We start from the raw sequence: 57,671 nt of genomic DNA, 5'->3' as shown, positions 1-57,671 counted from the left end.
TTATGGGGCAATAGCTATGGGGCAGAGCACAAGAATATCTTGCTTTTATTAGGTTCAGCCGATCCTGTAGTGCTTACCCAGCGAGTGGATGTTGCTGTTCGGCTCTACCGTATCCGGCCGATGGATGCTATCATCGTTTCGGGAGGCTGTGGAGCACATGGGTCGAAGATCTGTGAAGCTTCTTCCATGGCGCTGCAGTTGGTCAGCAAAGGGGTACCTGCGGCATTGATCTTTAAGGAGGAAAACTCCAAGACCACCGTGCAGAATTATATTTTTAGCAGGCGCCTTAAAAATAATGCCGGCGAGCGAATCATTCAGCCGGGAGATACGGTAAATGTAGTTTCCAACCACTGGCATGCGATTGCTGTCGCTGCCCGCCTGCAAAAATACGATGGGGTGACGGCTAAGTTTTTTATTGAAGGCGCTATACAGCCCAAAAAGGAAGACCGTCTTGATTATGGCGGAATATTTAACGCATACGATGACAATCATCTTTTTACATTAAAAGGAACCTGGCTCACACCTGAAGCCGTATGGGCAAAAAAAGACAGCACCTATTATCTCACGCAGGATATCGTCTTCACAACGGATGCAGCTAACACAAGATATAGCATCAGTCACGTGGAGAAGCTGTTTCCTTTTCTGAAAGGGAGTTCAGAGTTTAATCTACCGATATATATTGATGACCCGGCCGCATGGTATATCCTGTTTGATGGCTATTGCCGTAAAGTTTCAAAAAAGGATTATCAGGTACTGGACGAACAGCCTATTCAGGAATGGCTGTCGCTGCCAGACACATTTAACTGGAGTCTTATAAATACAGGATATATTCATGGGACATCATTGGTACTGATCGGAAAGGACAAAGTGCTATTGGCGGAGCGTAAAGGGAAGGCCTTTCAGTATGTCCGGGAAACTGTGCCGCAACACTATTTTCGCAACTGGCCCTACAGCTGGGGGGCGGGTAATATAAGTGCTGCAAGATTGCTGCCAGGAGAAAATAAGGTCATCTTTTACCGCAATATGGAATCGGCCGTATGCACTATTGACCAGAAAACAATTGAAAAAGCGATTCCATTAAAATTAAAGTGGATCGGTGAAATAAAGTAAGAACAGATGAAAAGAAATTTTATATACAGCTTATTGCTGCTTTTTCTTGTTATTTCATGCAAGAAAAATGAGGGCGGAACACAGCTGCCTTATGATTACAGTATTCCCCAGGAGGAAGACCTGGCGGAGATTATCAATACGACTGCCTGGAATACAAAAACGGTTGCCGACGGTGTCGTGTGGAAGTATTACCAATTTTCGCGGATATTTGATTCCAAACAATATGTCAATGTATTTGAGATCGATCTGAAGAAAGGCATGCAGCTGGAAATTCCCTATGTGAAGACCGGATTTCTAAAAACAAGTGCTGCTGCCACGGCTAAGGGCGCTTTGGTTGCATTCAATGGCAGTTACTTTAATACCAGTACAGGCGGATCAACCGTATTTTTCAAATACGATGGTCAGGTGATTAATCAGACTGTGAATGGATTTAATAGCTACCGTGAAAACGGGGCATTTACCTTTACCGGGCAGAGCTATCAGATTGTGCCGAAGCCGACAGGAGGCTGGGGTACCCTGAACGCTACAGCTGCACTGGCTGGCGGCCCGTTATTGATGCAGAATGGTCAGGTGCTGGAACAGTTGAATGTCGATTTCAATACCAGTAGACATCCACGTACAGCAGTTGGGCTTACCAAAGACAATAAGCTGATCGTAGCAGTTATTGATGGCCGCTCATCACAATCGCAGGGACTGACTATACCCCAGTTGGGCGAGTTGATGGCCGCTTTGGGCTGTATTTCAGCATTAAATTATGACGGTGGAGGCTCCTCCACAGCCTGGGTGAAAGGCGAAGGAGTGGTTAACTACCCTTCAGATAATGGAAAGTTTGACCATGAAGGTGAACGCGCTGTAGCCACGGTATTTACATTAAAATAGAATACCTATAGTTTTATAGACAGATGGCCATTTCACAGATAAGATGAGATGGCCCCTATTCAATTTGAGCAATTCTTCTTGGTATTGGCTAAATACATATTATGTTCTTTTATCCTTTGCCTGTTATTTTCGAAGTTGCACGGTCAGTAGGCAAAGATTCCATGCCTTTGCTGCATGTGATTTCAAATAAGGAATATATTAAGTTTTAAGATGTCACCACTCGAGCTGTTGCATTTGGCAAATATGGTGTTTAATAAAAAATTGAATTAACGGATACAGGTACATTGGATTAAGTTGCTGCATACATCAAAGATACACGTGTAGATTACACCTGCATCGACTGTTTCCTAAATCTGGTACATCAATGGAGACGTAGTGCTGTACATGACCTTATATTTTAAAACTATAAAACAGAAAAATACAACGAATAATAAATGAATCCCTGCGAATTATGAATGGCAGACATTAAAGTTCTACTTATTCGTATTTTTGATTTAAGAGATTCTTAATAGCATAGAATAGAGTTCGTGAATAAGTGTATATTATCCTTATGATTTGGTTAATAGAAAAGATTGATGGGCATACTTTTCATTTGAGAAGATAGTCTATCTAGCATGGAAATTAAGAATCTCAATAGATCTATGTTAGAGTGTATCGGTAAGGAATACATTGATGTAACAGTAAGCTTCCTTGTCCTAAATCAGAAAACCTTTGAAATAGGATGAATATCGGGATGGACTACGATTAAAAAGAACAGATATGAAAATAAAACTATTATTGCCTCTAATTTTAATAACAAACTTTGCCTTCGCCCAGCTAACCTATACATTAAATGTTAAAATAGAGAATTTGGATCAACTATTTTTTCGCAACGTAAGCATTGTTGATCAGGTGACAAATAAAAACGTCGCACTCAAAGATGGAATTTATGTTTTTAAATATGACAATCAAAACGCTGATATTTCGATAAAGAATGGCTTTATTGATGGAACAGTTACTGTAGTGAAGGGCGATGAGAAAGCAAATTTTACAATCGAAAAATCACAAGCGAAAAAGTTTACTGTATATACGGGCGGCGTTTTACTTATCGAAGGTCATCGTGATATTGATAAAGCATATTACAGGCAATATTATCCTAGTACTGAACAAAAGCTCAAAAGCGAGGGTTGGATGTCTTTAAATAAAAACAAGCATTATGGTTTAGGCGTCTCAAAAGAATATTATGAAGATGGTCAGATAGCGCATATCGCTAATATGGTGACAGACACCTTCACTGAATTTTATGCCAATGGAAATAAGAAAAAGAAGCAAAGTCCCACGATGTATGAAACCTTTAATGAGGACGGAACATATGACAACAGGCAATATACTAAAAACAATATTCGTTACAATGATTATTATTATAAGGGAGAATTATACAGTCGTTCTTACAAAAACAAAGATTCGCTTGAAATAAAGGAATATTATCAAAATGGTGTTTTGCAAAAAAGAGGAGCAGAGCAAGCTAACGGTCAGGTGCAAATAAATAACGATGGCAAACTGTAGCTTAATTCACTTTGGCAGATGAAAGATCAGATTAAAGAACAATAAAACAAACATTAACTTGTTTGCAGTGTAATTTTTTTTTAATCAGTATTTTGTGATGATTACCGGGGCAGCACTTGTAGAACGATGGTTTGCCGAAATTTGATATAAAAAAATCCAAGGGTGTCAAATAGTTTATATATCACCGCTCTAAAAGGGGATGGTGGGCACTGTTATTTGAGATAAAAAATGGTAAATACAATGGAAGAGGAATGACGATGCCATTTTGGTAACCTTTTTAATGAAATGATTTACGAAACTCCAACGTCATCAGGTTTGTCCCTATCTTAAAAGTATGCTGAAAGAGTCGGGATGCTCAAATCCAAATTTATAGGCGATTATAATGATAGAAACATTGGGTATTGCTCGCTATAATATCGCTTTCAAATTTGTGTTGTCCAAACCTTTGTCTTTAAAAAAAGCTTCGAATGGTATGCCATTAATTTTCTTTGTTTTATACCAAAGGTTCAGTTTTCTATTGAGCTGTTTATCGGGCATATAAATTAACTGAGCTCTTTTAAAATAGTCCAAAAAATTACCGTTTAATATTCCATTGTCCCAATAGAACTCAAAATCTCCAATTCCTTCTACTGCATACCAGTCACTACCTTTATTTAAACCGGCACTTTTTGTAAAAGGAATGTGAGGTTCATTTGTCCAAAATCCGTCTATCATTATAGATCGGCCTTGATTATTTAAATTTATGGTAGTATCTTTTATTATTCCCCCTTTTAGCGTATTTAACCTTCCAGTAGAGAGATAACTTTGTTTTGAAGAATTCCTACTCTGCGGATATATTCCCGCTGCATTAATTCTATAAGGCTCCATATAGCCATTACCAATAAAATAAGATTCAGTTAAGGTTTCGTTGTCAACTAAAAAATATTCATTTTTTCGTTTGATCACGATTTTATAATCGGTTCTCTTCAAATTGAGGGATGGTGTCTCTGGAAAAATACCTAAAGGTGCATAAGTTGCATAAAATATATCTCTCGCTGTGGTTCGCAACAGGCTATCCAAAGAAATTATGTTTAATTCCTTGTTAATAATGGCTTTCGAGATATTTTTCACCTCAAATTTAGACCTTGTCAGCGGCGTTAGTGTAACTAAGATATCAACGGGCAAATTTTTCCCTTCACGCTCAAAGCTTATAAAATTCTGAAATACTTTTTGATTTGAATCATCAGGAATTATGCTTTTTTTGAACAGAAAATTGTAAATAGTCAGATTTGGGAAATTGGTACTGTCGGATCCGATCTCTGCATATGTTCTTTTGCAGAATAAATGCCCTTTCAATGAATCGGTTAGTTTGTCTTGATCAAATACAATATATTTGGTTTGAGCAAAGCAGTTACCAATAAGTTGAAAAGCTGATACGGCTAAGAAAGTAAATAAGATTATTATTTTGCGCATAAGTTTTTTTAGTATTTAACGATATTACACGAGCAGAAGACCCAGCTGTTATTAAACCCATCTTGGATTGAGATTCCGTTGTTATCCAACATAGAGGGCTTAACTATATCATTAAAAATACTTAAATTTTCGACATTCTTTGGAGAATCTTCTCCATATCTTCCATTCACTGGATTTTCTTGATCGTTGGTGTAAAACCGATAGGCGAGGGGCTTATTAATGTAAAATAAATTAGGGAATTACAGGTAGGGGCATGATGGCTTTCAAGAATTATTGCTTTATCTTGGATTTTTCATCGGACCAAAATTATGAGCACCTTTTCTAAACACATTTTTTTTTCTTTTATACTTTGCCTGTTATTCTTGCAGTTGCAGGGTCAGTCAGATCTTCCAAAAGGATTTTTGAAAATTAAAAATGATATTTTTTGGGACGCCCAAGATGGACATCCTATATATAGCCAAGGAGGAGGTATTTTTTCTTTCAAAGATCCTGAAGATGGACAGACTAAATATTTTTGGTATGGAGCAAAATATCAAGAATCTGAAAAATACCGAAATAATCCTAGTGTCACCCCTGAACGTGACAATTTTGTTTCTGTTACGTGTTATGTGTCTACGGATCTAGTGAACTGGACCTCTTATGGAGATGTACTGACTCTTGATGAATTTAATAGAAATTATACCCAGACGCGTTGGGCAGGACGTTTAGGTGTCGCATATATCAAGGAAATACGTAAGTATGCACTGCTCATCCAACATAATGATCAATTGCTCGTTACCTTATCTGAGCGTCCTAATGGCCCGTTTAAATGGCACCAGCGCATCGATATGACTGCTATGATAGGAACAAGCAACACTGGCGACCAAACGGTATTCACCGATGAGGATACCGGAGAGTCATACTTGGTGTATTCCTATGGGAGAGGAAGAAACAAGATTTACATCTCACAAATTGGGGTAAAGAACGGTAAGGTAGGACTATTGGATTGTAATATGGTATTTAAAGGTGAGGGGCGAGAGGGGAACTGTATGTTCAAACATAATGGAAAATACTATTTATTTGCTTCCAACTTGTACGGCTGGGATTCCTCTTTTGCCTATTACTTAGTTTCAGATCATATTTACGGTCCATATACGCCTACCAATGAAATGTTGATCTTGGAAGGTACAGAGGTAGATTATGCCCATGTCACGCAAACCGGATTTTTTGTAACGCTAAAAGGGACTAAAAAGGAAACAGTTATCTATTGTGGCGACAGATGGGCTAATTTTGCGGGCAATGGTCTAGGATATAACCAGTGGTGTCCCCTTTCGTTTGATGGCCAAAAGCCTATTTTTAATTCGTTAAGTTCATGGAGTATTCATCCAACAACAGGAGAATGGCAGGTGAACAGTGACAACAATTATGTTAAGAACGGGAGTTTCGAGGCCGATAGAAGACATATACCAAGTCCTGTAAAGCCTGTTCAGGAACAGTTATTAGGATGGCAAACCAGTATTATTAAGGGAAATAAACTCTCTGTTAGTGATTCTTTATCTCCCGTGCTTAATTATTTCAATACTGTCGAGGATAGAACGCAGGTAATTGGAGAAAAGAGTTTGCAGATTAACGATAAAATAGATTTTAAGCGTAAGGTGTCACAGATTATTCAGTCTAGCCAGCATGTGAAACTAGTGGATGGAAAATACACTTTATCTGCAAAATTTAAACGCAGCAGCGGCTTTGAGAATTTGTATATGTATGCCTTAAGTAATGGTAAAACGTATAAACAGAACCTGATTAAAGCGGATCAGCATTGGAGTAATGTTACTTTAGAGAATATATCCATAAAAAATGGGCGCGTTGAAATCGGATTTATGGCTAGTGGAAAGGCGAATGCCTATTGCCATATTGATGATGTAACGCTTATTAGCGCTAAATAACCCACAATGGGATTAAATAATAAGGTCGTTAAATAAGTTTCTCCCAAACAAATAGACTCGTTTTGGCATAATTTTCGTCATGAAAATATAAAAATTAAGTGTATTCTATTGCGGATGTATTTTAAAGTCATTTTATGAACATGATACATAAATACCTGATAATTACATGTCTTTGTCTATCGATAACAGCATGTAAAAAAAATGATTGTTTCACACCCCCCGAGCCCGTAGTGTTTGAGTTTGTAAATGCTGAAGGAAAAAACTTGATTACTACAGGCCAACTTAATAAAAACAACTTTGAGTTTCGCGAAGAACTGGGAGATCGTGAAAACAAACTCGTAGCGTATGATATACAAAGCGATGATCGCGTTATACTTCCTAAAGTTGGCTGGACTGAAGGATTTATAAAGTATAAATTCCTGTCGACGATAAAATCCTTTCCATTTACCGTAAAAACTTCTAAAAATCAGAACTGTGGCGGCACAACAATTGAAGAACTAAAGCTGGATGACGTTCACTATCAGCAGAAGGATGGATATATTTTAGTCATCCTAGAGCGCGAATAAAAGTGTATTCATTCGTTTTTCTATTAATCTAAGCATACACTAATTTCAGTCAAATAACCCGAGCTGTCAATCCACAAATACTAGGATTTTTTGGAGGGCATATTCATATGGCTGATGTGATTACATAGGTTTGATGGGAATAGCTTGAAGCTATAGATAGGGGCTACCGCTTACAAATACATAGGTTAGAAATTATTTCATAAGATGCGGCTTTTTATATAATATAAGTTATAAAATATACAAATCGTAATAAAGCTAAAGGCAGCTTAACGCCCCATATAGCTCCTAGTTTTACCTTTTAGGAAATAAAATACTCTGCCTGAAAAATACATCGAAAACATCACATGAATGTTGGTTTAGCAACTAGTACTAAATAACTGATGAACTGCAAAGATCAGTATAAGGTCAGATCACTGACAAGTCATCTGTTAATTGGGACTATGTCTTAAGCTGTGGTCTTTGATAATTTATTTTAAGCTATTCAAATATGTTTATATTTGAAATCTTAATCCGCATTGTCCTGCCATTTTGAAAAATCACTAACTTTGCCAATCAATAATTGATAGATACATACAAGAGCGCTACAATGGTAAAGATTATGGTCGTAGAAGACAATGAACGTGTTGCTTCGAGTGTGAAGAAAGGATTGGCAAGTCAGGGCTATCTGGTCAATGTTTTTGGTGATGCCGAAGCTGCGATCAAAGAGATCAAATCTGTTGAATATGATTTGCTAATCATAGATATTATGTTACCAAGAATGAATGGCATAGAGCTCAGTAAACAGATGCGTGCGGCTTACCCCAGAATTCCCATCATCATGCTCACGGCGTTGGGCAGTATCGATGAAAAAATATCTGGCTTTGACGCTGGAGCAGACGATTATATGGTGAAACCCTTTGAAATACGCGAACTTTTTGCACGTATCGCCGTCTTGCTCAAGCGCCATCGTGAAATCAGTGAAGAAGAGATCCGAGGGCTGCTGACTTATGATCGTATCAGTATTGATCTGCGGAGTAAGCAGGTCCGCAGTCAGGGACAGCTTATCAAGTTGACTCCCAAAGAGTTTGATCTCCTCCACTTCTTTTTGAAGCATAAGGAAACCATGCTCAGTAAGGATGAGATAGCACGTAATGTCTGGAGCAAAAACTTTGATACTGGAACGAATTATATTGACGTATATATCAATTATTTACGTAAAAAAATAGACCGCGATTTTTCACCAAAATTGATTCATACGAAATCCGGACATGGATTTGTTTTATCGAATAAAGAATGAAGATTGTCAATAGAACCTCCTTGGTATTTACGTTCTCGTCGGCTATCATCTTGTTTCTATTCGCATATGCGGTTTATTTCTTTTCTGAACTAAATCGAAAGGAAGAATTTGTGGACCGGCTGCGCTATAAGATCATCTGGCGCGCAGAATTTATTTTTGATGCTAAAGTACAGGAAAATCAGATCAGAAAAATTCACGAACAAAACAAAAAACTGATCAATGAAGCGCAGATTACTGTTTTCGACCAGCAGAATAGGGTGGTTTTTTCGGATATAGGCGAACCGACGTATCCAGATGTTAGATTAGAATCGATCAAAAGGTCTAGTTTTTTAATTTGGGAACAAGGTAAAGAATTGTATATGGGCTTGAACTATCAGTTTGAGGGCAAGCCTTTTTTCTTGATCGGACATGCGTACGATCTAACGGGCTTTGCACATATGGAACGGCTAAAAAATATTTTGATGACGATCTATGTTGTTGCCCTGTTTTTCATTTTTTTCTCCTCATTCCTATTTGCACGCTATATTCTGAAGCCAATCAATTACATTATACATCAGATAAAGGATGTATCCGAACATAACTTGAGCACACGTGTCTGCTATAGTAATGCGAAAGACGAACTCTCAGAACTTATCGAAACATTTAACAATACGTTCAATCGGTTGGAAAAATCTTTCAATAACCAGCGCCATTTTGTCGCCATTATTTCCCACGAGTTTAGAACACCTTTGGCTGCTATGATCGCCGAACTGGAATTGGCGCAGGAGCTGAATACCAATGTGGATGAGTATTTTACCTCTATTGATAGGGCATTGCTCGATGCGAAAGAGGCTACGGTACTTTCGACAGCCTTGCTGGATTTTGCCCGGGCAAACTACGATAGTTCGCAGGTAAATTTTGAAGAAATCAGACTCGACGAAATACTGCTGGAAGCGAAATTAGTCGTCCTAGAGAAAAATAAAGACTATCGGGTGAGCATCTCTTTTGATGCAGATGCAGCAATCGACGAAGAAGAAATCTTTGTTTCTGCAAATGCCTACCTCTTGAAAGTAGCCTTTGCTAATCTGATCGAGAATGCCTGTAAATATAGTGCCGATCATTCTGCTCAGGTATTGCTTTCCAGAAATAATACCATAGCACAGGTGCAGGTAAAAGATAATGGTATCGGAATAGACAGCCGAGATATCCCGTATATCTTTGATTTGTTTTACCGTGTGGCGGGTACGCCTTCAAAAGAGGGACATGGCATCGGCCTCTCAATTGTTCAGCGGATTATTGAGATGCATCAGGGTACCGTAGCGGTTAGTTCAACTCTCCATTTAGGAACTGTGTTTGCAGTTGAACTTAAACTTGCCTATCCAAAGGGGCTTGAATAAGCTAAAAATTCTAATGGTTTTCTAATAATATCACCGCCATATTCAGCCTAATTTTGACTTATCAAAAAAACAAAATTAGGTTGAATCATGAATAGAAAACAGCTTACCTTGGCATTGTTCCTCAGTTTGGGACTAGGTAGCGCACAGCTCGCCGAGGCGCAAACCAATGATTTTGGAAATCCAAAACTTACTCATTTCTTAAATAAGGAGCATACACGTTATATCAGTTTCAGCGGGTACGCTGAGCTGTGGGCGAGATATAGCCAGCTCAATCCGGGGAGTTTGGTAAACAATGAGTCTGTATCGAATGTGTCTGATCTTTCTTTGCGGCGTATACGGGCAAAGATGACTTATAAGCCTACCGAAAATTTACTGTTTGTATTACAGATGGGGCCTACTAACGTAAACGTCAACAGCAAGACGAATACGTATATGGATCTCTTGGATGCCTATGCGGAATATAGTTTTAGCCCCAAACTTGCGATCGGTGGCGGTCGTTCGACTTGGCGTGGTCTTTCCCGATTTACAACAGGGCCACTCAATACACTGCTTTACGATTTGCCTTTGTATGCGACATCCAACACTGGGGCAACTGATATGGTCGTGCGTGAAATGAGCATTTATGCAAAAGGACAACTTGGCAAATTTGACTATCGGGTGGTACTGGCTGATCCATATTCCGCCGCCAGTGCTGATCCGAAACTAAATAAAGCCAACTTCAGCAAAAATGAAGCGCGCAAAGATGTGTCAGGCTACTTCCGTTACGCATTTCACGATAAAGAGAGTAACGAAACGCCATTCAATTCGGGTACATACCTCGGTAAAAAAGATGTGCTCAGCATAGGGGCTGGATTTGAGTATATGCACAATGCCCTTTGGCACCTAGATGAACAGCAGATGACCAAAAATGACGATATGCGCAATTTTGCGGCGGATATTATCTACGATGCGCCACTCGACAAAGATAAAGGAACTTCGATTAGTGCCTACGGTATGGCTATGCGCAGCGATTATGGTCCTAACTATCTCCGCTTTGCAGGTACAAACAACCCCGCGACAGGTATTGATGCGGCCAATGCAAGCCTGAATGGTGCGGGAAATAGCTTGCCAAATGCTGGTACAGGAAATACATTTTACGCACAGGTCGGCGGTACACTCCCTTATTTCAATCCATCCAAACATAATTTACAGCTGCAGCCAGCGGTTTCTGTACAAATAGGGGAATACAAGGCATTGAAAGACAAAAGTCTAATTTATGATGCAGGTATTTCGCTACTGATGCACGGTAATAGCAGCCGGCTGACTTTTGATGCGCAAAATCGCCCGATCTATAATTTAAATGCTGCGGATCAAGCTGTGGTGACAGATCACAAGTGGGCATTTGTGCTTAAATATCGAATTGATTTTAATTAAATAGCAATAACATGAAAAGAAAAGATTTTATCCTTACACTAGGTACTGCTGGTGTCATGAGCTTTGCGGCAACCTCTTTGATAGCAAAAGAGAAAAAAGAAAAAACTAAAAAAGTGTATTTCCACTATTTGCTTTTTTGGTTAAAACCTGACTTGTCTGCTGAACAGGTAGAAGAGTTTAAACAGTTTTTTGAAGGTCTTAAAAAGCTTCCCTATGTCAAAAATGTACGTTATGGCAAGCCAGCTGCTTCTTCCCCAAGGGCGGTATTGGACAACTCGTTTACCTACAATGCGTCCATGGAATTTGCGACATTGGAGGAACTAGAGGCTTATGGTAAACTGCCGGGGCATCTCGCCCTTGTCGCTAAATACAAACCCTATTTTGAACGGATGATGGTGCACGACACGGTTTATGAATTCTAAAATTAAAACAACAAAATAATAATTTCAAAGATTACAAAATGAAAATGATATCCAAACTAGCTATTGCTTGCGTATTGGCAGCATCAAGCTTAACCGCCGTGAAAGCACAAGAAGGTCATGGGAAAATTAAGGAGGTAAAGGTGGAAGCTGAAGGTGAAATGCCTGCGGTACGATTGATCAATAATCCAGACGGAACCTGCTCGTTTCAAAAAGGCTTTATTCCAACATTAAAACACGCCAATACGAGTACATTTTGGACGAGCAATAAGACAGAAGAATGGGAAAAAAATGCTCATCCAGCTCCAAGAAGACAATATGTGGTTACGCTGAAAGGTAAAATCAGATTTAAAGTCAGCGATGGCTCAACTTTTTTAATCAAACCCGGAACAATTCTTTTGGCTGAAGATTTGAAAGGTACTGGGCATAGCTGGCAAATGGTTCATTCAAAAAGCTGGGAAAGATTGTATATCCCTATCAATGAGGGGGCTGATGATCTTTTCGTAGCAAAAAATGACTAACATTTATGTTGTGCCGCAGTCTGACCTGTGGCACAACATTGGCAGTAATTTTCCTTTGTATTTATGAGGACTTATTTTGATGAGATTCCAAAGGAATAAAGCTATATAGCCCAATTTCAGAAAACTTTTATGCAAAGCGGAGATTAAAATAGTTTAGGAAAATTACTTATATTGCCATAGTATATAGTATACAAAGTAGTTTTACGATGAAACTAAAATCTCTCCTTGTTATTTTGGGCTTAAGCGTTTTTTTTTATTCTTGCAAAAACAAGAGTTTAATAAATTCCATTTGGAAAAATTGTGGAGATAATAGCGGGTTACAAGATATTCTTATTTTTAACGATAAGCATAATTTTGTGCGGAATGATACTGTCTATCTGAGGATGGCTATTGATTCGCCAATCGCTGTAATTAACCGGATTGATACCTATTATGGCGAAAGAAGATTATATCTAAAAAGGCTCTCTGATCAAAAAAATTATAGATTCTGTGAGCAGTAATAAAAAATCGAGCAGCCTAATGGTCACTTTATTTTGTAAAGCTATATCGAGGGATGTGGCTTCAATTTTTTGCGTATCATTGTATGTCGATGGATAATTGACGATCAATTTTGAATTGAGCATATGGTAAAATATACTATGAAGTGGCTAACAGATAGATTTGAAAATGGAGATAGCTTCAAATTTCTCTTCTTTTGGGGGCATACAGCTAAGCAAAATCAGGAAGTTGAAAAATTTGTTTTCAGTCAATGGTATGAGAGTCCGTTTACAGTAGATAATATTACCTATAGGACTGCGGAACATTGGATGATGGCCCAAAAAGCATTACTTTTTGATGATAAGAAAAATTTTGAGAAAATTATCAACTGTATTAAACCGGGTGAGGCCAAAGAGTTGGGAAGGCAAGTTGTGGGCTATGATGATCAGATTTGGAATGAACGCAAATTTGAGATTGTTAAGAACGGAAACATCCATAAGTTTAATCAACATTGGGCGCTCGCCGAATATCTCTTAAAAACAGAAAATAGAGTTCTTGTTGAGGCAAGCCCCGTTGATGCCATCTGGGGTATTGGACTTGCACAAGATGACGTCGATATTGAAAACATCTATTGTTGGCGTGGTCAAAATTTATTGGGCTTTGCATTGATGGAAGTACGAGATTTTCTAGGTCAATTTGGGCAATTTCAAGTACTTCAAAACGCTATGCAAGCACCTTGGTCGAAGTTTTCCGATAAGGACAGTAAGGATATGTTTTGGAGAATGGGATTGGGTGAGGAATATTTGAGCAAATTCGGTGCTTATTATGATCATCTGTCTGAAAGGGAACAAACCATATATCAACTGACCTATCCTCCTCCTTATTCCTGGGCGGATTTTTATTAACTTCGTATAAATGGAATTTTACAACTGGTGGTTTGCCAGTAATAAAAGACAAACCACTAGTGAATCATCTATTTAAGTTTAGTTTAGAAGCCAGGTCGTGAAATCTGACTTTTTTACGTCAAAAGGGCCTGATTCTCATCAGACCCTTTCTATTAGCGTTTATTTGTACAGTAATTTTTATGTTTCCTATCGTTTCCTCTTTTTTGTTTCTTCATCCAATGTTTTTAAAGACTATTGGATTCTCACTGTACGACGCCAATTTTTATGTTGAACCTTTCTTTCGAAAGGCTGCTTGTAGCCGCTTTGTATTGGAAGAACAATAGCCAGTTTAAAATAGTTTTATTATTTTTAATAACTGTAGTTTTAATACAAAAAACTTATGCTGTTCGTGAAGTACAGGTGGGTCTAGTAAACATTCGCAGCATCCTTTGCTGTCCTCTTTTACGGATACCCGAAACGGCTGGTTTAGCTTTGCTGCTAAATGGGGCTTTCACTTACTAGAACTTTATGTTTTGCTCCCCATTTACTCAATTTTGCCCATATAGGGACCAGTTCTTTTGCAATTTCTGTCAACTCATAATCCACTCTTGGAGGTACTTCTGCATAAACGGTACGTTTTACCAAGCCATCCTTTTCCATTTCACGTAATTGGAGTGTAAGCATTCGTTCAGTAATTCCATTAATCTGATTGCGTAATTCGCTGAAACGCAATTTCCCATTTTCTAATTTGCAAAGAATAAGCAGTTTCCAACGACCACCAATTTTGCAAATGGCATAAGTCAGATCACAGCTTTCCATGATATAACTCTCATTCATCAAATTAGTCGAATTTTCTTTTCTTTTTCCCATTACTTACAAATTTGTTAGTACCATACAATTAGCTGTATACTATGCAAATTTATTGTTTCAAATTAATTTTGTTCCATCAAAATCAATAAACATGAGAAAAATTTTATTATCGATACTAATTCTGGGAACTATTTCATGTAAGACCACTAGCACAATCAAAAAGGAAACGACTATGCAACTGACACCAAAAATTAAAGAAATCTTAAGTCATTTAGAAAAAATACAGGTATTTCAAGGCAAAAACCCTTTAGATATAAGCCGGAAAAGTTATGATGCGATGGCTCAACAATTAAGTGGACCGAAAGAAGCTGTTTTCAGCATTGAGGAATTTAATATCCCTTCAAAAAATCACCAAATTCCTGTGAGATTATACCGCCCTAAAGGCAAAACATCAAATTCTTCTGCCATTATCTACATTCATGGAGGATGGTTTATTTCTGGTGGTTATGAAACTCATGATGCAATCGCTCGAAAATTGAGTAATGAAACGGAAGCAATCCTCCTTTTTGTCGATTACCGTCTCGCACCTGAAAATCCTTTTCCTGCAGGACTAAACGATTGTAAAGATGCTACAGCATGGTTAATCAATAATGCAAAAAATCTTGGAATTGATGTTCAAAAAATCGGTGTCATTGGCGACAGTGCGGGCGGAGCGTTGGCAACAGTCTTATCTCTCGAATTAGGAAGTCAATTAAAATTTCAGGTTTTAATTTATCCTGCTTCTGATAACTCATTCGGTACAGCCTCTTGGGAAAATTATAAAAATGGTCCAATCTTAACTAGAGAGTGGGGATTACAAGCCTGGAATTGGTATTTAAAATCCAAAGAAGACAAGACAAATCCTTTAGCTGTTCCAGTTTTAATCAAAGATTTCAAAGAAACTCCAGAAACTCTGGTCATTTTAGCACAACATGATCCATTAAGAGATGAGGGCGAGAAATTAGCCCAAAACATGAAAAATTCAGAAGTATCCGTTGAAAAAAGTTTATATAAAGACATGGTTCATGGCTTTATGCATATGGGAATTCTTTTGCCTGAAACACAATTAGCAACGAAAGAAATTGCTGAATTTATAACCCAAAGCTTAGAAAAATAGAATTTTAAGATGAAGAAGTACGCATACACAGGAGCATTAGGCTTTTTAGCTATTATAACAACTGAATTTGGTATCATTGGTACTTTGCCGCAAGTAGCGGAGCATTACCAAATCGGCATTGATAAGGCTGGCTATCTGTTGGGAGGATTTGCGTTAGCGATTGCGCTTACTGGACCTTTTATGACCTTGTTGTTATCAGGATTTGACCGAAAGAAAGTGATGATGATAGCTATTTTTATTTTTCTGTTAACAGGAATTGTATCGTCATTTTCACCACCATTTTGGCTATTAATGCTTGTAAGGATATTACCTGCATTTTTACAGCCTGTTTATATCGCTACAGCTTTATCCGTAGCGGTTTCGCAGGGTAATAAACGGAACGAAAATGAATTGATGAGTATCGTGTTCAGCGGTGTTGCCATTGCAATGGTAACAACTGTTCCGTTCGCTACTTATATTGCCAACATTTTTTCTTGGGAATATTCGTTTATAGTACAGGCTATCATCAGCATTGTGGCATTATTGGCTATTCACTTTGTGTTGCCGGCAATGCCTGTGAGAGCAAAAAAATCTTATGGAAGTCAATTAAAAATATTGAGAAAACCGATGTTCATTGTAAGTACATTAATGAATTTCTTTATGATTGCGGCTTGGTTTTCCACTTATAGTTACTTTGCCGATTATCTAAATAAAGCCAAAGATATGGACGGAACCATGGTCAGCTATATGCTGTTTGTATTCGGTATTATCGGTGTATTTGCTAATTGGACAGCCGGTAAACTATTAAACAAGAACATAACACACACAACTGTTTTTTTTCTTTCGGGGACTATAATAGTTCCTATACTCCTGCATTTTTCGGGAGGCAATACGATGGCTACAATTCTGGTAATCGTATTATGGGGTTTTCTATATTCTCCAAGTTTCCTAAATGCCTCTACTTATATGATTTCATCTGCACCAGAGGCGATGGAATTTGCCAATAGTTTGGCTACATCATTTGGCAACTTAGGCGTAACGCTAGGAACCACCGTAGGTGGTTTGATCATTGTTTCGAAGGGCGTACAGTTTACGCCCTGGATAACCGTTTTATTTGGTATTTTGGCTTTTTTTATGATCGGTCTAAGATCCCGATTGGAAAAGAAGCCAGCATAATCCAGACCTTAAAGGTCTGTGATACTGTTGATGCTGAAGTATGGTACAATCAGAACTGTTCTATATTCGTAAACTTTCACCTCCCTATTCCCGCTATTCACCGAGTTTTCCTGGTCATTAGTCTAAAGCCGATAGGTTAGGGGCCTATTGCATTGTAGTTTTGAATCAACAAATAAGAAAAGAACTAACACAATAAAATAAAGACATTATGAAAGCATTAGTAAAAACATTCACAGCAGCAGCTTTAATCGCAGTATCTACTTTCGCTATGGCAACTGAAGGACCTGGAGCAAAAGTAACAAAAGCAAACGTTAACCTTTCCACAGCAGACTCGGCACTCGATCATTATGTTGCCGTAACTACAGAGGGAGAATCAGCAGGCGTAGAGCAGTTATTTGCTGCTGATTTTAATCAAAAGATCCAAGCTTCCAATACACAATCTAACAGCCGTATCGGAGTTGTCAAACTATTGAAAAAGCAAAAAGGAGAGAAGTTGAATTGTGCAGTAAGCACAGATATCCTCGAGGAATCGGCAGACTATATGGTGGCTAAAGTAACGTTGAAATTTGAGAACTTCACCAAAACAGATTTAGTTACCTTTGAGCGTGCGGGGAATGACTGGAAAGTATCCAAATCGATCAATTCTTATAAATAAGAGCCATCCCTTACAAGTATATAAATGTTGTAAAGCCACGTCGAGAGATGTGGCTTTTTTACGTCAAAAGGGCCTGATTCTAATCAGGTCCTTTCACTTATCGTTTATTTTGTACTGTAATTTTTATATTTCCTAACGGTTCTTCTTTTTGTTTCGTCATCCAATGCTTTAAAAGACAATTGAATTTCCAAGGTGTACGTCAATGAAACATTGGTATTGCTAGCTATAATATCGATTTCAAATTTGTGTTGTTCAAACCTTTGTCTTCAAAAAATGCTTCGAATGGTATCCCATTAATTTTCTTTGTTTTATACCAAAGGTTCAGTTTTCTATTGAGCTGTTTATCGGGCATATAATTTAACTTGGCTTTTTTAAAATAGTCCAAAAAATTACCGTTTAATATACCATTGTCCCAATGGAACTCAAAATCTCCAATTCCTTCTACTGCATACCAGTCACTACCTTTATTTAAACCGGCACTTTTTGTAAAAGGAATGTAAGGTTCATTTGTCCAAAATCTATCTATAGCTATAGTTCGGCCTTGATTATTTAAATTTATGGTAGAATCTTTTATTATTCCCCCTTTTATAGTATTTAACTTTTCAGTAGAGAGATAATTTTGTTTTGAAAAATTCTTACTCTGCGGATATATTCCCGCTGCATTGGTTCTATAAGGCTCCATATAGCCATTACCAATAAAATAGGATTCAGTTAAGGTCTCGTTGTCAACTAGAAAATATTCATTTTTTCGCTTTATCACGATTTTATAATCCGTTCTTTTCAAGTTGAGTGATGGCGTCTCTGAAAAAATACCTAAAGGTGCATAAGTTGCATAAAATATATCTTTTGCTGTGGTTCGCAACAGGCTATCCAAAGTAATTATGTTTATCTCGTTGTTAGCGACGGCTTTCGAGATATTTTTTAGCTCAAATTTAGCCCTAGTTAGCGGCGTTATTGTAACTAAGATATCAACGGGCAAATTTTTCCCTTCACGCTCAAAGCTTATAAAATTCTGAAATACTTTTTGATTTGAACCATCAGTAATTATGTTTTTTTTGAACAGAAAATTATAAATAGTCAAATCTGGGAAATTGGTACTGTCGGATCCGATTTCTGCATATGTTCTTTTGCAGAATAAATGCCCATTCAATGAATCGGTTAGTTTGTCTTGATTAAATACAACATATTTGATTTGAGCAAAGCAGGTAGCAATAAGCTGAAAGGCTGATACGGCTAAGAAAATAAATAAGATCATTATTTTGCGCATGATATATTTTAATTATTTAAGAATCCATTGCGTCCTATGACACAGTTGTTATTAAACTTCATTTTTTATTAGAATTTCGTTTTTATACAACATACAAGGTTTATATATGTCTTTAAAAGTAATTATATTTTTAAGATTGTTCAAAAAATTCTCCGCACGAGCATAACTTTTGAATTTGAATTTGACCGTGTATGAAGAAGTGCTCGAAGTTCCGCCGGCCACCTGTCGGAGAGGGAATATTTGGATAATCTCTCTGTTCGTTGAATGGATAAGAATTTTCTCCCGTATACTGATTTTCTTATATTTGGAGTATCACTTTTAACAACGCCTAAATATCAATTTTATAATGAAATATCTTTTTGCAAGTCTATCAGTTTTGTTTTTAAACTTTGCACAAGCTCAAACCTCGATTAAGACAGAACTCTATATCATTGGAACTGTGCATGATTCCTCGGCTATTTTGAACCCGGGTATGCTATTTGAAATTATAGATAAGATCAGACCAGATATACTTTTGCAAGAAAATGATAGCGAACAGATGAAAGATTACGCAAAGGAAATCCGTCTAACTTCCAACGAGCAGACTGCTACATTAAGATATCTTAAAAAATATCCTGAGACACGCAATTTGCCATTCGAATTTGAGGGTAGAAATCAGTACCGAATAGATAGGGGGATGGTGCCGGCTGATTACCTTACCGTAAAGCTTATCGATAGCTTGTATCTTGTCGGTAAGTTAAGTGACAAAAATAAAGCCATCTATGAGAAATATAAAGAAGCGAATAATGCGCTGTTAAACTTTTCAAAAACAGATATAAAGACATTGAATTCAGTCGCTTTTGAAACTTTAAACAGATATAGACAAACTCTTCAGCATCATGAGATTCCCAAAATAGCTAATTCCGAAGTAATTTTTGAAGAGAAATATGTAGTAAAGCCAAATGGTCAAAAGATTTCTTACCGAGATGGTTATCAGCTTTGGTGTAATTTTTGGGATTTAAGAAATAATACAATGGCTATTAATATCATCAAACACGCTAATCAGTATAGTGGAAAAAAAATAGTTGTCTTGACTGGAGTACAGCACAAGTATTATTTAAAAGAACTGCTCGATAAATATCAAGATGGTAGTTATCGTGTTATTGAATACTTTCAATAACACGATATATATGTTGTGAAGCCATATCGCGAGATGTGGCTTTTTTACGTGAAAAGGGATTTATTGATTTTGATTCTTTTTTCTTGATTTTGCTATTTTATATCCAATTGAACCTAACATAACTGAAAATGCCATGGCTAGAGTGCTAACTATTAACCATTCCATTAGGCCATATTGATAGATCTTTTTTCAAATCCCCGAACAGAGGCTCCTAATAAAAGTAGATTGCTAATCTCAATGCGCTTTCGATAGCGGATAGATGATTTATTATTGAAAATATTGGCTATAACGTTATGTTTTTATTTACTTTTGTCTAGATATATCATATTGTTCTTCCATAATTGTTTAAATTTAATTTCTAATCTAATTTAGACGAGGTTCTAATCAATTCGTTTTTCGGATTTGAACAAGGGACTTTGGAGGGATGTAACAAGGAATTGTCACAAATTATAGCATAGGGATTTCAAATCAATTGACATGATTTTAAATGAATTAGCATTTTATCTAGCTGTAGCAGCATTGGGAATTAGTTTACTTTTGTTACATCGTTATATTGCAGTTAGAAAAGCTCTTAGAACAGATATCGAAATTTATCTTTGGGAAAATGATTATATCTTATTAAGATATGATTATAAATTTAGAGGAAGAAAAGGCGCTTTAATGTATAAGCCATATCTCGAGCACGGATACAAAAGTGGCCATATTTTTCTAGATTTGCATGTCAAGGATTCAAAAGGCCATAAAAAGGTGATCGAAGCCAAAATTTGTATCGATTTTATTAATATTCAGTATGTGGAATTTTGTCAGGTATAATACGTTAGATTCTGCGTGATAAGTCATCTATAATAGTCGATTAATTTATATAAATAAGATCCATCCATTGCAAATATATAAGTTGTGAAGCGATGTGGATATATCGCTTTCTTTTTTTTATTATTGTATGTCTATAAATATAGGCGGTGATAAAAATATGCTAGCAATATTCTGTGATTTTTTAATAAACTCCAAATCGTTTCCAATTAATTGATTTTGAATTGAGCATATAATACCAAATACCTTCACCTCCCGATTCCCGTCATTCACCGAGTTTTCTTGATCGTTGGTCTAAAGTCCGTAGGCTAGAGGCCTATTGTGTCGTAGTTTTGAGTCAACAAATAAGAATAACAGAACTAACACAATAAAATAAAGACATTATGAGAGCATTAGTAAAAACATTTGCAGCAGCAGCATTAATCGCAGTATCAACTTTCGCTATGGCAGCTGAAGGACCTGGAGCCAAAGCAACAAAAACAAACGTTAACCTTTCCACTGCAGACATGGCACTGGATCACTATGTTGCGGTAACGACTGAAGGAGAATCAGCAGGAGTAGAGCAGTTATTCGCCGAAGATTTTAATCAAAAGATCCAAGCTACCAATGCGCAGTCTAACAGCCGTAGCGAAGTGGTTAAATCGTTGAAAAAACAAAAAGGCGAAAAGCTAAACTGTACAGTAAGCACCGACATCATCGAGGAATCGGCAGACTATATGGTAGCTAAAGTGACTCTAAAATTTGAGAACTTCACCAAAACAGATCTGGTTACTTTGGAGCGTGCGGGCAATGACTGGAAAGTATCCAAATCGGTTAATTCGTATAAGTAGTATCCAATAACTGGTGGTTTGTCAGTAATAAAAGACAAACCACTAGTGAATCATATGTTTAAGTTTAGTTTAAAGGCCAGGTCGCGAGATCTGGCTTTTTTACGTTTGGAAATTTGGATTTAAATGACGAAAGGTTATGGTTTTTGCATAATACCATATTTCTTGTTTTGATCGCCTTTGGCATTTGCTCCTGCGTAGCTATCTAAAATCCGCATGGTGGCCGCTTTTAGGGAACGTCCGAATTCCGTGGGATGATAACCCGGTCCAGTAAAAAATTCCACCTCATGATTGATTTTTGAATACCATACTCTTCCTACATCCTTGGGACCTAGGGTATCTGGTCTCGTTATTTTCACAAATCCCTCGAGTTTGTTTTTATCTAAGCCTATCACTTGATAAGGCTGTGTCTTACTCTGACAATCTACCTCAATATATTTTTCTCCATTCCAGCACATGCACTCTTCAGGCGTCAGAAAATGTACGGTAGTCAATATTGCCAATACCAAAAGTGCTACAGCAGAAAACCTCAATACAAGTTTATTTTTATTGAAAAATGATCGGGGATCATTTTGTTGACTCGCATTTCCTTTATTGTTGTTATCTAAAATTATCTCATCCGAATTAATTATATCACTTACAGGTCGAATTTCTTCTGTTTCTAAATTTTCACTGTTTTCATTTTTACTATCACTTGAACCAATAATGTCTTCGATTTGATCTTCCGATTTTGTTGGAATGATATCGGGTTTATATTCAAAAATACTCACGCTACAAGTTTCTTCAGGAAATAGAGATCCTTGCGGATGATCGGGTGGTATGTCAGAGGCTAGCTCATTTATATCATTGATTTCAACTCCTAAGTGGTCCGAATTTTTGTCGTAAACTAATTTGTCTGCGTCGTCTTGGTTAGGAGGGGTAAAAGTATCATCGTGAATGTCGGTATCATCGATTGGAGCAGCATCATCTGTTTGGATTTCGTTCCAATAATTAAAGTCGTAAGGCCGCCGTTGAAAATTAATCAGTACAGCGAGAAATTTTACGACATCTCTGTCTGGGCTGCGTTTTGTATCTCCAATGATAAAATTTCTTAAAGCCCTGAATTTATCAGTATCCGAATCTTTAACTATTTCCCTGAGTGACTTACCAAGTTGCTTTTGTAATTTCTTTTCATCTTTTTCTCTGAAATAATCAGTAAATACGATTTCATCCGCTTCAGAGAGCCCTTTCTCGAAACATTGTATAGACCAATTCTTAAGGTCTCCTGCTGAAGGCCATTCGCGGGAGAAATCAAGCTGTCTGTTTTTCTTTAAATCTAGGTAGCTGTCTCTTACAGCTTTTTGAAAATTCTCAAACATGATTCCAAAATTAATATCTATTCAGTAATGAAAATACGGGAAACCGTACGCTTGATAGCGCTATAAATCATCTCGACCGTTTGGAAAAATTTGGAAAACCTTCCAGAGTTTTTGAAACATTATGAAACATCATGAAATGTTTTGAAGCATTGGAAGTATTTGATAAAAAGGGTTTTAACAGCTATAACTTTGTTCTCGAAGTCAGGTGATAGATCGATTAAAATATAAACTAAGATACTAATCTGATTTCACAATGAGAAGATCTCGCGGTAGTCTTTAGCCGGTTTGGGAAGCAGCTTCTGCCTCCCGCGATTGACACTCTTACTTCCCAAAAAATTCAGAAGGCCTTCTGAAAACATTTGTAGCAATCCCGTGCATGGTGCACGGGGCCTACTCATTTTTTCAACTTTTTAAATTTTTTGACTCATGTGGAGTTTAATATTATATTTTTTATTTGGAATTGGTCAACCGTCTAATTCACAACCAAACGCAGGAACACAAACAGTACAAACGGCAGACACACCACCGCCAAATCCAGGTGATGGTGGAGATAAAGGAAATCCACCACCGAAAGGTTAATTTTAATAGTAGAAAAGAGAGTTGATGTAAATCACTCTCTTTTTTTAGTTGTAGTTGATTTAGATAAGTTTTTTGGATAAATTAGAAAAAACTTAGCCGTGCGAAAACTCATTTTATTCCTATTTTCCATTTTAGCTATATTCTCATGTTCTGATAAGAAACATGGCAAGCTAAAAGGGGAAAGTCGAAATTACTACTTAAAAGCGTTGTCATTCTATAACTTAGGAATGTATGATAGTTCGTTCGTTTACCTTGAATTGGCGAAAGAACAGGCATTTAAAGAAGGTGATAATTTGACGGTTGTAAGAAGTTTAATTCTTATTGGAATCAATGAATATGATCAGGGTGATTTTTTTGGGGCACAAGAAACATCTCTAAAATCAATCGAATTTCTAGAGAAGAGTAATTTAAAACAAGACACATTGTTGTCCTTTGCTTATAATACTATTGCTAATTCGACGGACGAAATGAAACAATATAATAAAGCTATCCCTTATTATCATCAGGCTATAAAATATTCAACTAATCCCGAAAATACATTAATGTATAAAAATAATCTTGCTGTCTGCCTAAGAAATGCTAAACGTTATGCGGAATCAATTAAGCTTTCCGAAGAAATCTTGTCAAAAGTCCCAAGTGGAACAACGGACTACGCCAAGTTTTTAAATAATTTAGCCAAAACAAAATGGATTGCAGACAACAGCTATAATCCCGTACCGGATTATCATAAAGCTTTAACGATACGGACTAGTCAAAAAGATCGTTGGGGTCAGAATTCAAGTTATGCGAGTTTAGCTAAATATTATGACCATAGAAAACCAGATTCATCTATTTATTATCTACATAAGCAATATGAAATAGCAACTGAAATAAATAGCGCAGATGATAAATTGAATGCCTTGAGAGGATTGATTCAATCAAATTCCTCCAATTCTCAACGTTATCTGTCTACCTATTTGGCACTCAACGACAGTATCCAACAGGCCCGCGCCGCCGCCAAAAACCAGTTCGCCCTGATCCGCTACGAAGTCGAAAAAAATAAAGCCGATAACCTGCGGTTGGAAAAAGAAAATGCCGAAAAGCAGAACCGGCTTGTCAGACAACGTGCAATTACAGGTGCAAGTATTTTTTTACTCCTGTTAGCTGTTGGTGGAGGAACGCTTTGGTATAAACGACGCAAGCAACGTCTAGAACTCGAAGCACAGAATCGGGTTAAAGAAACACAGCTGCATCTTTCTAAAAAGATCCACGATGTCGTGGCCAATGGCATCTACCGAGTGATGTCGGAAATTGAACATGGTGATGAGGTGGACCGCGACGGTGTGCTCGATAAACTGGAAAATATGTACCACCAGTCGCGCGATATCTCGCATGATGTTGAGCAGAAAACCATTACAGAGACGCCTTATAACGAGCAACTGGCCAGCTTGCTCAAATCCTTTGCCGCTGACCATCGGAAGGTATTAATCGCTGGTAATGACGCCGAACAGTGGGACGAAATCAGCAAACGTATCAAGGATGAAGTAAAGCATGTGCTTCAGGAGTTGATGGTGAATATGAAGAAGCATAGTCAGGCGGAACAGGTCGTCGTACGTTTTGAAATAACAGACCAAGAGCTCAAGATATTCTATAAAGATAATGGTGTAGGAATCCCACAAGAAAAATCGAATGGAAAAGGTTTAGCAAATACGGTTTCCCGTATTGAAAGCCTGGGTGGTAAAATTACCTTTGTCAATGAACCGGGAAAAGGGCTCAATATCACGACCGTTATCCCATTATAAAAAGACAATAATGTATGTTTAAGAAAGTACTCATTGCCGAAGACCACGAGATAGCCAACATTTCTGTGCAGAAAACCTTGCACGACCTCGGTATTCACAATACCAAATACGTTTATTATTGCGACCATGCACTGAACTGGATCAAAAATGCGATCCGCGATGATGAACCATATGACCTACTCATTACGGATATCGAATTTGAAGATGATGATAGTCCGCAGGAGATAAAAGATGGGCTTTCACTGATCAAAGCTGTCAAACTTGTACAACCAGATATCAAAGTTATTGTCCTGACGGCCAAGGACCGTTCGTCCCTGATCAATGATATGTTCAAGAACAATGAGATTGATGGCCTTGTTCGCAAAGCGCGCCGCGATGGCCAACATCTGCGCGAGGCATTGCAAGCTGTTGATCAGAACCGAACGTACCAATCGCCCGACAGTAAAAAATTTATTCAGGAGCAGAACTCGCATGAATTTACGCAGTTTGACCTGCATATCATTAAACTCTTGTACGAAGGTGTTTCTCAAAAAGAGATGCCTGAATATCTGCAACAGCGTGATATTCGTCCGTCGAGCCTGAGTAGTATTGAGAAACGGCTCAATCTCATGAAGGATGTACTTGGATATACTAAAAACGAACAGCTTGTTGCATACTGTAAAGAATTAGGCTTCATATAAATAATCTCTTATATAGGATTACGGTTTTCCGTAAAGACTCTTGGGGGTATCGTGCTACCTTTGTGAAAGCAAGATAAATAACGAGGTAGGAATATTTGCTGAAAACGATATCTACTGCATTCAAGATCTTTAATGCCATATTTTAACCAATAAGATGATGAGAAAAGGCTATCGTAGGATAGCCTTTATTTGTTTCATGATTATATGTGAAGGCTAGGCTTATAAGCGGCCTATCTGAATGCACTACTTTTAATCAGCCGGATTTGAAAAGGTATTTATTGAGTTTAGCGCATAGTAAGCGATCCCATTGTCAGGATATTGTTTCAGAATTTCTTCGTAGAGCGCTTTTGCTTTTTCGGCTTGCCCGGCCTGCACATAACAGAATGCAATATTACAAAGTGCCATTTCCCGATAACACATTTTTGAGGCACTCAACATCGTCACTGCACGATACTTGTCTACCCATGCGTTTCTAGTAAAAAAATCAAGACTCAGCTCAAAATGTTCTAAAGCCGCTTTGAAATCCTTCTGTTTGATAGCCTTCATTCCCTTGTTGTGGCTTGATGGAATAAGCTGTTGCAACAAAATAAATAACCCAGAAAATAAAATCACACCTATGAAAATTCCATGTTTTTGGAATAGAATTGTAAAAAATGCTATAAAAACAGCCCACACCAAAATGATGATTAGTATAGCTGACTGGGATACTTGCCGAACAATAGGAACATTTGCGCTCATACCGATGAATATATTGTTGGTTTTTATTTTTCTAAAGGTACTAAAATTTCCATAATTATATCGTTCGGACATTGTTTTACACGAAGTGATCAGGTTCTCTTCAGTCCATTCTTATCTTAATTATCGCTTTACGGCTTCCCGTAAAATCATGCGAAGTCTGTCAGCTACTTTTGTATTAACCATTACGAGTTAGCGATTATTAATTGGATGTTCAAATGAAAAGATATTTTTACATACTTGACGGTAAAAGGATCGGTCCGCTATCCTTTGAGGAAATTAAAGCCACCGATATTTCTGAAGAGACATTGGTTTGGTACGAGGGATTGGAAAATTGGCAACCTGCCGGTGAGCTGGAGGAATTTTTATATCTTTCCTTTCCGCCGGAAGAAACAAAACCTATTGTTGAAGACTCTTTAGATTCAATCGAAATCATTGAGCCATTAATCCAAGACGAACCTGTTTCCACGCAAGAAGCCATTTCCGAAAATGCTGTTATTGCAGTAGACAATGCACCCGCAGTTTATCAAAATAGTGTTGAGAGTAAATTGAAGGCCTACACCTCTTCCATGAATCAATATCATGGTATTGACGATCCATTCGCTAGCGCGCAACATCAATTGATTTATCCGAAGCAAGCTATGTTCTCAAATCCATTTGGGTTTAAAGGAAGAATCAGAAGGACTGAATACTGGCTCAGTTATGTAATCGCCTATATCTATTTTTTGCTTCTTGCCGCAGTAACGGCTAGGATCGAGCGAGTATCGGGTGGGGGCGGTGCATTCTTTTTATTTATACTACCTTTTTACTGGTTCCTCATAGCCCAAAATACCAAGCGCTGTCACGATCGTGGAAACTCCGGGTGGTTCCAGATTATTCCTTTTTACGGCCTTTGGATGGCATTTGGCGAAAGTGACAGATTCGTAAATGACTACGGGCCCAATCCCAAAGGCGATAATTTCCAAACAAGATTTTAACAAAACCATATTAGATAGATGAAAAGGATTTCTTTAATTGCTAATTCGAGCATTCAATATTACAAATATGAGGTAAATATTGATCTTGAGTTTGGCAAGGAAAATAGATTTTATTACCACCAACCATTCGATACCAATTTTTTCGATTTTATTCTCGATCCCTTATTTAAGATTACGAAGGAAGGTACTGAGAATTATTATCGTTTACAGGAGCTGATCGATAAGGGATTTGTTATCAATAAGCGTCTCAAAGATGAAGCTGATTTGAGTACCTGTACAGGTATCGTTACTGAAGTCTACGAAGAAAGTAATCTGAAGCAGACACTTAAGCAGTACCAAAATAAATGGATTCCGTTGCCTTTTTTTAAGGAGAACGCCATTAATAGAGACTTGCTGTATCCTACAGATTGGGTCCGCGTGTTTTTTACTTGTGATGAAGAGTTTTCACTGGCAAAAATCGTCATTGCCGTAGATACGTCTTTAGCTAGAAGTGAAAATGATAAAACTGGTCCTCAGTTGAGCAATAATCCGGATGAGAATGTTTTCAGACTCCAGTCTGATGAAATCAATCTGAGTAATTTCTTATTTACGCAGGACAACTCTGTTGCATGGATTGATCGGTATTTGGCCGACTTATTTTATGATAAAAATGAAGAAGAAAGATATACACATCCGATAAAAAAATACATCGCCAAATATGTTCTTCTGATGAAGTGGCTGGCTGCTCAAACGGAGTCACCCGAAATTCAGCTCTTTACGGATAATATCAGAAAGAAAACTGTAGATCTCGTCATTGATATCGGCAATTCGGCTACCTGTGCGCTTCTATTTGAGAATAAGGATGATGATAGTTTTGACTTTGATAGCGTTAAGAAACTTATCATTCAAGATTATACCAATCCGCATCTGGAATACAATAACTCATTTCCGATGAACATGATGTTTAGCGAATCTAGTTTTGGAAATATTGATAAAGATAATTACCACAACAATAAATTTATTGTTCCCAGTTTGACCCGTATTGGTTTTGAAGCAGAAAAATTGATCCATTCAGCAAGTACAAATCTAGATCTTGGTTACGAACTAAAGACTTACAACTCGAGCCCGAAACGCTATTTATGGGATGATCAGATAAGTGACCGCGAATGGGAGTTTCAACCTCTTAAGACTAATCGGGTAAAGAAAGTGTATCTGAATGGCATATCAGAGCAACTGAGCCTAGACGGTAGCTTAAAGAGTTCGCGAGAGGTATTTGGTGCAAAATCGATGTTTTCAAGGGCTTCTCTAATGAAGTTTGTTTTTCTGGAAGTATTGATGCATGCGCACGTGCAGATCAATTCTTTTAAGTTTAGGGAAGAACATGGCGAGATGACCATGCCAAGGACAATCAAAAGGATTACGATATCATGCCCTACTGGTATGATCCAGCATGAGCAGATCGCGCTAAGACAAGCGGCAGCAGAGGCGTGTGAATTACTGGATGGATACCAACGATTCTACTTTGATCAGGATGAAAATACAAACTGGTTTAAAAAACCGGAGATTATTCCATCTATCCAGGATATATCCAAGACCCTCAGCCAGCTGGAAGATAAAAAAGATTGGATGTATGATGAGGCAACCTGTAGCCAGCTTGTTTTCGTTTACAGTCTCTTTTCGAAAAAATTGCGGAATAACAATTATGTGATTGACCATTTTTTATTCAATAATAAGAATACGTTAAAGATTGCTTCCATTGATATCGGCGCGGGAACAACTGATATTATCATCAATCAATATCAGCTTAAGACCTCAAATAAGATTCAGGAATTGATTCCCCAACCGCTATTTTGGGATAGTTTTAAATTGGCAGGAGATGATCTGATGAAGGAGTTGATCCAAAAGCTGATTATTCGCAGTCCCCTAAAAACGGATGATTCGGCCATTGAAGGATTAGAAAATTATGGGAGATTAAAGGGAATTATAGACATCCAAAGTCGGATCAACGGATTTTTTGGGGAGAACTCCAATAATATGGGCTATCTCGCAAAGATGATGCGCAAATCATTTGTCCATCAGGTAGCACAGCCTATTGTACTTAAGTACCTACAACAGGCCAATCAGCAAGAATCTTTTGAAATGTCTTTCGAAGAAATAATAGGGCACAAATTTGAAAATAGTGCACTTGTCAACTATTTTGAGCGGATAATAGGATTTAATTTTTTGGAAATCCGATGGACAATATCGGCTAAGGTCGTCAATGAGATCGTTTCTAGTGTATTTGAGGGATTGGTTCGTCAAATGTGTCTGGTGATTAACCAGTTTGAGTGTGATTTTGTGGTCCTGTCCGGAAAGCCTGCATCCCTGCTTAGCTATGAGGAACTGTTCAAAAAATTTCTGTTTGTTTCGCCGACCAATGTGATCAATCTCAATAATTATTGGATCGGAAAATGGTATCCGTTTGCAGACAATTTGGGGAATGTTGAAGATCCCAAGACGATTGTTGCCGTGGGGGCAATTATCGCTTTGATGGCAGCCAAATTGAAGAAGATACAGGACTTCAATTTAAATACAACCGAGCTGATCAAAAATCTGAGTTCAACGGCCGATTATATTATTTCTAAAGTGGAGAATAGAAAAGAAGTCATATTGACTCCACAAAAACATGAGCAGACTTTTTTGCTTAAATCAATTCCTTTTGAGTTTGGCTATGCGAAATATCTATCGCGCAACTACACCTATTCAGGTCTCTATAGATTAAGTATTGATCACAGGCAGATGGAAGAGGTAATCAAGAACCGTTTTGTCGGTCGCGATGAGTCATTTTATGAAGAACAGGTCGATAAAGAGCGGGGTGAAATATTACGACATCTACCGTTGAAGGTGACCATCGCCCGAGATTGGGATGAAAGTAAGGAAATATTGAAGATCGAACATATCGAAGATAATGAAGGGAATGAGAAGCCGGGGCGTTTCTTCCAGCTCCATTATCAGACCTTGGATAGTGTTCAGGGATATTGGTTAGATACTTGTGAATTCGTTTTATAGAAAAGAAATGTCGAATAATTATTCTGAATTAGAAATCAAGCTTATCGAGGAATTTATTTCCGGTAAGATCGATCTTATACAGGGATCGATTCAATGGGCTGACAAAAATCTAAAGTATGAAGAACGTAATAAAGCGCTCCTCAGCTTGAAGAACAGCTTGAATACCATAAAAAAGGTTCAGGGCAATATCGGTAATAAACCGGTCATCGCTGTCTTTGGGGCAAGTCAGGTGGGAAAATCCTATCTGATCAAAAACCTGTTGAGCGATACAAACAGGCCCTTTGAGATTGAAAATGACGGTAAACAATATGATTTCCTAAAGCAAATAAATCCGCCGGGAACTGGTGCCGAAAGTACGGGCTTGGTCACTCGATTTACGATTGATCAAGATCCCTCGTTCCCAGATTTTCCAATAAAGGTGAACTTGCTTGCAGCAAAAGATATACTATTGGTGTTGCTAGATGCTTTTTTTCTGGATCTCAAGAAAATTACTTCCTTTCCTTCAAAAGGGGATTTTGAAGCACATCTTAAAAAGCTGGAGCTTGAGGAAAAAGGAACTCAGCAGGATTTTTTAACCGAATTCGATGTGCTTGAGATTAAGGAGTACTTTGAAAAAAATCTTTCACAGCATACCATCTTGTTTGAAGGTCTTTATGAAACAAGGTGCTTCGAACGTATAGGTCGCATTATACATCATTATGAGGCTACAGATTGGTCGCGCATATTTGATATCCTCTGGAATAAGGAAATTCTATTGACAGATCTTTTTATCAACTTGATCAATAAGCTGAAATTGGTACAGTTTGCACGCCATGGGTATATCAAGTTTGAAAATGTCCTGCGCGAGGGGGGAGCCATTCTTGATGTCAAACGCTTGGGCGAACTCAGTGCCGATTCTGGAAAGGGCAGCACAATTTTCAAGTTGACGAATGGTGCTGAGGTTCAGATTGAGGTCCCTGCATTGTCAGCGCTGATTGCCGAACTTGTTTTTTCGATTCCCGAAAGACTAGTCGAATCCAAAGAGTTTTTAAAATACAATGATTTATTGGACTTTCCGGGAGCCCGTAGCCGTTTGGCATTGGATCAATCGGATATCTCGACAAAGAATATTGATGCCATGTTATTGCGGGGTAAGGTCTCTTATCTTTTTAATAAATACTCTCTTGATTTTAATATCAATAATCTCTTGTTCTGTACCAATGACAAGCAGCTGGAAGTCAACGAAATTTCATCGCTGTTATACAACTGGATCGAGAACAATGTAGGCGGGAGTGTCGAAGAACGATCAAAATCACTTCAAGAAGCAAGCTTGCCGCCATTGTTTGTCATCTTTACCTTTTTCAATAATCAGATCAAGTTTGACACCACAAACGACGGTGAATACCTGGAATCTGCTGAAAAATTAAACTACAAATGGCACACGCGTTTTGAGCGTTTCTTTGAACAGGAGATCGTTACGCAGTCGCGTAACTGGCATACAAAATGGACAAGCCAGGAAAATCTGTTCAAGAATTTCTATCTGTTGCGCGATTACAAGTATTCAAACGATACGTTTGTCGGATTTGAACAGGCAGGGGAAGAGCTCGCAATCCATCCCGAAAGGGAGAATTTTTTGAAAGTCATGAAGCAGTCCTTTACACGCTATGGTTTTGTCCAAAATCATTTCCAGGATGCTGAAAGAACATGGCAACACGTTGCTACCATCAATCATGATGGGTCTGCGTTGATTATTGAATCCCTGGCGAAGGTATCGGGGAATAAAACCAAGATCAATCATAACCTTCAAAAGTTAAACACAATCCTGACCAAGATACAGCGGGACCTCGAACGTTTTATTCATAAGGATGATGTCACTGTGATGCGCGAAACGCAGATGCGTCAGGTAAATCAGTTTCAGTTGGCATTTAACAGTGCCTTAGTAAAAGATCTTGGCTTGTTTAACGCCTTTATAGACTGTCTTTCGATTAACCCGAATGATATTTTTCAGTTGCTGAATGAACATATGGTGGTTGATACAAGTCGTCGCATATTGGATGAAACCACACAGGAGTCCATTCTATTGGTTCAATATCCGGAGCTCAAACAGGCGAAGTCGAAAGCAGAAATGCTGACCATTCTGCAAAAGCATCTTTGGCTTTCATCGCATGAAGCTGTTGAAGGCTTTTTAAAAGACAGTGGTATCGAAATCGCTGAATTATTTCAGCAGGAAGAGACCAATTCATCAAAATCTGAGTATTACGTTCAATTGATTATCGAATCTTGGTTAATGAAGATCAACAACTTGGATCAGTACAGGGATTTCATCGCGTATGGACTGAATAGAAACAGTTTGATTTTCGTTGTGAGCTACTTTAAGGAACTGCTTAAAAAGCGAAATGTCGCCAGCAAAATGGTCAGATTGTTAAATGATATCATTTCTGAGATAGATGTTAACCATGGTTATGAAATATTTTTGACCGAAACCTTCTCCCTGGTGATCAATGAACTGATTTTTAATTTTGATGTGAGCTACTTTACGGAAGAAGAGAAAGAGGAAGCCAGAAACATCTTGGTTGCTAATCCCAATCGATTTTTTGAACGAAAACTTGATACATCTCCCAGCGCGGTATCTGCTTTATTCGACGCCGAAAATATTGATGTACGCGCAATAGCACTACAGAAGTACAACAAATGGATTGAATATTTACGCCTTTCACTCCTTGTCAATGCAGGATATATCGATTACGATGAGCAGGCCAATCAGGAATTAAAATTATTGGTCGAACAGTATTCACCTTTTCAACTGGTTTAAAAATGCAAAAATTTCATTCAATAGCAACGGATAGGTACATTCCATTATCGTTTGACAATGCTTATCTGTTTAGTCAATACGATAGAATCAGTAATTTTTTGGTCTTCAACCTGGATAAAAAGTACCGGAATTTTTTGGCTAAACCGGTCAAAAACAACTATGATATTGATTGGTACAGCATACATATGGGCCTTCAGCCGGTAGAGCATTCGTCTTATCGGGAATATGGTCTCAAACAATATTGGCTAGTAATGGAGGAACTCCAAAAACGTATCGAAGATCTTATGCGGAATAGAGACGCCAACGTACAGTATTGGGGGGCAATTCTTCAGACAGTTTTTAATCCAGAGGACAATCTTATTTTCACCAATGGGCATGATATCTGCATCATCTGGGGCTGGAAGTTTGAGAATAACCAAAATCGGAAACCGCACCTTCTTGGTGATAGCTTTCAGGAGTCAATTAGTCCGGAGGATACCCCATTGCCCCCACAGATTCCGGATATGGATCCCCCAATCGCTGATATTAGTGCACCAAAACAATCTCAAAACCTGGAGCCTGTACCTGCAATTGAACCCCCCATTTCATCGCCGGTTGCCCCCGAGGAGTATTTTATGGCTGATGTCAAAGAAGAAAATATTGATGTAGAAATAGCCAAGAAAGAAAGTTTTCTGGCCTTTCTAAAATATATAGCGGTGACTTACTGGTGGGTGCTGATCGTACTACTGGTGCTGATCTGTTTAGTATTCTTTTTTAAATCTCTAATCCACAGATCGTAATGGAACATGTAAAAAACAAATCTTTTGCCAACAACTGGTGGCTATTTTATCCCCTATTGTTTCTGCTTATCGGTTTGCTTGTGTATGCCTTGTTATGGAATCCTGAGAATACGATAGAGGTTCTAAGACAGGAACTGAACGATTGCCGGGATAACCATGCCGCTTCTTCTACACGACCGGTTGATGGGGACGACAATACCTTACCTGGCAATATTGATTCGCTGCAAATAGGGGAACTTGATAAAAATCGGCCGCTGCCAGGGGACGACAAAAAAGCTGAAAATACGATCGTTAACTGTGATGCAAAAGTAGAGTCCGGTGGTCAGGGAGTCACCAAGACCAAGCATATCCTGGGCGATCAATCGGGACGCGTCATTTTGCAGTATGATACGAAAACAATCCCAGATGAGATCAAAGTGTATTACGATGGTAAACCTATTGCTCATACAGATGGACCTGTTTCTGGAGCCGGCCAGCTGGAATGGATTTATGAAGTTGCTCCTGGCAAACCCAAATATTGCTATGTGGAAGTTTCAGCACCGACACCCCGTACTGTTTGGGAGTACATTGTTAATTGTCCACTTTAATAAAGACCGATGAAACAGTCAAAATACCCCTTTTATTACTACATGGTCCTGGTCTCTTTTGTATTGCTGAGTGTACTTTTTTGGATCTTTTGCCTTACTGCTGGCACCTCGGTAAGACGAGGCAAGGTCCAGGCGACGCCTACAGGGCATAGACATACTACTGCTTCCATGGTGCAGACAACCTCCATGGCGCACTTAGATCCGCCGCCGGTGGGCCAGCCTAATCTTTAATATTTGAATCTAGAAGTAAAGAAAATTTAGCCGATATGAAACAAGAGAATTTTTTGTTTGTGGATGTGGTTTCATCCATTTTCCTCCTCATCCTGTTACTCTGTAATTTCTTTGGAATGCTCTATATGACAGAGGGTAACATGTTGATGAGCCTAGCCGTCAGCCTGATTATTGTAGTCTGTTATTATTTTGTGTTGCAGCTGCTGAAACGGAATAAAGAGCGTATGCTCAATCAAGGGTATCTGAAGAGTACCGCCAGTTTGTTTTTTATTGTATTCGTTGTTTTTGGTCTGATCAGCTATGTCTTTATGATCCATTTGGTGAATATTGAGAAAAACAGCAAAAAGGCAATTCAGAAAGAAGCGGATGAAAAAGTGTTGCTTGTGAAAGATTTAACCACACAATACGATAAACGCGCAAATGAATCGATGCAGACTTTTGAGGCGCTGTTTAAAGGTAAGTTACAGGCCTATAAAAATCAACGAACAAATGTACTGCGCAATGAATTGGGAAATTCACCTTTTAACCTGCCCGAAGCCATATTGAACAGTCCGTCCGCAAGTATTGACGTGTCGGCAAGTACCAATGCCATATTGAATGCTTATCAAGTTAAATATAACAACAACCATAAGTTGTTGGACAGTTTGGTATTCAAAAAAGCAGATAGTTATAATCAGATCTTTCAGCAATGGGATAGGCTTAGTTTGGCGACAAACTACGTTGCCCTGAACGATTTTGTTAAAAGTAGCGCAACGCTTGTGAATGAAAAAATCAAGGAACTACCCGTTGACAATGAACCGATCAAAGTTACGATCAGTGAACGGAATTTGCCCTTGGACAGCCCGATTGCATTGGCGAAGATCTATTCGCCCGATTATCTCCTCCCACTGATTATTATACTGATTATGCATGCCTTTATTTTGATCCCCTACTTCACGTATCGGGTGCGGAAGTATAACAGTCCCCGCTTAAAGGACGCTGAAGCAGAAATTATTAATCGAGGTGGAACAATAGAACTTTAATACCTAAAAAGATGGATAAGCATAAAAAACAAAATATTTTATCGAACTGCAATATGGTTCCATTGCCTGCCTTAGATCAAGCTATCGTGGGCGGATTTATCGAATTTGATGAATTGGAACAGCATGGTCTGACCAGGGACAAATTGAAAGAGTTGCAGCTTTTGGATGATAGTCGGAATGGCAAAATTGTTTTACCACCTCCGATCCCAGGTTTGCCAACTATTGATGTCGAGCTGCCGCTGATGCCGTCAATGCCAAGAATACCTCCGTTACCTACCATGACCAGTCCGAGTGCTCCGATTCAGACCAGTGAAACATTGCTGGAACAAATCAAGAACAATGAAATTTCTGCCGACGATATCAAAAAGCTTATCGGGGAGAAGAAACTGACGTTTGACTATCTTGAAAGTATTGGTGTCGAAAAGAGAGTGGTTCAGGCATTGAAATTCTATAGCAGTGCCTCTGCTATTACGATCTTTAAGCGAATTGAGGATCTGCCACCCATGGAAAGCGGACGGACAGATCTTTATATGGTGGGTATGCCCTTTTCGGGTAAATCAACGATCTTGGCAAGTCTCATCAAACATTCCAATAAGCAGGGGATATTAATGCACGATAGCTATAATCCAGATGGGAATAAATATTTGGAAACCCTGAAGAGAAATTTAGATTACGGTGTATTGCCGATACGTACTGATAGCGCAAGTTATAATTATATTGCGACTTCATTTAAAGATCAAAAAGGTACAACCCATCCCTTCAATATTGTCGAAGTTCCGGGTGAAAATTATGTGAAGATCTTTAATCAGGGCTTTGACAATTCGGAGATCCCCCAATTTATCAATTACGTAAAAAGCAATAATAAAAAAATATTGGTTTTTATTATTGATGCCATGTCACATGACAAACGTTTTGATGATGAACAATTCTTTGGAGCATTAGACCAAAGCATTGCCTACACCAATATCATATCCATTTTTAAAGACTCCAAGGTATTGGATAATACCGATGCGGTATATTTTGTGGTCAATAAGTTTGATTATATCAAACAGACCAGATATCGCGATGACGATAGGGCAGAAAGTGAATTGGCCCTCGATTACATGAATCAGGAGTTCCTTTCCCTGATCGAAAACTGTAAGACAGCGCGGGAAAATTCCAGAAACCAATTTAAGATCAAAATACTGCCTTTTTCCATTGGTGATCTTGTTTACGAAAAGATTGTGACTACGATCGAAGATAAGTATCCGCAAGAACTGGTGAAGAATATGTTGGAAGATAGTTTTGTCGTAAAAGGCGGCGCATTTTGGAAAAGATTTTTTTAAGAAATATTTATGGAAAGTACACATTATAGAAATAGAGTGCATCTTATTATCGAACGTACTCTGAATGGTCTGGATTATGAGTATGTCTCGGCCGGACTAAATAAAAATGAATTAGAAAAGTTACAGCTTTCATTTGATGAAACCAGTCAAGTAGGTCAGTTTAATGAGGGGTACTGTTATTCTGTCAAGCGAACCGCCCAGCATTTGATTTATTCGGTTATCAATACGAGTATGAAGGATAATGCAAAGCGTAATGGATTTTTTGCAGTGCGTTTGATTGTTAAGCACAATGAGCTGCTGTCACGTGTCATGCAATATCTATTGCAGATCACCACACAGTTTATAAATCATATGAAGGACGGGAGTTTAAATAATCAAAACTACGATCTTATTCTAGAAGAGGCTGCAAAAGACATCAAACGAGTCAATTGCATTAAACCGGTGATTGATCTGGATAAAACAATATATTATCAGTTTTTGAATCTCACTTTGGATCAGAGTGATGCTTTCAACAACCCCAAATTGGTATATGCGAGCAAAGTCTATTTCCTGGACGAACAGTCAATACAAAATGAGGGCGTCGCTCAACAGTTCGGTTTTCAGTCGGCGCAAAACTTCTTTGGAAAGGTTCGTAAGATTACATTTAACAATACCACTACAAATGGTTTGCGTGTAAAGATCAACGAGCAAGAGGTTAGTTTGGCGAAGGATCAATTTATCATCTGCAAAGATGGCGACCGTGTGCAATACAAGCTTATTTTTGATTCACGTTATAAGGACGTCAATATTTTCGAAGGAGAAGTGGAGGTGCGTCCCGAGGAGATTGTATTGCCTAAACGTCCATTACTGGAACCCGAAAAAAGCTCAAGTGGACTAGTATGGGCCTGGATTATTGGCCCAATTCTAGGGATTGCCATCGGTTACTGGGGGATTGAATTTGCTATGAATGTAATGGGAATAGGACAAAAAACTGAAGCAAATGTAGTTGTAGATTCTATTAAACCGGTTGATAATTTTAGCTTCAAAATCGATACGGCCAAGAGTAAGGCACTGTACCTCGAATTTAGCGATTCCACCTTGCAAGGTTACGTTTTTAATTACAAAGGAAAAGCTGAAGGCTGGAAGTTCTATAAAAAAGGAGAGGAGAAGAATACGAAAAATTTAACCAAAGCCGAGTTACGCTCAATTTTTCTTGATGAGGATCGTATCCTTCTTTTTTGTGATCAGCTTACCGCACAGATTCCAAGCGATATTCCGGAGGATAAGCCTGCCGCGACCAATTCAAGACCGATAGATAGCGGAGAGATCACCAGCGAAAAAAATAATAAAGTAAAGCCGGAGAAGCCTGAAAAACAATCTAGCCAGCCAGCGAAAGGAGGGACCAAAGGCCGTGAATCAAAAGTATAGGGGACTTTATTTTTTGGGAGCTACCCTAGGGGTTGGTTTACTGATTGTTGGTTCGATGAAGCTGATGAGTTCATCTCCAGCCCAGCATGGCGCTAGGAAGCAATCGGCTATCACAATGGCAAGTGGGCATAAAGTGTTGGAAAATAAGATCCAAGAGCTTTCCGAAGACAATGTAAGTCCGGCCCAGTACAACAACTTACTGATCGAGATCAATAATGCAGCTTCACAGAATCTGTTTAATAAAGCGATTCAGGACATGCTGCTTCAGCAGCTCAATGGCAGATATACTCAACTGAGCATCGACCGCAGTAATAAATTGCTTCGTTCGGACCCTGTTAAACAGGCAGAACTTAATATTCTTGTCGCTCATCTCGAAAGTACTTTTGGTCCTACGGCCGAGGTTGCAACGATCAAAAATAAAGTTAAAGCTTTGAATCACTATACGGAAGTCCTGCCACAACGTGTAAACTCATTGATCAATCAAGGTTTCGCGGAATTTGATGAGAGTGGGTATATGGCTTTAATGAATGAACTGGAGCGGATGCCAAACCTAGATGCAAATCTCAAAAGAAAGAAATCTGTTCTTGCCGTTAGAAATACTGGCGTAAGCAAGCTGCAGCAATTTCATCGGAATTACGAAAACTGGAATTTGAACATGAATTTATAAAATTTGATCCTTCCGCTAAACAGTGGCTGTATCAAATAAAAGCTACATAGATTAATCTATAGATATGAAATATTTATTAACCCTTTTTTTAATGGGGCTGGTCTTTTTTTGCTTTGCGCAGGCGACCAACGATGAATTATTGGCCCAGGCCAAAGCACAAATGGATAACGGCTTGTATGAAGAGTCCATAAATACCCTAAATAAAATTCACGGCAAGACGAAAACAAAAGAATTCGTCGATTACTTTATGACCGTAAATTATTTTAAATTACTGGATAATGGCGATTATCCATCTTTTGAGCTCATCAATAAGGTACGTAGCCAAGCCGCTCTGTTTTTGAAAAATTATTCAAAATCGCGCAACCACGGGGATGTCAAAAGGATACTCGATACAATGGACGATTATCCAAAGACACAGCAAAGTTATGACGATACCAAGAATCGAATCTTGCAGGAGAAAAAGACCGAAAGGCAACAGATTTTGCTGACAGCGATCAGGAAATCTTATGAGGTGCAAGATTATGCCCAGAGTTTAGCCAACATTAAGGTTGCCAAAGAATCTGGATATGATGAGAGCCCTGTTCAGTTTTATAATTTTATGGTCAAGTACAAGCTATATGATCAGAGCCCCTCGCAGACATACCATGAAGTAGAATCTATCGTTGCACTTGGAAATGCTATTTTAAGCAGTGACCATAATTCTCTGGCTAAGTTAAGTACGGCCGAAGTAGAAAAGATCAAAAATATTGTTGCCGGATTACCAAAATCGCTTGACGAGTTCAGAAAAAAAGAAGAGGATAAACGTACTGCTGCCTATGCCTTAGCGATGCAACGTAAATTTGATGCGATATCGGACAGCTACAATGCACAGGAGTATGGTAAAGTCATTTCAGCTACAAATGATTTTCCGGACAGATCCCGTGATAATCAAAAAGTGAGCTACTTTCAGGCTATGAGCCGTTACCAGCTGTTTAAAAGAGAGGGAAACTACAGTTTTTCGGATCTATTGACGGTAAAGTCTGCTCTTGAAGGGTATATAACGAAGTTTAATGAGGAAGATTTGACCTCTAAAATTGAGGTATCTGCTGTCTTAGGAGATCTGAACAAAAATTATCCGACTTCGCAATACGCTTACGATGTGATGGTTAAACGGGAGGAGAAGAAGGAGCTGGCGGCACTGCGTCGGGCTAGAAGAAAGCTATTTACCAATATTGGCTACGAGTATGGAAAATTGGCACCAATTGGTCTACGATTTGAAACTGGTGGTGCATTTGTTGGATTCTTTGCGACGTTGCGTTATGGGCTGAAGTCAGATAACCAACTCGATTCTTATTACTTAAGCACGCGGTCGTCCCAACCCAATAAAACAGAGCTTATCGTAGGGCCAAATTTTAAGGTAGTCGATTGGTTGTTGTTGAACATCGGAGCTGGCTATGGAGTTTATTCCCATTTATTTCGTGATGATTACGCAGACCGAGAGGGCCATGGAAAAACCGGTTATATTGGCGGTTACGGCGGGGTGACTTTACGACTTAGTCCGTACGTAAATATCATAGGTGGTGCTTCCATGATGGCTATTGACAAACAGTTCTCTTCTAAAAAATTTACCCAGCCCGAATTTACCGGTGGTATTACTTTTAATATTCGATAAAAATGAATCCCAAAAACTTCAATATACGATATCTCTATTCCCTGTTTATGCTGATACTTCCATGGACATCTTGCGACGATAAAGACAAGTTTGATTTTAATCAGCATAATAAAATTGCGGTAACGACCTTACAGATGACCGGTGTAACCAAAAATGATGCTACGCTGAACGGACGTGTAAATACCAACAATGGAGAGACATTGACACAGGTTGGCATCTGCTATGCTACCCACCAAAAGCCAACAGTGAACAATGAAAAAGTGCTCAAGACAGGCGATCTGGATACAGGAGCGTTTACGCTATATGCTCAAAATTTAAAGCCGGCTACAACCTATTATTTTAGGGCTTTTGCAACCAATAAAAATGGTACTGCCTATGGCGATCCTTTGAGTTTTACTACGCAGAGTGGTTATGTTGCTAAATTGGAAACACAATCTGCAAGCAGTATCACGCGTATTACCGCCGAACTAGGCGGAAAGATTTCAGATGATGGCGGATACCCGGTGATCAGCAAAGGGGTATGCTATAGCAATGTATCATCGTTCCCGACGATTTCAAATGACAAGGTAAGTGTTGATACACAGAGTACTTCATTTAAAGTTAATCTAACCAAATTAAAGGCGGGTACAATCTATTACGCGCGCGCTTATGCCACTTCATCTGTTGGAACAGGCTATGGGCAGGTGGTAAGTTTTACGACACTTCCGCCAATTGTCGCATCAGGAATATCGACCGCGGCGGTCAGTTCAGTTACTTACTCTTCAGCTTCTGTTGGTGGTACTGTTTTGGATGATAATGGATCGACTGTAACAGCCCGGGGTATATGCTACAGCAATTCCAATACTACGCCAAGTGTCAGTAGTGGGACAATTTTGAATATAGGTAGCGGAACCGGTAGCTTCTCTGGTCAATTAACGGGCTTGGTCGTAAATACAAGCTATTATGTACGCGCTTTTGCTACCAATAGCGCAGGTACGGCTTATGGGCCTGTGGTCAGTTTTAAAACTTCGATGCCAGACCTGCCAAGTAACGTTTCAACAGCTACCCCTTATAATGTGACTATGACTTCGGCATATACCGGGGGATATATTGGCTCCGCTGGCGGTGGAACTATTTCTGCCAAAGGGGTGGTTTATAGCAGCAGCAACTCATTACCTTCTTTAACCAATGGTACAAGGGTATCTGGTGGTTCAGGAACAGGTAATTTTTCACTTATACTTTCCGGATTGCAGCAAAATACAACTTATTACGTCCGATCTTACGCTACGAATGAGGCCGGCACGACTTATGGAAATGTGTACACGTTCAAAACATTGTTGCCAAGCCTACCATCAAGCCTGAGTACTTATGGAGCTGTCAGTATCACACCAGGCTCAGCTTATGTGTCGGGTTATATTGGCTCGGCTGGTGGAGGGAATATTTCTGCTAGTGGCATTGTCTTCAGTAGCAGTACATCAAATCCCACTATTGGGAACAGCACATCAGTTACTTTGGGGAGTAGTATCGGAAGTATCGCAACTACATTGACCGGGTTATCCGCAGGTACCAGTTATTATGCCAGGGTATATGCGACCAATGAAGCAGGAACTGCCTATGGCAATCTCATAAACTTTACCACAACGAGATATACGGTACCCACAGGGGTGACAACCTATCAAGTCGGTAATACTGGGAGCACTTATGTTACCTTTAGCGGAGATATCGCTACAGACGGTGGTAGTACATTAACGGAGCGCGGTTTTGTATATTCCACGTCCAGTAATCCAACATTGTCCAGTGGAACAAAGACGACCGTATCGGGCAGTAGTGTCGGATATTTTAGTAAATCGGTCACAGGATTTAATAAGTATACGACTTATTACGTACGGGCTTATGCTACAAATGCCTATGGTACAACCTATGGCTCGAGCGCTGCTTTTTATACCTATTAAAAATAAAAGGGTAATCTGTTCGGAAGATTACCCTTTTATAGACTAATTGTTACTTAACCGTATTGCATCACTTTTAATAAATCCGATCAAGCCTTTGTCTGTTTTTACTTTGGCCCAATTTCCTATATTGGAAAGACATGTCAATTTTTGATTTCTATAGATGGTTGCCAATATGGGAAAATCAGCTGCCGGTCCCTTGCGTAAATCCATCTTTTCGACATTCAATACGACGGTTTTTAAGTAATAATCCTGATTTCCTGATGTGCCGTTGTCGGAGGTTTTTGGTGGTGTTTTTACAGGCTTGTTTTTTTTCTCAATCTTAGGAGCCGATTTTTTGTGCATATCGAGATCACATACGCCGCAGGTACCACCACTGTTGCAGTGCGCACATTTGCTGCAATTGCGACAGGCAGTGCAGTTGGCCGATCCTGTGCAGCGGCCGACTTCGTGTTCTACAAAAGCAAGTGTGCTTTTTGTGGTCTGTGCAGATGCAAAATGCGAAGTTAATGTTGCGGTCAATATCAGTGTAATAGCTTTTATCATAATTATAAGCGGTTTTTCCAAAGTCCAAGTAGGTGATTTCGCGCATATTTTTGGGCCTCTACCAGACGTTGTTCATATTTAACATTCGGCGGAATGGTCATCAGTACGGCGTAGCCATCCTTCATAATCTTTTCGTTGACAAAGGTGCCATCAGTCAAATAGGCGTAAGCGAGTGTACGCCCATATTGATCCAATGGGTTGACATCAAATTCCAAGCGTACAGTTTGGTTCATAAGCAGTTGTTCTACATATTTCGAGGCCTCCTTTCCATAAGGTTGTTCCTTTTTATGAAAATAATTACGGGGCTCAGGAGCGTCAATTCCGATCAATCTTACCTTGATCTTTTTGCTTTCCCTGTTTACACACCAGAAAGTGTCTCCATCGGAAACCTTGGTGATCTGATATTCGCCTTCGGTTATACCCTTGTCATTCCTCAGGGTTCCACTTGTAAAGGCCGCGAACGGCTGCGTTTGTTTTTCCTTTTTGGGTTTACAAGCGAGTAAAAGAGTTGAAAAGAGACAGACGTATAAAATGTTTTTGTTCATGATTGTACTATTTTATTTTCTTTTCCCTTTTCTTCTTTCGGCTGAGTTTCGGCACCTTTCACAACAATAAGATTTGCCGAACATTAGGGTGAGTACTTTCATTGTGAAACCTTTGCCTTTATAACTTTTTTTTCCTTTACCAGGTTGAATCTCTTTGTTGCACCATGCGCATTGATCATACATGTTTAAGCTGTTTAATAGTAAATGAATAGGATGAATAATATGGTTCAAAATTAAAACTAAGATTTTCGGGTATTTATGGTTTCCCGTAAATAGTCATATTACCGAGTGCCTACTTTTGACTATCAACAATAAAGAAATGTATTGCTGTTTTAGCAAAATCAAATAAGCCATTAATAAAAAATAAAAAACTATGGATTTTAAAGATGAGATTCGTCAATTTGCCAAGCGCGTTGACCGACTTTTACCACAGATCAAAACAGAAGAGGCTACAAAGACATCCTTAGTAATGCCATTTTTGAAAATATTGGGATACGATGTATTTGATCCTTTCGAAGTGCAACCCGAGTTTATAGCCGATATTGGCATCAAAAAGGGTGAGAAGGTCGATTATGCCATTTTACGTGACGATAAACCTGTTATCTTAATCGAGTGCAAACATTATGCTGATGGGCTTGACCCCCACAATTCACAACTGTTCCGTTACTTCCATACGACCGAAGCAAAGTTTGGATTGTTGACTAATGGCGTAGAGTATCGTTTTTATACTGATCTCGTGACACCCAATAAGATGGATGAAAAACCATTTTTCGAGTTCAAGATCATGGACATCAAGGATAATGAAGTCTCCGAATTGCGCAAGTTTCATAAGACCGAATTTGATCTCGAAAGCATATCGAGTGTTGCGAGCGAATTAAAGTACTTTAACGAGTTGACTATTTTAGCAATGGGCGAGATGCAAAACCCTAGCGACGATTTCGTTCGTTTTTTTGCGAAGCAAGCCTATCCAAGTGTTGTTACAGCAAAGGTTTTGGAGCAGTTTACACCATTGGTTAAACGGGTATTCACACAGATAGTCAATGATCAGATCGCCGAAAGACTAAAAAGCGCATTGAAAAAAGAAACTGAAGCCGAAGAAAAGAATACTACAACAGCGGCGGTAGAACCTGAAGCGCTGATTGTCACAACTGAAGAAGAGATTGAAGGCTACTTAATCATTAAATCTATTTTACGTAAGGAGATCGAAGTGGGACGTGTATTTATGCGTGATAATCAATCCTATTGTGGTATCCTGCTCGATGATAACAACCGTAAACCAATCTGTCGTTTTTATTTTACGCCCAATAGACTGCGCATTGGTTTGTTTGACAAAGATAAGAAGGAAGTTAAATATGATCTGGACTCGTTGGATGACATTTACAAACACTCAGAGCAGATTGTTGATACAGTCGTTAACTACTGATTATCCTTAAGACTATGCGCGGAAACCTTGAGAAACCGAATATGTTTTAAAAATAATTTTATCGCCTAGAAATTATGAAAAGATTAATTTTTCTCGCAACACCTTTTTTATTAATGGTAGCGTGTGTAAAGCCTTCTAATGAAGAAAAAGCTAAAGCTCTAATCAAAGAATATATACTTAAGTATGCAAATGATCCTAAAAGTTATGAGGCTATTGAATTTGGATCTTTGGATTCATTGCAATCGACCGAGATGATTGGGACGGGTGCAGAGTATTTTAATCTGCAAAATGAATTTTCAAAAAGTACTGATATGGAGGAAAGAAAAAGAATTATGATTAGGCAACATAAAATATTAAAGGATCGGCAGGGATTTCAAATGATCCATCGATATAGGGCTAGCAATGCATTTGGGGCAAAGGTGCTTTCGGATAATATTTTTTATTTTAATGCAGGTATGGATTCGGTACTCGTCGTAAGAAAACCTGGGGAATAGCGCTCGATAAGAAGTAAAGGCTACAATTTTGTAGCCTTTACTTTATGCTTTTAAGGGGCAGGACAATAATATTAGCCGTTTGGTTGTTCACCACCTAGCGCTTTGTAAGCTGTTAAGATATTTTGAAGAGCTTGCTTTTCTTTTTGAGTTATGGCTCTATCCTTATAGTATTGCTTACCTTCGTGACGTATCTTTGCGTTCTTAGATTTTATGATATCTTCTATCATTTTATATTTTTCCTGATCTACCGGTACGTCATACCATTCCCATATTTGGCCAGCGCCATTATCTGTATTTATTTCACTATAGCTAGGGCTAATAGTATAAGTATCATTATCAGTTTTTATAATATATCTTTTAATAAAGAGCCAATCATCTGCAGTATAATTGATAGCAAGCTGTAACCAGGGTTTAGTGTCTTTTTTAGTTCCAAAATATAAATGAAAGCTATTAGAATTAGTGTATTGAGGAGTTGATTTGTCGGAATACCAGGTGATATTTCTTATGTCATCTGTTTTTTGTCTAAGGCTTTTTATTGCTTCATTTTTTGATCTTTCAGCCTGGGCGATTGCTTTTTCCTTAAGTTCATTATCTTTATTAATATTAAATTCAACATCCTTTAATAATTCTTTCGCCTCTATGGCTTCCTTTGAATCGGGGTGTTTTTCTAATAAAGAATTTAGTTCTGATTTTGCATTTTCAAACGATTTTCCTGTAATCATCCTTTTAGCATTGGATAACAAGTTCGCTGAACCAAATTTAAATTCATTTAATTCTGATTTTAAACTCTGATTTTCGGATTTGAGTTTTTCATATTCATCTTGAGAAATGCCATTGCAGCTGTAGGCGGTTAGTACAATGGCTATCGTAAAAAATCTCTTTATCATATTGCTGTTTTTTATTCAAAAATATCTCATCGATAAAGCGAATAAAAAAGGGAAACCATAAAATTGATGTGGCGTTCGAAAACGCTATCATAGGTTCTAAAAGGAAGAGATAGGGTTATAGCGGTACGGCAATTAGAACTTTCACCTCCTCATTCCCGCTATTCACCGAGTTTTCCCGATCGTTAGTCTAAAGCCGATAGGCTAGGAGCGTGTTGTGTCGTAGTTTTGAGTCAACAAATAAGAACAGATAAACTAACACTATAAAAAAAGACATTATGAAAACGCTAGTAAAAACATTCGCCGCAGCAGCCCTAATCGCAGTATCAACTTTCGCTATGGCAGCTGAAGGACCTGGAGCAAAAGCAACAAAAGCTAATATTAACCTTTCTACAGCAGATTTCGCTTTAGAGCACTACGTTGCGGTAACCACAGAGGGAGAATCAGCAGGAGTAGAGCAGTTATTCGCCGGAGATTTCAGCCAAAAGATCCAAGCTACCAATGCACAGTCTAACAGCCGTAGTGAAGTGATTAAATCCTTGAAAAAACAAAAAGGCGAGAAGCTAAACTGTACAGTGAGCACCGATATCATCGAGGAATCTGCAGACTATATGGTAGCTAAAGTAACGTTGAAATTTGAAAATTTTACCAAGACTGACCTGGTTACCTTGGAGCGTGTAGGTAATGACTGGAAAGTATCTAAATCAATCAATTCGTATAAATAAGAGCCATCTCAAATAAATATATATATGTTGTAGAGCCATATCGGGAGATATGGCTTTTTCCTTTCATTCCTAAACAATATTTCGGATATTTGGACAAAGGCCAGTTTTTAGTTAAAGGATTTTATCATGTCGGATTTTCAGCAGTTAATAGCACAGATCAGAGCATTCAGAGATGCGAGAGATTGGGGAACAGTTTCACAATTCTAAGGACCTCGCAGTTGCATTGAGCATTGAAGCGTCTGAGCTTCTGGAACTTTTTCTGTGGAAAGGAAATGAAGATGCCAATCCTGACAAGTTGAAAAATGAGCTTGCCGATGTACTCATGTATGCGCTATTGCTTGCCGATAAGCACGGCCTTGATGTTAAGGAGATCGTGGAGGACAAGATGAAACTCAACAATGAAAAATATCCTGTAGAATAAGCCAAGGGAACTGCTAAAAAGTATAATGAACTGTAATTAATAACGCATGTCAGAATTGGATATTAAAGAAGTTCATATTGTTCCCGTCGGTAGCGCAGGAGAGGTTAAGGATACAGATAGCAAACTAGATTTTTATAACAGCGCACTTGTTTATCTGCTCAACGATAAAAGGTCAATCTATATCGGTGAATCTATCGATATCAAGAACCGCTTTTCAAGCCATAATAGACACGACAGCAAGAAAGACCTTTTAATACGACATGCGATCTATTCGCATTTGTTCAACAAATCCGTTACCCTACATTTAGAAGCATTTCTGATCAATCTTTTCTCAGCAGAAAAAGGTCTGAAACTGATCAACCTTGGCAATAACGGGCACTACTATCACCAGAAGAAAGAATATGAGGTATTGTTTCCACAGATCTGGAAACAACTTGAAGAACTTAAAATAGCGCGCACGTCTACCAGTCTGCTATCATCGACAGCCTTCAATCACGTTTTTCTTCAATCTTGTTAAAAAATCTGAAACTTAAGTTCCGAAGAGAAAATACCAGGCTTGCTATTATATGTAACTTCCGTGACAAAATTTCCAGTTCCATCTCTAAACTATTTACAACAACCTCTCCGCGATCTCCGCCTCGCCAACCACTACACCGCCTTTCAGGTACATCATCCGCTCACCACTTTTATAATCTGTGATTATGTCAAAGTGACCATTACAGGTTCTCATGCGTGAAAGCAATGCTTTCCTACCTGCCCTAAAGCCTTCATGTTTAGTTACGTCAAATACATATTTAGAGCAGCTATGCCTAAATATACACTTACGTCTTCTTTCAGGTGGGATGATCAACCAATACAACCGGATCGCGGTTAATAGGAGAGACTTCATGGCCTTGAAAATACCACCATCTGTCTTGCCGTCGTATATCCAGGTTTATTATTAAAACAACCATTTTCGGCATGTACATAAGTTGTGACGCTTTCTAGTCTTACATAGTTCCATCCTCCTGATGCACCCTGATTAATCAGGTTTTCTAATTGTTCTGCTACTTGATCCGATGTGCCTGTCCTTGGGTCTATCGATGCTACAAAAGGTACTACTTTGTATTCCATAATATCAGTATTTGATTGGGTTAATGATTTAATTAAAGCTATGTAATAAAATATTGAAAATCAATGTGTTTTGAGTTTTATTGCAATCCATTTTACAATATTGTCAATTTTAAGAATAAAAAATTACAGATTATTACGGCTTCCCGTAAAAGTTATGCCTGTGCACCAGGTGGCTAGCTACTGTATTAAAGAACATGTCAAGATGAGGAATGCTTTTGCATTTTATCTGACCTCTGGAGACTGGCTTTTACGAACCAAGATCAGTATTTTTAATACACTGAGTTTTGCCAATGAGCAGTTTTACGATCCTATCAAAGGCACTTTGCAGTTTGATGTGTCCGATCTGGTGCTGATTAAGCCCAGCGGGCGAAATCAGGTCCGCTTGCAAAGGCTGAAAAACAAATTGGATAAGCAAGAGATCGATGGCATCAAAAGATCGATTTTGGCCATTGGCGATGCTCCGGTTGTCTTAGGTGACTGGCAACAATCGGTGTATTTTTTGTAGAGCGGAGGATCTCGGCGAGTCAATTCAGATAACATGATATCAATATGAGTTTTTTACATCCATTTCTCTAAAATCAGGAATAACGGTATTATGCTTGTTTTTCGAAAAGACTTACTTGTTTATGTATTTCTTTATTATCGGCGAAAAACGCCGATNNATCGGCGTTTTTCGCCGATAAATTTAAATAGTTTAAACATGAATATGTATTCTCAGAGAAGGAAAGATGTGTTAAAATTAGTGCCGGAGGGAGCTTTGGTTACCAGATCTTGGCTACAGCAGAATGATCTCACAGGCCATGCGATCGATAATTTATTGAAGAGTCGACTATTGGAAACTGTGAAAAATGGAGTATATAAACGTGAAGGGGCAGAAGTGGAATGGGGGGATATTGTCTATTTCCTGCAGAAACAGCTAGATACAGATCTAACCATTGGAGGCCTATCGGCTTTAGAACTTCAGAAACTGACCCATTATCTCCCGATGTCTAATCAACGCTTGATTCATTTATATGGCCGGGATAATCTTCCCATATGGATAAATAACCTTACAACAGGGATCAAATTTCTTAAGCATAGTTCTGGCTATTTATTTGGTAATAGTTTTGAAGATGAAAGGCCGCTAGCATTACTTGAGTTTACCAGAGCTTTCAGTTGGAAAAATACAAAGGAAGGCTTACGTATATCCATTCCTGAAAGAGCTATTTTGGAAGTGATGAATCAAGTTCCCCAAAATATATCATTTGAACATGCGGATGAATTAATGCAAGGATTAAATACGCTTTCTCCTAGGACACTCCAAAGATTATTGGAACTGTGCACAAATATCAAAGTTCGCAGGCTTTTCTTTTACCTTGCCGAGCGTCAAAATCATACCTGGTTTACAAAACTTCAATCTGAGAAAATAGATTTTGGATCTGGTAATCGTGTGATCGTCACAGGTGGGAAACTAAATAAGAAATATAAAATAACTGTTCCTGATTTTTATGAGTAAGAAAGAAGAATATGCCGAGCAGGTCCGTTTATTGATCCGATTGTTACCTATAATCGATAAAGAAGACTGTTTTGCACTTAAAGGCGGTACGGCTATTAATTTGTTTTATAGAGATTTGCCAAGGCTTTCCGTAGACATCGATTTGTTGTATCTGCCAATGGAGGATCGCGACGCCTCTCTTGAAAATATCAGAGCTGCATTAGCGAGAATAACAGATTCCATAAAGAAATCGATTGCAGGTGCCCAAGTTCAAAATACAACACTACAACAGGATAATTCTTTACGAAATAATAGTTTCACTTAATGATGTTCGTGTTAAAATAGAACTATCTCCTGTTATACGTGGAAGCCTTTTCCCAGCTGTCAGAATGGAAGTGCGACCGCAGGTTGAAAAAGAATTTGGTTATGCTGAAATGCTAGTTGCATCACACCCAGATCTGTATGCTGGTAAACTTTGCGCTGCCTTAATTCGTCAACATCCCCGTGATTTGTTTGATGTAAAACAGTTATACGAAAATGAAGGATTAACGGAAGAATTACGAAAAACATTTCTTGTATTTTTAATAAGTCATTTTCGACCGATGGCAGAACTGCTTAATCCAAACCGAAAAGATATCTCAGGTATATATGAAATGGAGTTTGCGCAAATGGCAGAAATTGAAGTTTCTTTAGAGGAGCTACTTTCTATACGGGAGAAACTGATTGCAGATATCAACAAGGAGATGACTGATAGTGAACGTAAATTTTTACTCTCTGTCAAAAATAAGACACCTGATTGGGCACTCTTAGGATTGGACGCAGCTTTAGTCTCGGAACTTCCTTCAGTGAAATGGAGATTAATCAATTTAAATAAAATGTCAGAGAATAAACACGTGACCGCTTACAAAAATCTAGAAGCTGTCCTATATCCTTAAAGTCAAGCTGAATAGGAGAGATGTGGCTTTTTTACGTCAAAAGGGCCTGATTTTCATCAGACCCTTTCTCTTAGCGTTTATTTGTACAGTAATTTTTATGTTTCCTATCGTTTCCTCTTTTTTGTTTCGTCATCCAATGCTTTTAAAGGCTATTGGATTTTCACTGTACGACGCCAATTTTTATGTTGAACCTTTCTTTCGAAAGGTAGCTTGTAGCCGGTTTGTATTGTAAGAACAACAGTCAATTTGAAATAGTTTTATTGGAGTAATTTTTTTTGATAACTTGATATGACGGCAGCTGTCTCAATAAAGTATTTTAAAAGTACATAGCATTTCAACCGTAGGATTACTGTTATATGAAAAATCGTTATATCGTTACGCCAAAAGACAAAAGGGCAGAAGAGTTATTGGATTTTAATGAAGCTGGAGATCACCATTTGATCCAGTTAGTTCTCTCAGAGTCGCAATTTTATCAATTAGATGCTTTTGGTGTATTTTCAGATTTGAATAATATGCTAGGCTGTTTAATAGATGATTTTGAAGACGATGCTATTACGAATAAGCAACAGTTGGAGGAAGGGTTAAAATATTTAAAAAATGTAAGGTTAAAAGAAGATCGTATTCAGGAGCTTATGGAAGAAATTATTTGCCTGTTTGAAGAAGCTGTGAAAAGGCAAACTGGCGTTTATTTTTTCTTTTAATAGGAACTTGATTATTTTTAAATTGCTAAAATAAAATTCACCTCCCCATTCCCGCCATTCACCGAGTTTTCCCGATCGTTAGTCTAAAGCCGATAGGCTAGGGGCGTATTGTGTCGTAGTTTTGAGTCAACAAATAAGAACTGAAAACTAACACTATAAAAAAGACATTATGAACCATCATGAGTGTATTCAAAAAGCACTCATGATAGCTTTATCATCAAATAAAAAACAAATATTTTCGATAAAAAACGCTAGTAAAAACATTCGCAGCAGCAGCCCTAATCGCAGTATCAACTTTCGCTATGGCAACTGAAGGATCTGGAGCAAAAGCAACAAAAGCTAACATTAACCTTTCTACCGCAGATTTCGCTTTGGAACATTATGTTGCGGTAACTACGGAGGGAGAATCAGCAGGAGTAGAGCAGTTATTCGCAGCTGATTTCAATCAAAAGATCCAGGCTACCAATGCGCAGTCTAACAGCCGTAGTGCCGTAGTTAAACTATTGAAAAAGCAAAAAGGAGAGAAACTGAACTGCACAGTTAGCACTGATATTTTAGAAGAATCTGCAGATTATATGGTCGCTAAAGTGACTCTAAAATTTGAAAATTTCACCAAAACGGACTTAGTTACCTTGGAGCGTGTGGGCAATGACTGGAAAGTATCGAAATCGATCAATTCGTATAAATAGTATTCAATAACTAGTGGTTTGCCATTAAAAGAAGGCAAACCACTAGTGAATCATATGTTTAAGTTTAGTTTAGAAGCCAGGTCGTGAGACGTGGCTTTTTTATGTTTTATTTAAAATAGCGAAGTGCCTCGAGCATAACTGTAGTTATTACTACTCAATTAGCATAATTAAGTAGGGAAAATAAATGATTAGGAGAAAGATCAAGCATAAATGTTTTTTTAATTACTTTACACCATTTTTCAATCGAAAACGTAGGAGTAAGATAAGTAGAAAGAATAGGCGATTTTATTAGAAGAGTCTGTAAATAGATTCCCCAAAAACCTTCTTAGATGCTTGGAAATTGCTTTTAATCGAAAAGTCAAGATCAATTTTATTAGTAAAATTATTAGAAGACCTATTACCATTATGGTGCACACCTATTGGCAAATCGGTAAGCGTATTGTGGAGCAAGAACAGCAAGGCAATATCCGTGCAAGCTATGGTGATTTTGTAGTATCAGGCCTTTCTAAGTATTTGTCAGATGCATTAGGAAAAGGTTTTTCAGAAGCCAATTTACCGAATATGCGGCATTTTTACCAGACCTTCCCCGACTTCGACCAATCCTCTACGCAGCGCGTAGAGAATTTCCAATCCGTTACGCAGTGCGTAACGAAACTTAGCTGGGCAAATACCCGTTTGTAGCGTCTGAGATTATCGGCGGACTCAACTGTATATTGGTGATCGGTATAGATTAATACTTTATATTGTTGATAGGCAATTTCAATCATTTGGACTTGTAGAAGCTTTTGCTAAGCTGAAAGTAGGTAAGGAGAATACGGATGTAATTTACGCCCTTAGTTGGATTTTGTTGAATTTATGCCTCTTAAAAATGGTTGCTTTCTCAATTGCTGTTCGTATTGTTCTTTGCTTATAAACGGCCATAGCTCATGATCTCCTTTATGCATAAATTCTTCAAACTGCTCTTTCCGCTCATTTAGTTTTACGCCATAATGTTGTCCCAAAGTGAGGGCAGTAAATAACAAGTCTTTAAATGAAAACCGTAATAGCGGATTTATATGATCAAAGTAAGGCCACTCGTACTCAAAATCCGAATGTAGGAATAAAATAAACCGAGCGATGTCTTTCAGTTCTTTATCAGAAAGTTGGTGTTTGCCAGTAAGTGTATGATTTTCTAAATCGCTATATAAACACCAGCTTAATTCGAGCATTGGTCTTATGATAGGATCATCAAATTTGACTTGTTTTGAAGAATAATAATGTTCAGGAAGATAACCAAAGGATACATTGTCTAGTATCTCCTACTCAAACTCATCATTGCTAATAAGCCCGACAACTAAATGTCTTAAATGATACGCAAGTTCCTTTCTACGTGCTAAGTCAACCATATTAAAATGTTTTCTTAAAGATAGTAAATTTTCACCTCCCCATTCCCGCTATTCACCGAGTTTTCCCGATCGTTAGTCTAAAGCCTGTAGGCTAGGGGCCTGTTGTGTTGTAGTTTTGAGTCAACAAATAAGAACTAAAAAACTAACACAATAAAATAAAGACATTATGAAAACGCTAGTAAAAACATTCGCAGCAGCAGCCCTAATCGCAGTATCAACTTTCGCTATGGCAGCTGAAGGACCTGGCGCAAAAGCAACAAAAGCAAACGTTAACCTTTCCACCGCAGACTTGGCACTGGATCGCTATGTTGCGATAACCACTGAGGGAGAATCATCAGGCGTAGAGCAATTGTTCGCAGCTGATTTCAATCAAAAGGTCCAAGCCTTCAATGCAAAAAATCATAGCCGTAGCAAAGTGGTTAAATCCTTGAAAAAACAAAAAGGCGAAAAGCTAAACTGTACAGTAAGCACAGATATTATCGAGGAATCGGCAGACTTTATGGTGGCTAAAGTGACGTTGAAATTTGAAAACTTCACCAAAACTGATCTGGTTACTTTGGAGCGTGTAGATAATGATTGGAAAGTATCCAAATCGATCAATTCGTATAAATAGAATTTTACAACTGGTGGTTTGCCAGTCATAAAAAGACAAACCACTAGTGAATCATATGTTTATTAACGCCACGTCGAGAGATGTGGCTTTTTTGTGTTATAACTGGTAAAATATACAATAAATCATACTAAGATTAAATGCTGCATGGCAAATTATAGCGCCCCATATAGCTCCTGATTTTACCTTGAAGAAATAAAACAGTCTGCTTACAAAATACATCGAAAAACACCATATGAATGTAGGTATGAAGAGAAGATGCCAACCGTCGAGCAGGTATATTAATCCAAAATGTGCAATGTGGGTTAAGGCAAACGCCGAGCTATCTAGAATTGATGCTCCACGATTTCCGAATCTAGAAACAAAGGTTTCATGAACTATTCCTCTAAAAAAAAGTTCCTCGCCAAACGGGCTGAATAACATTCCCGTGCCAGCCATGATGAAGAACATCTGCCTTTTTGCCTCTATCGTTAAATCTGTGGGAATTTTATAAGAATTTGCGATATATACATACCAGTTTTGATAACTGTTCTGATAAAGGAATTTACCCAAGAAGAATAACAAGTAAGCATATAAACAACCGCTTATAAAAGCTATGGATAACCATTTATAACTTTTAGGTTTGTTCCAGCCAATAGCCTTTAGCCCCCTTTTATTTAAGAATACGAAAGGAATGATAAATGATACCAGCATTATTAAACCAATAAAGCGATAATCGGCATATTGGTTGGCATGGAGCACCATAATAAATCTCGGTACACAAATTATTAGAATTAGAAATAAGCCAAACTTCCAATTGAAATTGAGGATACTTTTCCAAAAGTTTCTTAAATAAGGTTGCATAAAAGGTGTAGTTTTAATGGGTTGCTATAAGATAGGAAAAAAAACTTTCTTTTTCACCTCCCCATTCCCGTCATTCACCGAGTTTTCCTGAGCGTTAGTCTAAAGTCCATAGGCTAGGGGCGTATTGTGTTGTAGTTTTGAGTCAACAAATAAGAACAACAGAACTAACACAATAAAATAAAGACATTATGAACTCATTAGTAAAAACATTCGCAGCAGCAGCCCTAATCGCAGTATCAACTTTCGCTATGGCAGCTGAGGGACCAGGAGCAAAAGCAACAAAAGCAAACGTTAACCTTTCCACAGCAGACTTGGCACTGGATCGCTATGTTGCGATAACCACTGAGGGAGAATCAGCAGGCGTAGAGCAATTGTTCGCAGCTGATTTTAATCAAAAGATCCAAGCTACCAATGCACAGTCTAATAGCCGTAGCGAAGTGGTTAAATCCTTGAAAAAACAAAAAGGCGAAAAGCTAAACTGTACAGTAAGCACTGATATCATCGAGGAATCGGCAGACTATATGGTAGCTAAAGTGACGTTGAAATTTGAAAACTTCACCAAGACTGATCTGGTGACTTTGGATCGTGTGGGCAATGACTGGAAAGTATCCAAATCAATCAATTCGTATAAATAGGAGCCATCTTAAATAAATATATATGTTGTAGAGCCACGTCATAAGATGTGGCTTTTTTATGATCTATTTAATAGCGAGTTGTCTCGGGGATAACGTAGTGAGTCGAGCTCAATCAGAAAAATTAAGTAGAAGGAATAGATAAATTTAGTAGAAAGATTAGGTAATTTAAGAAGAAGAAATAGGAGAAGAACATAAAGGAATGTACAGTTATAATGCTCGTACAATAGGTTGTGGGCTATTTTAGAAGGGAAAGAGTAAATATTTTAGGGAAAGGATTAGGGAAAGATTAGGAGAAGAAGAAGTAGAAAAAAAGTAGAAGAATTAGTAGAAAGATAGTGGGGTCACCTTGTTTATAGATCTTGATTGCGCTAGAGTGGATCGTGTAGTTTAATCACACCTTTACTTTCAGTAGCTCGTATAATGAAGCATTGATAAACTGGATAGTCTTTACCTTTAACTTACCATAGCCAGCATGATTATGACCGAAAACATGGTATCTCGGTGATCGTTCCAAAACAAACTCACGGATTTCCGTACTGCCATAACCATTGTCCAAGATACCCGATGGCGGATAGTGTGATACCATCATGATATCAACTTGTACATCCAATCCACAGGGTGAAAATAGGGAAAACCACTGATGCCCATGATTTGGATGCCATTGACCCTAACCGAAGAATCGTTTAGCCAATGGATTCCTTCGGGTATCAATTTTTGCTTCGCAGGGGTTCCAATTCAAAGGGAAGGTCATGATTTCCATGGACAAATACCTTGTGTGGTATGGGAAGCTCCGCATACCACACAAAGAAATCCGATAGCTAACCAATATCACCCGCATCGCAGATATCGCCACAATGGATGATGATATCGATTCCCTCAGGAATATCCAGTTGACGGTGGAGGCCATACCTATCAGAAAATATGAACATGTTTTGTCACGGATGGATTAATAATATATTTTAATTTATTAAATCATTTTCGAACGATCTATAAATAGATGCTATTAAGGTTGTTAGGCCCTCTGAGGGTGTAAAGTAAACTGTG

Annotated in this window: 56 protein-coding genes and 1 pseudogene (1 of these 57 running past the window's edge); 44 read left to right on the top strand and 13 right to left on the bottom strand. The window is 38.3% G+C overall.

Features of this window, described 5'->3' with window-relative positions:
• From B3E00_RS03285 to B3E00_RS03275, 3 genes are all read left to right on the top strand, one after another.
• Positions 1–1,110 carry the 3' portion of a YdcF family protein gene (locus B3E00_RS03285; protein WP_293936913.1) on the top strand. Its footprint begins 39 nt before the window's first position, so only the last 1,110 of its 1,149 coding nucleotides appear in the window; the start codon falls outside the window, past its left edge; it ends in the stop codon at positions 1,108–1,110.
• Positions 1,111–1,116: 6 nt separating this feature from the next.
• The gene (locus B3E00_RS03280) at positions 1,117–1,989 is read left to right on the top strand and encodes a phosphodiester glycosidase family protein (RefSeq protein ID WP_293936911.1); all 873 of its coding nucleotides are present in this window, start codon (positions 1,117–1,119) and stop codon (positions 1,987–1,989) included.
• A gap of 759 nt (positions 1,990–2,748) precedes the next feature.
• Positions 2,749–3,534, top strand: a complete 786-nt coding sequence (locus B3E00_RS03275) for a hypothetical protein (protein ID WP_293936909.1) — start codon at positions 2,749–2,751, stop codon at positions 3,532–3,534.
• Between the two features lie 408 nt (positions 3,535–3,942).
• Here the strand turns inward: B3E00_RS03275 and B3E00_RS03270 are convergent, their stop codons facing one another.
• A complete protein-coding gene (locus B3E00_RS03270) occupies positions 3,943–4,986 on the bottom strand; it encodes a hypothetical protein (protein ID WP_293936907.1) in 1,044 nt (347 codons plus the stop codon).
• A 308-nt stretch (positions 4,987–5,294) separates the two neighbouring features.
• On the opposite strand from B3E00_RS03270, the gene B3E00_RS03265 reads away from it, so the two are divergent.
• From B3E00_RS03265 to B3E00_RS03230, 8 genes are all read left to right on the top strand, one after another.
• The gene (locus B3E00_RS03265) at positions 5,295–6,908 is read left to right on the top strand and encodes a family 43 glycosylhydrolase (RefSeq protein WP_293936905.1); all 1,614 of its coding nucleotides are present in this window, start codon (positions 5,295–5,297) and stop codon (positions 6,906–6,908) included.
• Positions 6,909–7,171: 263 nt separating this feature from the next.
• Positions 7,172–7,474, top strand: a complete 303-nt coding sequence (locus B3E00_RS03260) for a hypothetical protein (RefSeq protein ID WP_293936904.1) — start codon at positions 7,172–7,174, stop codon at positions 7,472–7,474.
• A 586-nt stretch (positions 7,475–8,060) separates the two neighbouring features.
• Positions 8,061–8,750 carry a response regulator transcription factor gene (locus tag B3E00_RS03255; RefSeq protein WP_293936902.1) on the top strand — a complete coding sequence of 230 codons (690 nt, stop codon included), beginning with the start codon at positions 8,061–8,063 and terminating at the stop codon, positions 8,748–8,750.
• The gene (locus B3E00_RS03250; protein ID WP_293936900.1) at positions 8,747–10,126 is read left to right on the top strand and encodes a HAMP domain-containing sensor histidine kinase; all 1,380 of its coding nucleotides are present in this window, start codon (positions 8,747–8,749) and stop codon (positions 10,124–10,126) included. The genes B3E00_RS03255 and B3E00_RS03250 overlap by 4 nt, the downstream gene beginning before the upstream one ends.
• Positions 10,127–10,213: 87 nt before the next feature.
• Positions 10,214–11,539: a hypothetical protein gene (locus tag B3E00_RS03245; RefSeq protein ID WP_293936897.1), complete on the top strand. Its 1,326-nt coding sequence runs from the start codon at positions 10,214–10,216 to the stop codon at positions 11,537–11,539.
• An 11-nt stretch (positions 11,540–11,550) separates the two neighbouring features.
• Positions 11,551–11,961 carry a Dabb family protein gene (locus B3E00_RS03240; RefSeq protein WP_293936895.1) on the top strand — a complete coding sequence of 137 codons (411 nt, stop codon included), beginning with the start codon at positions 11,551–11,553 and terminating at the stop codon, positions 11,959–11,961.
• 38 nt (positions 11,962–11,999) lie between these two features.
• Positions 12,000–12,479, top strand: coding sequence for a hypothetical protein (locus tag B3E00_RS03235; RefSeq protein ID WP_293936893.1), 480 nt, complete (start codon positions 12,000–12,002; stop codon positions 12,477–12,479).
• Between the two features lie 638 nt (positions 12,480–13,117).
• The gene (locus tag B3E00_RS03230) at positions 13,118–13,861 is read left to right on the top strand and encodes an NADAR family protein (protein ID WP_293936891.1); all 744 of its coding nucleotides are present in this window, start codon (positions 13,118–13,120) and stop codon (positions 13,859–13,861) included.
• 477 nt (positions 13,862–14,338) lie between these two features.
• On the opposite strand, the gene B3E00_RS03225 is transcribed toward B3E00_RS03230, so the two are convergent.
• Positions 14,339–14,710, bottom strand: coding sequence for a winged helix-turn-helix transcriptional regulator (locus B3E00_RS03225; protein WP_293936889.1), 372 nt, complete (start codon positions 14,708–14,710; stop codon positions 14,339–14,341).
• Between the two features lie 91 nt (positions 14,711–14,801).
• Here B3E00_RS03225 and B3E00_RS03220 point away from each other — a divergent pair, with 91 nt between their 5' ends.
• From B3E00_RS03220 to B3E00_RS03210, 3 genes are all read left to right on the top strand, one after another.
• The gene (locus B3E00_RS03220; protein ID WP_293936886.1) at positions 14,802–15,806 is read left to right on the top strand and encodes an alpha/beta hydrolase; all 1,005 of its coding nucleotides are present in this window, start codon (positions 14,802–14,804) and stop codon (positions 15,804–15,806) included.
• A 9-nt stretch (positions 15,807–15,815) separates the two neighbouring features.
• Positions 15,816–16,961, top strand: a complete 1,146-nt coding sequence (locus B3E00_RS03215) for an MFS transporter (protein WP_293936884.1) — start codon at positions 15,816–15,818, stop codon at positions 16,959–16,961.
• Between the two features lie 208 nt (positions 16,962–17,169).
• The gene (locus B3E00_RS03210) at positions 17,170–17,616 is read left to right on the top strand and encodes a hypothetical protein (protein WP_293936882.1); all 447 of its coding nucleotides are present in this window, start codon (positions 17,170–17,172) and stop codon (positions 17,614–17,616) included.
• 223 nt (positions 17,617–17,839) lie between these two features.
• Here B3E00_RS03210 and B3E00_RS03205 read toward each other — a convergent pair whose 3' ends face one another.
• Positions 17,840–18,697, bottom strand: coding sequence for a hypothetical protein (locus B3E00_RS03205; RefSeq protein WP_293936880.1), 858 nt, complete (start codon positions 18,695–18,697; stop codon positions 17,840–17,842).
• Positions 18,698–19,229: 532 nt separating this feature from the next.
• Here B3E00_RS03205 and B3E00_RS03200 point away from each other — a divergent pair.
• The 3 genes from B3E00_RS03200 (at position 19,230) to B3E00_RS03190 (ending at position 21,682) form a co-directional block, all read left to right on the top strand.
• Complete coding sequence (locus B3E00_RS03200; protein ID WP_293936877.1) at positions 19,230–20,042, top strand: hypothetical protein; 813 nt, start codon at positions 19,230–19,232, stop codon at positions 20,040–20,042.
• 477 nt (positions 20,043–20,519) lie between these two features.
• The gene (locus tag B3E00_RS03195) at positions 20,520–20,855 is read left to right on the top strand and encodes a hypothetical protein (protein ID WP_293936875.1); all 336 of its coding nucleotides are present in this window, start codon (positions 20,520–20,522) and stop codon (positions 20,853–20,855) included.
• A gap of 380 nt (positions 20,856–21,235) precedes the next feature.
• Entirely contained in the window at positions 21,236–21,682 is a 447-nt protein-coding gene (locus B3E00_RS03190; RefSeq protein WP_293936872.1) for a nuclear transport factor 2 family protein, read from the top strand.
• A 134-nt stretch (positions 21,683–21,816) separates the two neighbouring features.
• Here the strand turns inward: B3E00_RS03190 and B3E00_RS03185 are convergent, their stop codons facing one another.
• Positions 21,817–23,037, bottom strand: coding sequence for a hypothetical protein (locus tag B3E00_RS03185; RefSeq protein WP_293936870.1), 1,221 nt, complete (start codon positions 23,035–23,037; stop codon positions 21,817–21,819).
• A 426-nt stretch (positions 23,038–23,463) separates the two neighbouring features.
• Between B3E00_RS03185 and B3E00_RS03180 the strand changes: the two genes are divergently transcribed.
• The 3 genes from B3E00_RS03180 to B3E00_RS03170 all read left to right on the top strand — a co-directional run bounded on the left by B3E00_RS03180 (position 23,464) and on the right by B3E00_RS03170 (position 26,077).
• Positions 23,464–23,616 (top strand): hypothetical protein, encoded by a 153-nt coding sequence (locus tag B3E00_RS03180; protein WP_293936868.1) that lies wholly within the window; start codon positions 23,464–23,466, stop codon positions 23,614–23,616.
• Between the two features lie 98 nt (positions 23,617–23,714).
• Positions 23,715–25,397, top strand: coding sequence for a tetratricopeptide repeat-containing sensor histidine kinase (locus B3E00_RS03175; protein WP_293936865.1), 1,683 nt, complete (start codon positions 23,715–23,717; stop codon positions 25,395–25,397).
• A 14-nt stretch (positions 25,398–25,411) separates the two neighbouring features.
• A complete protein-coding gene (locus B3E00_RS03170; protein WP_209576387.1) occupies positions 25,412–26,077 on the top strand; it encodes a response regulator in 666 nt (221 codons plus the stop codon).
• Between the two features lie 249 nt (positions 26,078–26,326).
• Here the strand turns inward: B3E00_RS03170 and B3E00_RS03165 are convergent, their stop codons facing one another.
• Positions 26,327–26,887: a tetratricopeptide repeat protein gene (locus B3E00_RS03165; RefSeq protein ID WP_293936863.1), complete on the bottom strand. Its 561-nt coding sequence runs from the start codon at positions 26,885–26,887 to the stop codon at positions 26,327–26,329.
• Positions 26,888–27,030: 143 nt separating this feature from the next.
• Between B3E00_RS03165 and B3E00_RS03160 the strand changes: the two genes are divergently transcribed.
• The 11 genes from B3E00_RS03160 to B3E00_RS03110 all read left to right on the top strand — a co-directional run bounded on the left by B3E00_RS03160 (position 27,031) and on the right by B3E00_RS03110 (position 43,207).
• Positions 27,031–27,789 (top strand): DUF805 domain-containing protein, encoded by a 759-nt coding sequence (locus B3E00_RS03160; protein WP_293936862.1) that lies wholly within the window; start codon positions 27,031–27,033, stop codon positions 27,787–27,789.
• Between the two features lie 18 nt (positions 27,790–27,807).
• Positions 27,808–30,816, top strand: a complete 3,009-nt coding sequence (locus B3E00_RS03155) for a virulence factor SrfB (protein WP_293936861.1) — start codon at positions 27,808–27,810, stop codon at positions 30,814–30,816.
• Positions 30,817–30,823: 7 nt separating this feature from the next.
• The gene (locus B3E00_RS03150) at positions 30,824–33,607 is read left to right on the top strand and encodes a virulence factor SrfC family protein (RefSeq protein ID WP_293936860.1); all 2,784 of its coding nucleotides are present in this window, start codon (positions 30,824–30,826) and stop codon (positions 33,605–33,607) included.
• A gap of 2 nt (positions 33,608–33,609) precedes the next feature.
• A complete protein-coding gene (locus B3E00_RS03145; RefSeq protein WP_293936857.1) occupies positions 33,610–34,386 on the top strand; it encodes a hypothetical protein in 777 nt (258 codons plus the stop codon).
• Complete coding sequence (locus B3E00_RS03140; protein WP_293936855.1) at positions 34,386–34,973, top strand: hypothetical protein; 588 nt, start codon at positions 34,386–34,388, stop codon at positions 34,971–34,973. Before B3E00_RS03145 ends, B3E00_RS03140 begins: the two co-directional genes overlap by 1 nt.
• A gap of 266 nt (positions 34,974–35,239) precedes the next feature.
• The gene (locus tag B3E00_RS03135; RefSeq protein WP_293936851.1) at positions 35,240–36,226 is read left to right on the top strand and encodes a hypothetical protein; all 987 of its coding nucleotides are present in this window, start codon (positions 35,240–35,242) and stop codon (positions 36,224–36,226) included.
• An 11-nt stretch (positions 36,227–36,237) separates the two neighbouring features.
• The gene (locus B3E00_RS03130; RefSeq protein WP_293936849.1) at positions 36,238–37,551 is read left to right on the top strand and encodes a hypothetical protein; all 1,314 of its coding nucleotides are present in this window, start codon (positions 36,238–36,240) and stop codon (positions 37,549–37,551) included.
• A 9-nt stretch (positions 37,552–37,560) separates the two neighbouring features.
• Entirely contained in the window at positions 37,561–38,958 is a 1,398-nt protein-coding gene (locus tag B3E00_RS03125; RefSeq protein WP_293936846.1) for a hypothetical protein, read from the top strand.
• Positions 38,942–39,625, top strand: coding sequence for a hypothetical protein (locus tag B3E00_RS03120; protein WP_293936843.1), 684 nt, complete (start codon positions 38,942–38,944; stop codon positions 39,623–39,625). Before B3E00_RS03125 ends, B3E00_RS03120 begins: the two co-directional genes overlap by 17 nt.
• A 64-nt stretch (positions 39,626–39,689) precedes the next feature.
• Positions 39,690–41,276 carry a hypothetical protein gene (locus tag B3E00_RS03115; protein ID WP_293936841.1) on the top strand — a complete coding sequence of 529 codons (1,587 nt, stop codon included), beginning with the start codon at positions 39,690–39,692 and terminating at the stop codon, positions 41,274–41,276.
• 2 nt (positions 41,277–41,278) lie between these two features.
• Positions 41,279–43,207 (top strand): hypothetical protein, encoded by a 1,929-nt coding sequence (locus tag B3E00_RS03110; RefSeq protein ID WP_293936838.1) that lies wholly within the window; start codon positions 41,279–41,281, stop codon positions 43,205–43,207.
• A gap of 42 nt (positions 43,208–43,249) precedes the next feature.
• On the opposite strand, the gene B3E00_RS03105 is transcribed toward B3E00_RS03110, so the two are convergent.
• Together B3E00_RS03105 and B3E00_RS03100 are read right to left on the bottom strand one after the other, a co-directional pair.
• Positions 43,250–43,750, bottom strand: a complete 501-nt coding sequence (locus B3E00_RS03105; protein ID WP_293936836.1) for an SH3 domain-containing protein — start codon at positions 43,748–43,750, stop codon at positions 43,250–43,252.
• 2 nt (positions 43,751–43,752) lie between these two features.
• Positions 43,753–44,295, bottom strand: coding sequence for a thermonuclease family protein (locus B3E00_RS03100; RefSeq protein WP_293936834.1), 543 nt, complete (start codon positions 44,293–44,295; stop codon positions 43,753–43,755).
• Positions 44,296–44,668: 373 nt separating this feature from the next.
• Here B3E00_RS03100 and B3E00_RS03095 point away from each other — a divergent pair, with 373 nt between their 5' ends.
• Both B3E00_RS03095 and B3E00_RS03090 read left to right on the top strand, forming a co-directional pair.
• Positions 44,669–45,718, top strand: coding sequence for a type I restriction endonuclease (locus B3E00_RS03095; protein WP_293936831.1), 1,050 nt, complete (start codon positions 44,669–44,671; stop codon positions 45,716–45,718).
• A gap of 74 nt (positions 45,719–45,792) precedes the next feature.
• On the top strand, positions 45,793–46,212 hold the full coding sequence (locus tag B3E00_RS03090) for a hypothetical protein (protein WP_293936829.1): 420 nt from the start codon (positions 45,793–45,795) through the stop codon (positions 46,210–46,212).
• Positions 46,213–46,283: 71 nt separating this feature from the next.
• On the opposite strand, the gene B3E00_RS03085 is transcribed toward B3E00_RS03090, so the two are convergent.
• Positions 46,284–47,099, bottom strand: a complete 816-nt coding sequence (locus B3E00_RS03085; RefSeq protein ID WP_293936827.1) for a hypothetical protein — start codon at positions 47,097–47,099, stop codon at positions 46,284–46,286.
• Between the two features lie 275 nt (positions 47,100–47,374).
• Here B3E00_RS03085 and B3E00_RS03080 point away from each other — a divergent pair, with 275 nt between their 5' ends.
• The 3 genes from B3E00_RS03080 (at position 47,375) to B3E00_RS03070 (ending at position 48,759) form a co-directional block, all read left to right on the top strand.
• Entirely contained in the window at positions 47,375–47,821 is a 447-nt protein-coding gene (locus B3E00_RS03080; RefSeq protein ID WP_293936824.1) for a nuclear transport factor 2 family protein, read from the top strand.
• A 172-nt stretch (positions 47,822–47,993) separates the two neighbouring features.
• Entirely contained in the window at positions 47,994–48,242 is a 249-nt protein-coding gene (locus B3E00_RS03075) for a nucleotide pyrophosphohydrolase (RefSeq protein ID WP_293936822.1), read from the top strand.
• A gap of 46 nt (positions 48,243–48,288) precedes the next feature.
• Positions 48,289–48,759, top strand: coding sequence for a GIY-YIG nuclease family protein (locus B3E00_RS03070; RefSeq protein ID WP_182982635.1), 471 nt, complete (start codon positions 48,289–48,291; stop codon positions 48,757–48,759).
• A 93-nt stretch (positions 48,760–48,852) separates the two neighbouring features.
• Here B3E00_RS03070 and yidD read toward each other — a convergent pair whose 3' ends face one another.
• Both yidD and B3E00_RS03060 read right to left on the bottom strand, forming a co-directional pair.
• Positions 48,853–49,131, bottom strand: coding sequence for a membrane protein insertion efficiency factor YidD (yidD, locus tag B3E00_RS03065; RefSeq protein ID WP_120335546.1), 279 nt, complete (start codon positions 49,129–49,131; stop codon positions 48,853–48,855).
• Entirely contained in the window at positions 49,128–49,355 is a 228-nt protein-coding gene (locus B3E00_RS03060) for a hypothetical protein (RefSeq protein WP_070570510.1), read from the bottom strand. Before B3E00_RS03060 ends, yidD begins: the two co-directional genes overlap by 4 nt.
• A gap of 202 nt (positions 49,356–49,557) precedes the next feature.
• On the opposite strand from B3E00_RS03060, the gene B3E00_RS03055 reads away from it, so the two are divergent.
• The 6 genes and pseudogenes from B3E00_RS03055 (at position 49,558) to B3E00_RS03030 (ending at position 53,835) form a co-directional block, all read left to right on the top strand.
• Positions 49,558–49,860, top strand: a complete 303-nt coding sequence (locus B3E00_RS03055) for a hypothetical protein (protein ID WP_147430552.1) — start codon at positions 49,558–49,560, stop codon at positions 49,858–49,860.
• 195 nt (positions 49,861–50,055) lie between these two features.
• Positions 50,056–50,850: a type IV toxin-antitoxin system AbiEi family antitoxin gene (locus tag B3E00_RS03050; protein ID WP_153846609.1), complete on the top strand. Its 795-nt coding sequence runs from the start codon at positions 50,056–50,058 to the stop codon at positions 50,848–50,850.
• Positions 50,843–51,764: pseudogene (locus B3E00_RS03045) on the top strand (nucleotidyl transferase AbiEii/AbiGii toxin family protein). Before B3E00_RS03050 ends, B3E00_RS03045 begins: the two are co-directional and overlap by 8 nt.
• Before the next feature lie 356 nt (positions 51,765–52,120).
• Positions 52,121–52,465: a hypothetical protein gene (locus B3E00_RS03040; RefSeq protein WP_293936813.1), complete on the top strand. Its 345-nt coding sequence runs from the start codon at positions 52,121–52,123 to the stop codon at positions 52,463–52,465.
• 302 nt (positions 52,466–52,767) lie between these two features.
• Positions 52,768–53,154 (top strand): nuclear transport factor 2 family protein, encoded by a 387-nt coding sequence (locus tag B3E00_RS03035; protein WP_293936811.1) that lies wholly within the window; start codon positions 52,768–52,770, stop codon positions 53,152–53,154.
• Between the two features lie 333 nt (positions 53,155–53,487).
• Positions 53,488–53,835 (top strand): DUF1016 N-terminal domain-containing protein, encoded by a 348-nt coding sequence (locus tag B3E00_RS03030; protein ID WP_293936808.1) that lies wholly within the window; start codon positions 53,488–53,490, stop codon positions 53,833–53,835.
• Positions 53,836–53,987: 152 nt separating this feature from the next.
• Here B3E00_RS03030 and B3E00_RS03025 read toward each other — a convergent pair whose 3' ends face one another.
• On the bottom strand, positions 53,988–54,362 hold the full coding sequence (locus B3E00_RS03025; protein WP_293936806.1) for a hypothetical protein: 375 nt from the start codon (positions 54,360–54,362) through the stop codon (positions 53,988–53,990).
• Between the two features lie 343 nt (positions 54,363–54,705).
• On the opposite strand from B3E00_RS03025, the gene B3E00_RS03020 reads away from it, so the two are divergent.
• A complete protein-coding gene (locus tag B3E00_RS03020; RefSeq protein WP_293936804.1) occupies positions 54,706–55,152 on the top strand; it encodes a nuclear transport factor 2 family protein in 447 nt (148 codons plus the stop codon).
• Positions 55,153–55,248: 96 nt separating this feature from the next.
• Here B3E00_RS03020 and B3E00_RS03015 read toward each other — a convergent pair whose 3' ends face one another.
• Positions 55,249–55,992: a CPBP family intramembrane glutamic endopeptidase gene (locus tag B3E00_RS03015; RefSeq protein WP_293936802.1), complete on the bottom strand. Its 744-nt coding sequence runs from the start codon at positions 55,990–55,992 to the stop codon at positions 55,249–55,251.
• 188 nt (positions 55,993–56,180) lie between these two features.
• On the opposite strand from B3E00_RS03015, the gene B3E00_RS03010 reads away from it, so the two are divergent.
• A complete protein-coding gene (locus tag B3E00_RS03010) occupies positions 56,181–56,627 on the top strand; it encodes a nuclear transport factor 2 family protein (RefSeq protein ID WP_293936800.1) in 447 nt (148 codons plus the stop codon).
• 391 nt (positions 56,628–57,018) lie between these two features.
• Here the strand turns inward: B3E00_RS03010 and B3E00_RS03005 are convergent, their stop codons facing one another.
• The gene (locus B3E00_RS03005) at positions 57,019–57,216 is read right to left on the bottom strand and encodes a hypothetical protein (protein ID WP_293936798.1); all 198 of its coding nucleotides are present in this window, start codon (positions 57,214–57,216) and stop codon (positions 57,019–57,021) included.
• Positions 57,217–57,671: the final 455 nt, after the last annotated feature.

Source organism: Sphingobacterium sp. UBA5996, assembly GCF_002429765.1.
Lineage (GTDB): Bacteria > Bacteroidota > Bacteroidia > Sphingobacteriales > Sphingobacteriaceae > Sphingobacterium.
This window is presented reverse-complemented; position numbering and strand designations above follow the sequence as displayed.

Bases quoted from the DNA above. Each gene is read 5' to 3' on its own strand.
- B3E00_RS03280 (WP_293936911.1), top strand. From the start codon at position 1,117: ATGAAAAGAAATTTTATATACAGCTTATTGCTGCTTTTTCTTGTTATT.
- B3E00_RS03275 (WP_293936909.1), top strand. From the start codon at position 2,749: ATGAAAATAAAACTATTATTGCCTCTAATTTTAATAACAAACTTTGCC.
- B3E00_RS03270 (WP_293936907.1), bottom strand. From the start codon at position 4,986: ATGCGCAAAATAATAATCTTATTTACTTTCTTAGCCGTATCAGCTTTT.
- B3E00_RS03265 (WP_293936905.1), top strand. From the start codon at position 5,295: ATGAGCACCTTTTCTAAACACATTTTTTTTTCTTTTATACTTTGCCTG.
- B3E00_RS03255 (WP_293936902.1), top strand. From the start codon at position 8,061: ATGGTAAAGATTATGGTCGTAGAAGACAATGAACGTGTTGCTTCGAGT.
- B3E00_RS03250 (WP_293936900.1), top strand. From the start codon at position 8,747: ATGAAGATTGTCAATAGAACCTCCTTGGTATTTACGTTCTCGTCGGCT.
- B3E00_RS03245 (WP_293936897.1), top strand. From the start codon at position 10,214: ATGAATAGAAAACAGCTTACCTTGGCATTGTTCCTCAGTTTGGGACTA.
- B3E00_RS03240 (WP_293936895.1), top strand. From the start codon at position 11,551: ATGAAAAGAAAAGATTTTATCCTTACACTAGGTACTGCTGGTGTCATG.
- B3E00_RS03235 (WP_293936893.1), top strand. From the start codon at position 12,000: ATGAAAATGATATCCAAACTAGCTATTGCTTGCGTATTGGCAGCATCA.
- B3E00_RS03230 (WP_293936891.1), top strand. From the start codon at position 13,118: ATGAAGTGGCTAACAGATAGATTTGAAAATGGAGATAGCTTCAAATTT.
- B3E00_RS03225 (WP_293936889.1), bottom strand. From the start codon at position 14,710: ATGGGAAAAAGAAAAGAAAATTCGACTAATTTGATGAATGAGAGTTAT.
- B3E00_RS03220 (WP_293936886.1), top strand. From the start codon at position 14,802: ATGAGAAAAATTTTATTATCGATACTAATTCTGGGAACTATTTCATGT.
- B3E00_RS03215 (WP_293936884.1), top strand. From the start codon at position 15,816: ATGAAGAAGTACGCATACACAGGAGCATTAGGCTTTTTAGCTATTATA.
- B3E00_RS03210 (WP_293936882.1), top strand. From the start codon at position 17,170: ATGAAAGCATTAGTAAAAACATTCACAGCAGCAGCTTTAATCGCAGTA.
- B3E00_RS03200 (WP_293936877.1), top strand. From the start codon at position 19,230: ATGAAATATCTTTTTGCAAGTCTATCAGTTTTGTTTTTAAACTTTGCA.
- B3E00_RS03195 (WP_293936875.1), top strand. From the start codon at position 20,520: ATGATTTTAAATGAATTAGCATTTTATCTAGCTGTAGCAGCATTGGGA.
- B3E00_RS03190 (WP_293936872.1), top strand. From the start codon at position 21,236: ATGAGAGCATTAGTAAAAACATTTGCAGCAGCAGCATTAATCGCAGTA.
- B3E00_RS03185 (WP_293936870.1), bottom strand. From the start codon at position 23,037: ATGTTTGAGAATTTTCAAAAAGCTGTAAGAGACAGCTACCTAGATTTA.
- B3E00_RS03180 (WP_293936868.1), top strand. From the start codon at position 23,464: ATGTGGAGTTTAATATTATATTTTTTATTTGGAATTGGTCAACCGTCT.
- B3E00_RS03170 (WP_209576387.1), top strand. From the start codon at position 25,412: ATGTTTAAGAAAGTACTCATTGCCGAAGACCACGAGATAGCCAACATT.
- B3E00_RS03165 (WP_293936863.1), bottom strand. From the start codon at position 26,887: ATGTCCGAACGATATAATTATGGAAATTTTAGTACCTTTAGAAAAATA.
- B3E00_RS03160 (WP_293936862.1), top strand. From the start codon at position 27,031: ATGAAAAGATATTTTTACATACTTGACGGTAAAAGGATCGGTCCGCTA.
- B3E00_RS03155 (WP_293936861.1), top strand. From the start codon at position 27,808: ATGAAAAGGATTTCTTTAATTGCTAATTCGAGCATTCAATATTACAAA.
- B3E00_RS03150 (WP_293936860.1), top strand. From the start codon at position 30,824: ATGTCGAATAATTATTCTGAATTAGAAATCAAGCTTATCGAGGAATTT.
- B3E00_RS03145 (WP_293936857.1), top strand. From the start codon at position 33,610: ATGCAAAAATTTCATTCAATAGCAACGGATAGGTACATTCCATTATCG.
- B3E00_RS03140 (WP_293936855.1), top strand. From the start codon at position 34,386: ATGGAACATGTAAAAAACAAATCTTTTGCCAACAACTGGTGGCTATTT.
- B3E00_RS03135 (WP_293936851.1), top strand. From the start codon at position 35,240: ATGAAACAAGAGAATTTTTTGTTTGTGGATGTGGTTTCATCCATTTTC.
- B3E00_RS03130 (WP_293936849.1), top strand. From the start codon at position 36,238: ATGGATAAGCATAAAAAACAAAATATTTTATCGAACTGCAATATGGTT.
- B3E00_RS03125 (WP_293936846.1), top strand. From the start codon at position 37,561: ATGGAAAGTACACATTATAGAAATAGAGTGCATCTTATTATCGAACGT.
- B3E00_RS03115 (WP_293936841.1), top strand. From the start codon at position 39,690: ATGAAATATTTATTAACCCTTTTTTTAATGGGGCTGGTCTTTTTTTGC.
- B3E00_RS03110 (WP_293936838.1), top strand. From the start codon at position 41,279: ATGAATCCCAAAAACTTCAATATACGATATCTCTATTCCCTGTTTATG.
- B3E00_RS03105 (WP_293936836.1), bottom strand. From the start codon at position 43,750: ATGATAAAAGCTATTACACTGATATTGACCGCAACATTAACTTCGCAT.
- B3E00_RS03100 (WP_293936834.1), bottom strand. From the start codon at position 44,295: ATGAACAAAAACATTTTATACGTCTGTCTCTTTTCAACTCTTTTACTC.
- B3E00_RS03095 (WP_293936831.1), top strand. From the start codon at position 44,669: ATGGATTTTAAAGATGAGATTCGTCAATTTGCCAAGCGCGTTGACCGA.
- B3E00_RS03090 (WP_293936829.1), top strand. From the start codon at position 45,793: ATGAAAAGATTAATTTTTCTCGCAACACCTTTTTTATTAATGGTAGCG.
- B3E00_RS03085 (WP_293936827.1), bottom strand. From the start codon at position 47,099: ATGATAAAGAGATTTTTTACGATAGCCATTGTACTAACCGCCTACAGC.
- B3E00_RS03080 (WP_293936824.1), top strand. From the start codon at position 47,375: ATGAAAACGCTAGTAAAAACATTCGCCGCAGCAGCCCTAATCGCAGTA.
- B3E00_RS03075 (WP_293936822.1), top strand. From the start codon at position 47,994: ATGCGAGAGATTGGGGAACAGTTTCACAATTCTAAGGACCTCGCAGTT.
- B3E00_RS03070 (WP_182982635.1), top strand. From the start codon at position 48,289: ATGTCAGAATTGGATATTAAAGAAGTTCATATTGTTCCCGTCGGTAGC.
- yidD (WP_120335546.1), bottom strand. From the start codon at position 49,131: ATGAAGTCTCTCCTATTAACCGCGATCCGGTTGTATTGGTTGATCATC.
- B3E00_RS03060 (WP_070570510.1), bottom strand. From the start codon at position 49,355: ATGGAATACAAAGTAGTACCTTTTGTAGCATCGATAGACCCAAGGACA.
- B3E00_RS03055 (WP_147430552.1), top strand. From the start codon at position 49,558: ATGAGGAATGCTTTTGCATTTTATCTGACCTCTGGAGACTGGCTTTTA.
- B3E00_RS03050 (WP_153846609.1), top strand. From the start codon at position 50,056: ATGAATATGTATTCTCAGAGAAGGAAAGATGTGTTAAAATTAGTGCCG.
- B3E00_RS03040 (WP_293936813.1), top strand. From the start codon at position 52,121: ATGAAAAATCGTTATATCGTTACGCCAAAAGACAAAAGGGCAGAAGAG.
- B3E00_RS03035 (WP_293936811.1), top strand. From the start codon at position 52,768: ATGGCAACTGAAGGATCTGGAGCAAAAGCAACAAAAGCTAACATTAAC.
- B3E00_RS03025 (WP_293936806.1), bottom strand. From the start codon at position 54,362: ATGCTCGAATTAAGCTGGTGTTTATATAGCGATTTAGAAAATCATACA.
- B3E00_RS03020 (WP_293936804.1), top strand. From the start codon at position 54,706: ATGAAAACGCTAGTAAAAACATTCGCAGCAGCAGCCCTAATCGCAGTA.
- B3E00_RS03015 (WP_293936802.1), bottom strand. From the start codon at position 55,992: ATGCAACCTTATTTAAGAAACTTTTGGAAAAGTATCCTCAATTTCAAT.
- B3E00_RS03010 (WP_293936800.1), top strand. From the start codon at position 56,181: ATGAACTCATTAGTAAAAACATTCGCAGCAGCAGCCCTAATCGCAGTA.
- B3E00_RS03005 (WP_293936798.1), bottom strand. From the start codon at position 57,216: ATGATGGTATCACACTATCCGCCATCGGGTATCTTGGACAATGGTTAT.